We start from the raw sequence: 56,588 nt of genomic DNA on the forward strand, positions 1-56,588 counted from the left end.
GTGCTGACCGCGGGCCGTGACGAGGAGGCCCTGTCCCGGGGCATCTACGACGCGTACCAGAACCTCAACCTGCGCTACTCGCAGATGGCTCCGCTCACCATGTGGGAGGAGAAGAACACCGGTTCCAACCTGCCCGCGCAGATCGAGCTGTACGCGACCGACGGCGGCGCCTACAAGTTCCTGTTCATGGCGAAGGGCGGCGGCTCCGCCAACAAGTCGTTCCTGTACCAGGAGACGAAGGCCGTCCTGAACGAGGCCTCCATGATGAAGTTCCTGGAGGAGAAGATCCGCTCGCTGGGTACGGCGGCCTGCCCGCCCTACCACCTGGCCATCGTCGTCGGCGGTACGAGCGCCGAGTACGCGCTGAAGACCGCGAAGTACGCCTCCGCGCACTACCTGGACGAGATCCCGGCGGAGGGGTCGGCGCTCGGGCACGGCTTCCGGGACGAGGAGCTGGAGCAGAAGGTCTTCGAGCTGACGCAGAAGATCGGGATCGGGGCGCAGTTCGGCGGCAAGTACTTCTGCCACGACGTGCGCGTGGTCCGCCTGCCCCGGCACGGCGCCTCGTGCCCCGTCGCCATCGCCGTGTCCTGCTCCGCGGACCGTCAGGCCGTCGCGAAGATCACGGCCGAGGGCGTCTTCCTGGAGCAGCTGGAGACGGACCCGGCGCGGTTCCTGCCGGAGACCACGGACGAGCACCTGGACGAAGCCGGCGACGTCGTCAAGATCGACCTCAACCAGCCGATGGACACGATCCTGGCCGAGCTGACGAAGTACCCGGTCAAGACCCGCCTCTCCCTCACCGGCCCCCTCGTGGTCGCCCGCGACATCGCGCACGCCAAGATCAAGGAGCGCCTGGACGCGGGCGAGGAGATGCCGCAGTACCTGAAGGACCACCCGGTGTACTACGCGGGTCCGGCCAAGACGCCCGAGGGCTACGCGTCGGGCTCCTTCGGCCCGACCACGGCCGGCCGGATGGACAGCTACGTCGAGCAGTTCCAGGCGGCGGGCGGCTCCAAGGTGATGCTGGCCAAGGGCAACCGCAGCAAGCAGGTCACCGACGCCTGCAACGCCCACGGCGGCTTCTACCTGGGCTCCATCGGCGGCCCGGCGGCCCGGCTCGCCCAGGACTGCATCAAGAAGGTCGAGGTCGTCGAGTACGAGGAACTCGGCATGGAGGCCGTCTGGAAGATCGAGGTCGAGGACTTCCCGGCGTTCATCGTCGTCGACGACAAGGGCAACGACTTCTTCCAGGACCCGGCCCCGGCGCCGACGTTCACGTCCATTCCGGTACGGGGTCCCGGACTCGCCTGAGAACGGCGGTGACGGTTCGCCTCCACGGGGAACAGTGGTCGGGTCGCGGACGCTGTGACACGTGGAGGTGATCGTCGATGACCGACGAGCAGGACAGGACCGAGTACCGCACCGAGCACGACTCGATGGGCGAGGTGCGGGTGCCCGCCCACGCCAAGTGGCGGGCCCAGACCCAGCGGGCGGTGGAGAACTTCCCCGTCTCCGGGCAGCGCATCGAACGCGCGCACATCGAGGCGCTGGCCCGGATCAAGGGGGCGGCGGCCAAGGTCAACGCCGAGCTGGGAGTCCTGGACAAGGACGTCGCCGACGCGATCCAGGAGGCCGCCGGTGAGGTCGCCGAAGGGAAGTGGGACGCGCACTTCCCCGTCGACGTGTTCCAGACCGGGTCCGGGACCTCGTCCAACATGAACACCAACGAGGTCATCGCGACCCTCGCGACCGAGCGGCTCGGCAGGAGCGTTCACCCCAACGACCACGTCAACGCCTCCCAGTCGTCCAACGACGTGTTCCCGTCGTCGATCCACATCGCCGCCACCGCGGCCGTCACCCGTGATCTGATCCCCGCCCTGGACCATCTCGCCGCCTCCCTGGAGCGCAAGGCCGAGGAGTTCTCCGATGTCGTGAAGTCGGGGCGGACCCATCTCATGGACGCCACGCCCGTGACGCTGGGGCAGGAGTTCGGCGGGTACGCCGCCCAGGTGCGGTACGGGATCGAGCGGCTTCAGGCGTCCCTCCCCCGGCTCGCCGAACTGCCCCTCGGCGGTACGGCCGTCGGCACCGGCATCAACACCCCGCCCGGTTTCTCCGCCGCCGTGATCGAGGAGGTCGGCAGGACCACCGGGCTGCCCCTCACCGAGGCCCGGAACCACTTCGAGGCGCAGGGCGCCCGGGACGGCATCGTCGAGACCAGCGGGCAGCTGCGGACCATCGCGGTCGGGCTGACGAAGATCGCCAACGACCTGCGGTGGATGTCCTCGGGGCCGCGCACCGGCCTCGCCGAGATCGCCCTGCCCGACCTCCAGCCCGGATCCTCGATCATGCCGGGCAAGGTGAATCCGGTCATTCCGGAGGCCGTGCTGATGGTCGCCGCACAGGTCGTGGGCAACGACGCCACCGTCGCCACCGCCGGTGCCGCCGGGAACTTCGAGCTCAACGTCATGCTGCCCGTCATCGCGAAGAACGTGCTGGAGTCCGTGCGGCTGCTGGCCAACGCCACGCGGCTGCTCGCCGACCGGACCGTCGACGGCATCACCGCCGACCGCGAGCGGGCGCGGGAGTACGCCGAGTCCTCCCCGTCCGTCGTCACGCCGCTCAACAAGTACATCGGCTACGAGGAGGCCGCGAAGGTCGCCAAGAAGGCGCTGGCCGAGCGGAAGACCATCCGTCAGGTCGTGCTGGACAGCGGGTACGTGGAGCGCGGGGACCTGACCCCGGAGCAGCTCGACGAGGCGCTGGATGTCCTGCGGATGACACACCCGTGACGGTTGGCCGCCCTGGTGCGCCCGGCGCGTGAACCGTGACACGCGCCGCAGCGTCGTATGCCCAGGGCACCTAATATCTGTGCATGGCAGACGGTGGAGCGGTGAGACGCGTGGAAACGGGTGGTGCGGCAGGCTTCTGGGAGCCCGGGAGCGAGATCCTGTGGCGGTACCGGGAGAACGGCGGCGCGCGTTTCCACATCGCGCGTCCGGTCACCGTCGTACGGGACGACGCGGAGCTGCTCGCCGTGTGGCTGGCGCCCGGCACGGAGTGCATCAGGCCCGTGCTCGCCGACGGCACCCCGGTGCACCTGGAGCCGCTGGAGTCCCGCTACACCAAGCCGCGGACCGTGCAGCGCGACCGCTGGTTCGGCACGGGTGTGCTGAAGCTGGCGCGGCCGGCCGAGCCCTGGTCGGTGTGGCTGTTCTGGGAGCCGGGCTGGCGGTTCAAGAACTGGTACGTGAACCTGGAGGAGCCGCTGGCCCGTTGGGAGGGCGGTGTGGACTCCGTCGACCACTTCCTGGACATCTCCGTGCACCCGGACCGCAGTTGGCACTGGCGTGACGAGGACGAGTTCGCCCAGGCTCTGGGGGACGGGCTGATGGACGATCAGCAGGCCGAGAGGGTACGGGAGGCCGGGCGGGCCGCCGTGGAGGTGATCCGCGCCTGGGGACCGCCCTTCTCGGATGGCTGGCAGCACTGGCGCCCGGATCCGTCCTGGACGGTACCGTCACTGCCGGAGGACTGGGACCGTACACCCGCGCATGTGTCCTCATGAGACCCTTGATGCGCCCCCGGGCAAGAAACGTAGGATCGTCCTCCGCAAGGGCGCGCGGCGGCAACTGACGGAGCACGCGCTGGGCTTGACCGATCGTCACCGAGGGGCGGCAGGACGTGAGCGAGGGGTACGAGGGCAACACCGGCAGGGCCTGCGGCCCTCAGGGCCGCAGACGGCCCGCCGGTGGCACAGGAACAACCTCTGACCACGCGGGAATTCCGTTCCTGGGGCACGTATTCCGGGTATCGGAGTTTCGGCGGGACCACCTGCACCTCTGGCGTGCAGCCCCGGACGGATGGATGCGACACGCGTGACGGAGCAGCCGACCTCCTTCGAACGCCCGCAGCCGGGCGCCGACCCCGCGGACCCCCGCGGGGCGTTCGTGCATACCTCGACACCGGTGCGTGGGCCCGGCGCGGGCGCCTTACCGGTACAGGGCCGCTGCGGCGGCGACGTCACCGCTCCGCTCACGACGGCGCACACCACGCCGGGCACGTCGGAGCCGGGCACCTCCACGCCGTTCGGCAAGGGCAAGGACACCGTGAGCGACCCCGCCTCCGAGCACTCCCAGCCGGGTACCGAGCAGACCGCCGAGCGCGACACCCCTCGGCCGCGGCCCGCCCCCGAGGGCATTCCGGTCCAGCCGGCCGACGAACAGGACCGCCCGGCGCCCGGCCCCGACGGACAGGAGCGCCGCAGCGGCCAGAGCCTGCCGCCCGGACGGCCCACGCCGATGCGGCGGGACGGCGACCGGCTGCGCTTCGTGGGCGCCGCCACCCGGCGGATCGCCCGCGGCATCGATCTCGACGAGATCGTGATGGGGCTGTGCCGGGCCACCGTGCCCACCTTCTCCGACGCGATCCTGGTCTATCTGCGCGACCCGCTACCCGTCGGCGACGAGCGGCCCACCGGCCCGCTGGTGCTGCGGCTGCGCCGCACCGACCGGATACCGGCCGAGCGCGACACGGAGAACGGCTTCCTGCCGGCCGCGCAGCCCGAGCCGAACGAACTCGACACGGTCGGCGCCGAGCTGTGCGAGGTACGGCCCGGCAGCGCGCTCGCCGAGGTGCTGCGGGGCGTGCGCCCGGTGTTCACGGACGCTCCCGCGGCGCGCGCGGCGCTGCCCGAACTGCTCGGGGAGGGCGGCGAGTTCGCCGTGCCGGACGGGCAGCGGGCGATCCTCGCGCCGCTGCGCGGCCGGCGCCGGGTCATCGGTGCCGCCCTGTTCCTGCGCCGTCCCGAACGCATCGCCTTCGAGCCGGACGACCTGCTGGTGGCCGCCCAGCTCGCCACGCACAGCGCCCTGGGCATCGACAAGGCCGTCCTGTACGGCCGCGAGGCCTACATCGCGGACGAGCTCCAGCGCACCATGCTGCCCGAGACGCTGCCCCGCCCCACGGGCGTGCGGCTCGCCTCCCGTTACCTGCCGGCCGCGGAGACCGCCCGGGTCGGCGGCGACTGGTACGACGCCATCCCGCTGCCCGGCAGCCGGGTCGCCCTGGTCGTCGGCGACGTCATGGGCCACTCCATGACGTCGGCCGCCATCATGGGCCAGCTGCGCACCACCGCCCAGACCCTCGCCGGCCTCGACCTGCCGCCGCAGGAGGTCCTGCACCACCTCGACGAACAAGCCCAGCGCCTGGGCGTGGACCGCATGGCGACCTGCCTCTACGCGGTCTACGACCCGGTGTCGCACCGCATCACCATCGCCAACGCCGGCCATCCGCCGCCCGTCCTGCTCCACCTGGGCGGCCGTGCCGAGGTGCTGCGCGTCCCGGCCGGTGCCCCCATCGGGGTCGGCGGCGTCGACTTCGAGGCCGTGGAGCTGGACGCGCCCGCCGGCGCGACCCTGCTGCTGTACACCGACGGTCTGGTCGAGTCCCGGCTGCGGGACGTGTGGACCGGCATCGAGCAGCTGCGGGAGAAGCTCGCCGCGACCGCGCAGCTCACCGGGCCGGACCATCCGCCGCCCCTGGAAGCGCTGTGCGACGAGGTGCTCGACATGCTCGGCCCGGGCGACCGGGACGACGACATCGCGCTGCTCGCCGCCCGCTTCGACGGCATCGCCCCCAGCGATGTGGCGTACTGGTTCCTGGAGCCGGAGGACGCCGCCCCCGGCCGGGCCCGCCGCCTGGCCCGGCGCGCGTTGCAGCGCTGGGGCCTGGAGGAGCTCAGCGACTCGGTGGAGCTGCTGGTCAGCGAGGTCGTGACGAACGCCGTGCGGTACGCGTCCCGGCCGGTCACGCTCCGGCTGCTCCGGACGGATGTCCTGCGCTGCGAAGTGGGCGACGACGTCCCTCAGCTGCCGCGCCTGCGGCAGGCGCGCGCCACGGACGAGGGCGGACGCGGGCTGTACCTCGTGAACCGGCTGGCCCGGCGCTGGGGCGCGACCCGGCTCAGCACGGGCAAGGTCGTCTGGTTCGAGCTCAACCGCAACTGAGACGCCGCAGAACGAGCCGAAGGGCGCCCGGTGTCCACCGGGCGCCCTTCGCCGTGTCCCCTGCTAGTCGTCCTGTCCGGTACCCGGCTTGACAGGGTCGAACGGGTCGCCGCCGCCGTCGTTCGGCGGTGTCGTCTCCGGGGCCGTCGGCGGGGTGAACGTGGGTGGTGTCGTCGACGGACTCGGCGGCGGGGAGCTGCTCGGCTCCTCCGTCGTCGGCGGCGGTGACGACGACGACGGCTCCTCGGTCGTCGGCTCCTGCGTGGGCTCCTCGGTCGGCTCCCGCGTGGGCGTCGGCGTCCACGTCGGCTGGACGGCCGCGCCCTGCTGGGTGTCCAGGTCGAACTTGCTGGTGTCGCCCATCACGCCGAAGGTGTACGCCGCCCAGATCTTCGCCGGGAAATCACCACCGTTGATCCGGGGCTCGCCGGCGGCCTTGTACATCGGGACCTGGGCGTGGGTCTTGGCGTCCTCGCCGAACAGGCCGACGGAGGTGACCAGGTTCGGCGTGTAGCCGGTGAACCAGGCCGACTTGTTGTTGTCGGACGTACCCGTCTTGCCCGCGACCTGCTGGCCGTCGCGCTCGGGGTTGTTCCGTACGGATGCCTGCGCCGTACCGTCGTCGACCACGCCGGTCAGCACGGAGGTCACCGAGTCGGCGGCCTCGCGGCTGACGGCCTGGTCGCCGACCGGGTCGGGCATGGTGACCGTCCTGTTCAGGTGCTCCGCCGACTTCACGAGGGCCGGGGTGACCTTCTTGCCGTGGTTGGCGAGGGTGGCGTAGACACCCGCCATCTCCAGGGGGCTCGCGCCCATGCTGCCCAGCGTCTGGGCGGGCACGGCCTGCATGTTCTTGGTGTCCATGCCGAGTTTGCCGGCGACGTCGACCACGTTGGTCATGCCGACGTCGACGCCCATCTGCGCGAAGACGGAGTTGACGGACTTGTTCATCGCGGTCTGGACGGTGATCTTCCCGTAGTTCTCGTCGTCCTCGTTCTCGGGGGCGAAGCCGACCTTGGTGCCGTTGTCCATGACCTGGCGCCTGCTCGTGCCGTCGTAGACCGTGTTCGCGGTGATCGGCTTGCCGTCCTGCGTCTTGGCCTGCTCTTCCAGGGCCGCGGCGAGGATGACCGGCTTGAACGTGGAGGCGGGCTGGTAGTCGGAGCGGGTGGCGTTGTTGGTGTAGTGCTCGAAGTAGTTCACGCCGCCGTACATCGCGACCACGGCGCCCGTCTTCGGGTTCACGGACGCGGCACCGGCCTGGACGTCCCCGTCGACCTTGCGCTTCTCGGGGTCGAGCTTGCTGGTCAACTGCTGCTTGACGGACTTCTCCAGCGCCGCCTGCTTCTTCTTGTCGATGTTGAGCGTGACGGTCCAGCCGCCGGCGCTGACCATCGCCTCGGCTTCCTTGGCGCTGCTCGCGGTGCCCTCGGCGACGAGCTGCTTCTCCAGTGCCGCGTTGGCCGCGTTGACCAGGTAGCCCTTCTGGCCCTCCATGCCGGGAGCGGGCCTGGGCTCCTTCGGCACCGGGAACTTCATGCCGGCCCGCTCGGACTGGCTCAGCCAGCCCTCGTCGACCATGTTGTTCAGGACGTAGTTCCAGCGGGCCTTCACCAACTTCTTACCCCCCGGGGAGGCGACCGCCCAGTCGTACTGGCTCGGGGCCTGGAGCAGCGCGGCGAGGTAGGCGCCCTGCGCGACGGAGAGTTTCTCGGCGTCGGTGCGGTAGTAGGCCTGGGCGGCGGCCTGGATGCCGTAGGCGTTGCGGCCGTAGTAGCTGGTGTTGATGTAGCCGGCGAGGATGTAGTCCTTGGACTTCTCCCGGTCCAGCTTCAGGGAGATGACCAGTTCCTTGAGCTTGCGGGAGACGGTCTGTTCCTGCGTCAGGTAGTAGTTCTTGACGTACTGCTGGGTGATCGTCGAACCGCCCTGCGCGCCCCGGCCCGAGAGCGTGTTGAACAGGCCGCGGGCGGTGCCCTTGAGGTCGACGCCGGCGTCCTTGTAGAAGGTCTTGTTCTCGGCCGCGACGAAGGTGAGCCGCACGCCCTTGGGGACCCTGGACAGATCGACGACCTCGCGGTTGACCTTGCCGTCGCGGGCCATGATCGCGCCGTCGCTGTACTTGTAGATGTTGCTCTGCCGCTTGGCGTCGGCGTTGCCCTCGGGGATGCCGATCATCATGTACAGCACGATGAAGGCGCCCATACCGAGCAGGCACAGGCCGAAGAAGGTGCCGAGGATCTTCTTCCAGGTGAAGAGCCGGCGTATGCCGCCCTTCCCGGCCGCGCCCGACGAACGGCGGCGCTTGGGTGCCGCCCGGCGCCCACCGCGCTGTCTGGCGCGTCTTTCTTCCGCTCGTCCCATGGGTCCGATCCGCTCCGCTTCGTTCATGTGTGCTCACATGTCACACAGGTTCGCCGCTCAGGTCAGCTCAGAAAGCTAACACCGGGAGATAAGAGAGAGGGCTGCCGATCCGGCCCTTTACGGACGTGACAATCAGCACCCACCCCAACGGAACCGACGTTCGAGACACGCGTAGGGTTGCCAGGACGAGAAAAAGTGATATCACTTAGCTAGATGGAAGCTATGCAGGAAAAGCTTCCCGGGAGGAACGGGGGATCATCCATGTCCACACACCAACCGCAGGTCACCGCAGACGTGCCCGAGATGCCGGCGCCCCGTGTGCGGGAGTTCGCCGCGCACAGCATCGGCGGCGGGCTCGCCCTGCTGCTCGGCCTGGTCGGGCTGCTGGCCGGCGCGGGGCTGATCGCGGCCGCCACGGCGGTCGACGGGGGCGGAGCCAAGGCCGCCCTGATCATCGGCGGCATCCTGGTCGGGCTTGCGGCGTTCCTGGCCATGTGCGGGCTGAACATGGTGGCGCCCGGGGAGGCCCGGGTCGTCCAGCTCTTCGGCCGCTACCGCGGGACGATCCGGCAGGACGGGCTGCGCTGGGTGAACCCGCTCACCTCGCGCACCAAGATCTCCACGCGCGTGCGCAACCACGAGACCGCCGTCCTGAAGGTCAACGACGCCTACGGCAACCCGATCGAGCTCGCCGCGGTCGTGGTGTGGCGGGTCGAGGACACCGCCCAGGCCATCTTCGAGGTGGACGACTACGTCGAGTTCGTCTCCACGCAGACCGAGGCGGCCGTGCGGCACATCGCCATCGAGTACCCCTACGACGCCCACGAGGAGGACGGCCTCTCGCTGCGCGGCAACGCCGAGGAGATCACCGAGAAGCTCGCCGTCGAACTGCACGCGCGCGTGGAGGCGGCCGGGGTGCAGATCATCGAGTCGCGCTTCACCCACCTCGCGTACGCCCCCGAGATCGCCTCGGCGATGCTCCAGCGGCAGCAGGCGGGAGCGGTCGTCGCGGCCCGGCGGCAGATCGTCGACGGTGCGGTGGGCATGGTCGAGGCCGCGATCGCCCGGATCACCGAGCGGGACATCGTCGAGCTGGACTCCGAGCGGAAGGCGGCGATGGTCTCCAACCTGATGGTGGTGCTGTGCGGGGACCGCGCCGCGCAGCCGGTCCTCAACACCGGGTCGCTGTACCAGTGACGGAGCCGTCCGAGGGTCCGGGTTCCCGGCGCCGGCCGCCGCAGCAGCGCAAGCAGGTGCTGCTGCGGCTGGACCCTGCGGTGTACGAGGCGCTGGCGCGGTGGGCCGGGGACGAACTGCGGTCGGCCAACGCGCAGATCGAGTTCCTGCTGCGGAAGGCGCTCGCCGAGGCGGGGCGGCTGCCGCGGGAGACCGGGCCGCTGCCCCGGCGGGGACGACCACCCGGCGGCTCTGAGCAATAGCCTGTTGCACAACCGTGACAACAGCCCCCGACCTGCGGAGTCGTACCGCACGCCATGAACTGCACACTCGGCGTATACATGCCGCGTATACACCCCGTGTACAGTCCTGGTCATGTCCATCGGTCACACTCTCCTGGGGCTCCTGGAGTCCGGCCCGCGCCACGGTTACGACCTGAAGCGGGCCTTCGACGAGAAGTTCGGTCACGACCGGCCGCTGCACTACGGCCAGGTCTACTCGACGATGTCCCGGCTGCTGAAGAACGGGCTCGTCGAGGTCGACGGCATCGAGGCCGGCGGCGGACCCGAGCGCAAGCGGTACGCGATCACCGAGGCCGGCATCACCGATGTCGAGCGGTGGCTCGCGACGCCGGAGAAGCCGGAGCCGTACCTCCAGTCGACCCTCTACACCAAGGTCGTCCTCGCGCTGCTCACGCACCGCGACGCCGCCGACATTCTCGACACGCAGCGCTCGGAGCACCTGCGCAGCATGCGGATCCTCACCGACCGCAAGCGCAAGGGCGATCTGGCCGACCAGCTGATCTGCGACCACGCCCTGTTCCACCTGGAGGCGGACCTGCGCTGGCTGGAACTGACCGCGGCGCGTCTGGACAAGCTCCGTGAGGCGGTGACCCGGTGACCATTCCCGCTGGTTCGCTGCTCACCGCCCAGGACCTGCGCAAGGCGTACGGGCCGACCACCGCGCTCGACGGTGCCGAGTTCTCCATCCACCCGGGCGAGGTCGTCGCCGTGATGGGTCCGTCCGGCTCGGGCAAGTCGACGCTGCTGCACTGCCTCGCCGGGATCGTGATGCCCGACTCGGGCTCGATCACGTACAACGGGCGTGAGGTGACGGCGATGAGCGACGCCGAGCGCAGTGCGCTCAGGCGCTCGGAGTTCGGGTTCGTGTTCCAGTTCGGCCAGCTCGTGCCCGAACTCACCTGCGTGGAGAACGTGGCGCTCCCGATGCGCCTGAACGGGTCGTCCCGCAAGGAGGCCGAGCGGACGGCGCTGGCGTGGATGGAGCGGCTGGAGGTCGACGAGCTGCGCAAGAAGCGGCCCGGCGAGGTGTCCGGCGGTCAGGGGCAACGGGTCGCCGTCGCCCGCGCGCTGGTGACGAACCCGCGTGTGGTGTTCGCCGACGAACCGACCGGCGCGCTCGACTCCTTCAACGGCGAGCGCGTGATGGAGCTGCTCACGGACGCCGCCCGGTCCGCCAACGCGGCCGTGGTGCTCGTCACGCACGAGGCCCGGGTGGCCGCGTACTCCGACCGCGAGATCGTCGTACGCGACGGCAAGTCCCGGGACATGGAGCGCGTCGTATGAGCGCCGGTCAGTGGGCGCGGGATCTTTCCATGGGGGTCCGGTTCGCCTTCGCGGGCGGACGCGAGGGGTGGATCCGGGCGCTGCTGACGGCCGTCGGCGTCGGGCTCGGAGTGGCACTGCTGCTGCTCACCACCGCCCTCCCGAACGCGCTGGCGGAACGGGACCGGCGCGAGGCGGCGCGCAGCGACCACACCTTCAGCCAGCAGAAGATACCGAAGGCCGACGACACCCTGATCGTCCTGGACTCGGACACCACGTTCCGGGACCGGGACGTGCGCGGCCGGATGCTGGAGGCGGAGGGCCCGCGGGCGCCGCTGCCCCCGGGGGTCGCGCGGTTCCCGGCCGCGGGCGAGATGGTCGTCTCCCCCGCGCTGAAGGAGCTGCTCGCCTCCGACGACGGCAAGCTGCTGCGGGAGCGGCTGAACTACCGGATCGCGGGCACCATCGGCGAGCAGGGGCTCGTCGGCTCCCAGGAACTCGCCTACTTCGCGGGCGGCACGGGGCTCGAGAAGCTGCTGGACGGCCTCGCCAGTGGGGCCCGGATCGACAGCTTCGGCAGCGACGGCCTGGCGTCGTCCGATCCCTGGGACCCGGTGCTGCTCCTGCTGGTGCTGGTCGTCTTCGTGGTGCTGCTGATGCCGGTCGCCGTGTTCATCGCCGCGGCCGTGCGCTTCGGCGGCGAGCGGCGCGACCGCCGGCTGGCGGCGCTGCGGCTGGTGGGTTCCGACAGCCGGATGACCCGGCGGATCGCCGCCGGCGAGGCGCTCGCCGGATCGGTGCTGGGACTCGTCCTCGGAGCCGGCTTCTTCCTGCTGGGGCGGCAACTGGCGGCTTCCTTCGAGGTGTTCCACGTCAGTGTGTTCCCGAGCTATCTGAACCCCTCGCCCGTGCTGGCCCTTCTGGTCGCGCTGGTGGTGCCGGCGGCCGCGGTCGTGGTGACGATCCTCGCCCTGCGCGGGGTGGTCATCGAGCCGCTCGGCGTGGTCCGCACGGCCAAGCCCGCGCGGCGCCGGCTGTGGTGGCGGCTGCTGCTGCCGCTCGGCGGGCTCGCGCTGCTCTTCCCGATGATCGGGCAGGGCGACGACGGCGGGGAGTTCAATCAGTACCTCGTCGTCGGCGGCGTGATGCTCCTCCTGGTCGGCGTCACGGCCCTGCTGCCCTGGGTGGTGGAGACGGTCGTGGCCCGGCTCGGCTCGGGCGGGGTCGCCTGGCAACTGGCTGTGCGCAGGCTTCAGCTGAGCAGCGGTGCGGCGGCCCGGATGGTCAACGGCATCGCGGTGGCGGTGGCCGGGGCGATCGCGCTGCAGATGCTGTTCGCCGGGGTGGAGGGCAACTACACCAGGGCGTCGCAGTACGACGTCTCCCGGGCCCAGATGCAGGTGAACGTGCCGGACGGAGCCGAACCCGCCTCCATCGCCGAGGAGTTCCGCACCACCGAGGGCGTACGGAGGGTCACCGTACTGTCCGACGGCTACCTCGGCGACCGACGGGGCGAGGGGGACACCTACGTCCGCTTCACCGTCGCCGACTGCGCGTCGCTGCGCGAGGTGGCCACGCTGCCGTCCTGCCGCGACGGTGACGTCTTCGCCGTCCAGGGCGCGGAGGAGGACACCGGAACCGACACGATGGCCAAGCCCGGCACCACCCTCTGGGCCGACCCGGCCGACACCTCCCGCCCCGACGACCGCGGGGTCTCCTGGACCGTGCCGCAGGACATCCGGCAGGCCCAGGCCCGGGAGGATCCCACCGGGTACGAGCGCGGCGGCATCCTGATCACACCCGGCGCGCTGCCCGGGAAGCTCGGTCCGCTCGCCTCCACACAGCTCTACCTGAGCCTCGACCGTTCCGTGCCCGACGCGTACGAGTACGTGCGCAACACGGCCGTGCGGCTCGACCCGACGGCCCAGCCGATGACCTGGAACAGCGTCGAGAGCAACGACCGCTACGCCACCATCCGCACCGGCCTGTCCGTCGGCGCCGCCTGCGTGCTGGCGCTGATCGGCGCGAGCCTGCTGGTCTCGCAGCTGGAGCAGTTGCGCGAACGCCGCAAGCTGCTGTCGTCGCTGGTCGCCTTCGGCACCCGGCGCCGGACCCTCAGCCTGTCGGTGCTGTGGCAGACGGCGATCCCGATCGGACTGGGCCTGCTGCTCGCTGCGACGGTGGGCATGGCCCTGGGCGCGGTCCTGCTGCGGATGACCAACACGTCGGTCCGGGTGGACTGGCCGAGCGTGCTGTCGATGACCGGCATCGGCGCGGGCGTCGTCCTCGTCGTGACGCTGCTGAGCCTGCCGCCGCTGCTGAGGATGATGCGGCCGGACGGGCTGCGCACGGAGTAGCCGCCCCGGGCTCTTTTGCGCCGGCCGTCAGGCGTCCTGGTCGAGGACCCGGACGGGCAGGGGCCGGAGCGCCTCCCGCAGCGCCGCCGCCAGTTCCTCGTACTCCGCGCCGCGCGCGGCCCCTGCCCGCATCGCCAGAGCGACCCTGCGGGTGGGGGCCGGGTCGGTGAAGTAGCCGGTGAGGAGCTGGCTGCTGCGGGAGATCTCGACCTTGAGGGCGGTGCGCGGCAGCAGCGTGAGGCCGAGCCCGCCCGCGACGAGCTGCACCAGGGTGGACAGCCCGGCGGCGGTCGTGGTGACCGGCGCGTCCTCGCGTCCGGCCTCCCGGCAGATGTCGAGGGCCTGGTCGCGCAGGCAGTGCCCCTCGTCCAGCAGCAGCAGGTTCAGCTCGCGCAGCGCCTCGCGCGGGATGCCCTCGCGCCCGCCGAGCGGGTGATCGAGCGGGGTGACGAGCACGAAGTCCTCGTCGAACAGTGGCAGTTCTTCGACGCCCGGCACACCGAGCGGGACGGCGAGCAGCAGCAGGTCGAGCCGTCCGCTGGTGAGGCCGTCGAGCAGGCTTGCGGTCTGCTCCTCGTGCACCTGGAGGTCGAGGTCCGGATACCGTTCGTGCACGAGCCGCAGGACGGTCGGCAGCAGATACGGCGCCACGGTCGGGATGACCCCCAGCCGCAGCACGCCGGTGAACGGCGCCCGGACCGCCTCGGCCTCCTCCATGAGGGCGCCCACCTCCGCCAGTACGGCCTTGGCCCGTACGGCGATCCGCTCGCCCTCGGGTGAGAGCAGCACCTTGCGCGTCGTACGCTCGAGGAGCGTCACTCCGAGTGTCTCCTCCAGCGCCGAGACGGCGCCCGAGAGAGCGGGCTGGCTCATGCCGATGGCCCCTGCGGCGTCCCGGAAGTGCAGGTGCTCGGCGACGGCCGCGAAGGCCCGCAGCTGGGCGAGACTGGGCTGCCTGCGCTTATTACCCACAGTCACTAATAACTACCTCCGATCAACCCGACCGAGTGTAGCTATTTCCGTAATCAATCGACCCTGTGCCAACATCAATAACGTCCAACCCATGGGAAACACCCGCAATCCGGGTGTTTCTTCGCTGCAAGGAGAGCGTGTGCTCACTGTCGGTGACAAGTTCCCCGAGTTCGATCTGACCGCCTGCGTCTCGCTGGAGAAGGGCAAGGAGTTCCAGCAGATCAACCACAAGACCTACGAGGGTCAGTGGAAGGTCATCTTCGCGTGGCCCAAGGACTTCACCTTCGTGTGCCCGACCGAGATCGCCGCCTTCGGCAAGCTGAACGACGAGTTCGCCGACCGCGACGCCCAGGTCCTCGGCTTCTCCGGCGACTCCGAGTTCGTCCACCACGCCTGGCGCAAGGACCACGACGACCTGCGTGACCTGCCGTTCCCGATGATGGCCGACTCCAAGCACGAGCTGATGCGCGACCTCGGCATCGAGGGTGAGGACGGCTTCGCCAAGCGCGCGGTGTTCATCGTGGACCAGAACAACGAGATCCAGTTCTCGATGGTGACCGCGGGATCGGTCGGCCGTAACCCGAAGGAGGTCCTGCGGGTCCTGGACGCCCTCCAGACGGACGAGCTGTGCCCCTGCAACTGGTCGAAGGGCGACGAGACCCTCGACCCGGTCGCGCTGCTCGCCGGAGAGTGATCTGACATGTCCCTCGACGCACTCAAGTCCGCCATACCGGACTACGCCAAGGACCTGAAGCTCAACCTGGGCTCGGTCATCGGCAACTCGGACCTGCCGGCCCAGCAGCTGTGGGGCACGGTGCTGGCGACCGCGATCGCCTCGCGCTCCCCGATCGTGCTGCGCGAGCTGGAGCCGGAGGCGAAGGCCAACCTGTCGCCCGAGGCCTACACGGCGGCGAAGGCCGCCGCCGCGGTGATGGCGATGAACAACGTCTTCTACCGCACGCGGCACCTGCTGTCGGACCACGAGTACGGCAACCTGCGCGCGGGCCTGCGGATGAACGTCATCGGCAACCCGGGCGTCGACAAGGTCGACTTCGAACTGTGGTCCTTCGCGGTCTCCGCCATCAACGGCTGCGGCATGTGCCTGGACTCCCACGAGCAGGTCCTGCGCAAGGCCGGCCTCGACCGCGAGGTCATCCAGGAGGCGTTCAAGATCGCGTCCGTGATCCAGGCGGTCGGCGTGACGCTGGACGCCGAGGCGGCACTGGCCGAGTAACCCCCGGCCGTACGCCCCGCATTGCAGGGCCCCGCCCACCTGACCGGTGGGCGGGGCCCTGTTGCCTTTCACGGCAGGCTGCTCGGGAGGCTCGGACTACTCCGACGGCGCCTGCCGTTCGGGCTCCGCACTCATCGCCGTAGCACCCCGCGGGCGGACCGAATGCCGCATTGCCGACTGCCGCGAGTACGCCCGCAGATACCCCGCGACCGTGTTCGTCACGGCGACCAACGGCACGGCCACCACCGCGCCACCGATCCCGGCGACCATCCCCCCGCACGCCACGGACAGCACCACGGCCAGCGGATGCACCCGCACCGCCCGCCCCAGAATGAACGGCTGCAGGATGTGGCCCTCGATCTGCTGCACCGCCAGCACCACCACCAGCGTCATGACAGCCGTGAACACCCCCTGGGTGACCAGCGCGACCACCACCGCCAGCGCCCCGGACACCACCGCACCCACCAGCGGGATGAACGCGAACAGGAAGATGAACACCGCCAGCGGCACGGCCATCGGCACGTCGAGGAAGTAGATCCCCAGCCCGATGAAGATCGCGTCGATCAGCGCGACGATCACCGTGCCCCGCACATACGCCGTCAGCGTCCGCCACGCCGCCGGCCCGGCCCCGGCCACGCCCGGCCGCGCCGCCGCCGGCACCAGCTTCAGCGTCCACTCCCAGATCCGCTTGCCGTCGTAGAGCAGGAACAGCGTCGAGAAGACCGCCAGCAGAATCCCCGTCAGCGACTCGACGACGACCGTCACGCCCTCCAGCCCCGCCGAGGTGATCTGGTCGGTGTTCGCTCCGACCGCCTCCCGCAGGTTCTTGGCGATCTCGTTGATCTGCTTGTCCGTGACGTGGAAGGGGCTGTTCAGCAGCCAGTTCCGCAGCTCGTCGATGCCGTCCTGGATCTGGCCCGAGAGGTCGTCGATGTTCTCCATGACCTGCCAGGTCACGAACCAGCCGATGAGCCCCATGACGACGAAGCCGAGGATCGCGGTCAGCGCCGTGGCCGGCCCGCGCGGCACTCCGAGCCGCCGCAGCCGCGCCACGGTCGGCTGGAGGATCGCGGTGATGAGCAGCGCGCTCACGAACGCCAGCACCACCAGCTGTACGGCGCTGATGATCCGCGTGAGCACCCACAGCGTGCCCGCGAGGACGAGCAGCCGCCAGCCGGCCTCCGCCGCGACCCGCATCCCCCACGGCACGGCCAGCGCCGGATCGGGCCGGGCGGGCACATCGGGCGCGTAGTCCGGGGGCGGCGGCACGTGTTCGTCGGACGACGTCCGGGACTCGGTCTCGTCCCGCTCCCGTTCGGCCTCGGCGCGGCGTTCGTTCCACCGCTCGCTCATCTCGGTCAGTCCGGCACCGAGCCGGCCGAGCCACCCTGGCACTCGCGACATGATCCGTCCTTTTCCCCCGTCTCTCCGCACCACTCCCCCCTGGAGTCGTCCGTCAAGACCGTACATGGCGCGAGCCCCTCACCGTACGACGGTGAGGGGCTCGCGCTGAGGATCGCTGCGGCTGAAGGGCCGCGGGCTCAGTACCAGTTGTTGGCCTGCCAGAACGACCAGGCGTCACACGGGCTGCCGTAGCGGTCGTTCATGTAGTTCAGGCCCCACTTGATCTGGGTGGCCGGGTTGGTCCGCCAGTCGTCACCGACGGACGACATCTTGGAACCGGGCAGCGCCTGGAACATTCCGTAGGCCCCGGAGGAAGGGTTGACCGCCTTGTAGTTCCAGTCGGACTCGTGGTCCACGATGTTGCTGAAGCACTGGAACTGACCCGCCGGCACCATCTGCCGCGCCATCGCCTGGATCTGGGCGATGGAGTAGGAGGTCGCGACGGGGAAGTCGGAGATGTCCTTGGAGCGGCTGGCGGCCTCCTTGGCCTCCGCGCGCTCCTTGGCGGCCTTCTCGGCCGCGGCGGCCTTCTCGGCGGCTTCCTTCTTCTTGGCGATGGCCGTCTCGGCGGCAGCCTTGCGGGCGGCCTCCTCGGCGTCCTTCTTCGCGCTCACGTCCGCGGCGATGGCCTGTGCGTCGGCCTGCTGCGTCAGCGACGCCGTCTGCACCTGGGCCTGCTGGCCCGCGGGAATGTCTGCGAGCAGCGTGGTGCCGCTGGCCGTCGCTTCGGCGTCGTTGTTCTGTGCGGTGCTGCCCGAGGCAACGCCGACGACGCTTCCGACAGCGGTGACCGCCGTGGCCGAGGCCACTGCGAATCCCCGGACCGAGATCCGGCTCACACGGTTTCCTTCCAGCATCGCCCGCTTCGGTGACCCTCGCGGACGCAATCGTGCCCCTGGCACTGGCCTCCCCAACTGCGGGGTCACGGGAGGCGCGGGCCCGGTGGGCAACTCCCTCACGGGAGCGCCGCGTAGTGCTCGGGCGGCATACGACATCGCTATGAAGTTGAAGCTGTGCTCTTAGTGGTGCCGTACCGCTGGGGGTACAGGTGTGTCGTATGCGGGGCCTGACAGGAGTGAGACTCTGCCGCAACTCGACGGGGCAAGGCAATTCCAAGTTGCGTGTGAAAGCTCACATCCCGTTTGACCCGGGAGATTCACAGAAAGCCCACACGCGAAGGCGCCGCCCGGCTAGGCTCTTCGCCTTTCCGGACGGCGCCAACTACTGCGTAACCGCCTCCGTTTGGGGCAGGACGGTCAGATGTGTCCGTCTTCGAGCATTTCGGTCACAAGAGCAGCGATCTGCGACCTCTCGGACCGGGTCAGGGTCACGTGCGCGAAAAGCGGATGACCCTTCAGTTTCTCGACGACGGCGACGACTCCGTCGTACCGGCCGACCCTCAGGTTGTCCCGCTGGGCCACGTCGTGGGTGAGAACCACCCGTGAATTGGCTCCGATACGGGACAGAACGGTAAGAAGTACGTTCCGTTCCAGCGACTGTGCCTCGTCGACGATCACGAACGCGTCGTGCAGCGAACGGCCGCGGATGTGGGTGAGCGGCAGCACCTCCAGCATCCCGCGGGCGGTGACCTCCTCGATGACCTCCCGGCTGGTGACCGCCGACAGCGTGTCGAACACGGCCTGGGCCCAGGGGCTCATCTTCTCCGCCTCGGAGCCTGGCAGATAGCCGAGCTCCTGCCCGCCCACCGCGTACAGCGGACGGAAGACCATCACCTTCTGGTGCTGACGGCGCTCCAGCACCGCCTCCAGGCCCGCGCACAGCGCCAGCGCCGACTTGCCGGTGCCGGCCCGGCCGCCCATCGAGACGATCCCGACGTCCGGGTCCAGCAGCAGGTCGAGCGCGATCCGCTGCTCGGCGCTGCGGCCCTTGATGCCGAACGCCTCACGATCCCCGCGCACGACACGGATGTCGCCCTCGGCCGTGACCCGCCCGAGCGCCTTGCCGCGCTCCGACTGGATCATCAGGCCCGTGTGCACCGGCAGGCCGGCCGCCTCGGGGACATGGACGTGCCCCTCCTCGAAGAGGACGTCCACCTGCTCGCCGGTCAGGGTCAGTTCGGACATTCCGGTCCAGCCGGAGGAGTCCGTGATGGCGAGTTCCGCGCGGTACTCCTCGGCGAGGAGCCCGACGGAGGACGCCTTGATCCTGAGCGGGAGGTCCTTCGACACGACGGTGACGTCGAACCCCTCCGCCTGGAGGTTGCGGGCGACCGCCAGGATGCGGGAGTCGTTGTCCCCCAGGCGGTAGCCGCTGGGCAGCACGCTGGGGTCCGAGTGATTGAGCTCGACACGGACGGTTCCGCCGAGGTCCCCGGTGGGGATGGGGGCATCGAGGCGGCCGTACCGCACCCGGTAGTCGTCGAGCAGACGCAGGGCCTGCCGTGCGAAGTAGCCGAGTTCGGGATGGTTCCGCTTGGCCTCCAGTTCCGTCACCACGACGATGGGAAGCACGACCTCGTGCTCGTCGAAGCGGCTCAGGGCGTTCGGGTCGGCCAGCAGGACGCTGGTGTCGAGAACATAGGTGCGCCGGTCGGGCTTGTGGCGCTTTGTGCTGGTCACCACGGAAGGACGTACCCCCTCGGATGAGGTCGGGGAGCGACGGAGTGGAGCTGGACCGGTCGTCGGCCGCCCTGCGCGGGCCGAGAACCGGCCCTCCGCCTCTTCGTCCGTGCTGTGACCGCACGATCGGGCTGGTGCAAAGGGCCTCCCGGGCGGACGGCCCCGTGCCGTCCGCTGAGATCCGACACCCGGGGTTCGGGCGTCGACCTGACTGGCTTATGCCCTCGAACGGGCGTCGCCATGCCACGGCATATGACGGCGGGCCGGTTAACTCCGCGTTACGTGCGCCTTCGGAGGGGTACCGGGAAGGTTTGCGACGTGCGGCGACCGCGGTACCGGCGGTCTGCGGGATCCCGCGAAGTCCCATGCCCGGCGGCGTGCGCCGGAGCGCGGTTCAGCCATCGTGGCCGCCGGTCGCGGGCGGCGCAGCGCGGTTCAGCCGCCGTGGCCGCGGTCGCGGGCGGAGCGGCGCTGTTCAGCCGCCGTAGCGCCGGTGGCGGGCGGCGTAGTCACGCATGGCGCGCAGGAAGTCGACCTTGCGGAACGCCGGCCAGAACACGTCGCAGAAGTAGTACTCGGAGTGCGCGGTCTGCCAGAGCATGAATCCGGACAGCCGCTGTTCGCCGCTGGTGCGGATCACCAGGTCGGGGTCGGGCTGGTCGCTCGTGTAGAGGTGACGCCCGATCATGTCGATGTCGACGGCCTCGGCGAGCTCCTCCATCGAGGTGCCCCGGTCCTGGGCGTCGAGCAGCATGGAGCGCACGGCGTCGGCGATCTCCTGGCGGCCGCCGTAGCCGATGGCGACGTTGACCAGTATCCCGTCGACGTGGGCGGTGGTCTCCTCGGCCTCCTTCAGCACCGTCTGCATCCCGGAGGGCAGCAGATCGGGCGTGCCCACGTGGTGCACGCGCCAGCGGCCGTCGGCGGCCAGGGTGCGCACGACGTCCTCGATGATGCCGAGCAGGGGGACGAGCTCCTCCTGCGGCCGGTCGAAGTTGTCCGTGGACAGCAGCCAGAGGGTGACGACCTCGACGTCCGTCTCGGAGCACCAGCCGAGGAACTCCTCGATCTTCTCGGCACCGGCCCGGTGTCCGTGGACGGTGCTGGAACCGGCTGCCTTCGCCCAGCGCCGGTTGCCGTCCATGATGACGCCGATGTGCTTGGGCACCTGAGCGTGGTCCAGGTGGCCTTCCACCCGGCGTGCGTACAGCCTGACCAGCAGGCCACGCAGCTTGTCGCGCAGGTTCACGTGATTGTCAGCCCCTCCGTACGGATCGGACAGGCCGCGGCGTGCGGCCCGGTCGTGGCCGCGGGCGGTCCCTGCCCGTGTGGCAGTCCCCGGAGGCGAAGCCTACCCCTGCTGCCGCCGTGGGCCGCCCACGGGTGCGGAACGCAAGATTCCGGCCGGTGTTCCGGGCCGGTCCCGGCGCACAAAAAAACGGGCCGGTCCGTGGGGGGGATACGGACCGGCCCGAGGGGGTTTCCACCATAACCCTTCGTAAGTGATGCTGCGTGCATCGGCGTGCCACAACTACTCTCCGGAGCCGCCCGGCGACGCGGCGATGCCCCCGGAACCCTTCGCTCCCGGCTTGCCCTTGGCCGAAACGCAGCCCCTGAGCAGCCCCTAAACAGGGGAATCGTGCGCCCTGAGGAGGGATCGGGCGGATTTCCCGCACCTTGGGGCGCGCTCGCCGGCTTGTCTCCCGCATCCCCCCGATGGGCGACGCCGTCCGCGAACGCCCGCTTGACCCCTCGCGACGCCTCTCGACGCCTCTCGACGCCTCTCGACGCCTCGAGACCGAGGCTCTGCCTCGACGAGGAGGCCCTGGCACCGCGCAGCCGTACCCTGCTCACGGGCGATAACGATGTGAGTCCATTTAGGTCAGTACCTGTCCTCCTTCGGGTCTAGCGTCGTGCCATGACGACGATCTCGAAGATCACGTGGGACGCGGCGAGCGCACGGCGGACCCAACGGCAACACCTGGCCGGGCCGGCCGGGGACGGGACGCCGGTCGCCGAGGTGGTCGGGGCGATGATGGGGGCGCACGCGCAGGTGCCGTCCGCGGCCGAGGTGTCGGTGGGGGTGCGGACGTCCGGGCTGACCCGGGCGGACGTACGGACGGCGCTCTGGGACGAACGATCGCTGGTCAAGACGTACGGGCCGCGCGGAACGGTACATCTCCTCCCGACGCGGGAACTTCCCCTCTGGTCGGCCGCGCTGACCGCGGTCCCGACCGGGCCGAGCCCTTTCCCGCCCGACGTCCGGCTCACCGAGGAACAGGCCGCCCAGGTCGTGGCGGCGATCGGGGAAGCGCTCGAAGACACCTGCCTGACGCTCGACGAACTGACCGAAGAGATCGTCGCGCGGACGGGCCCGTGGGCCGGCGACCGCGTGATGCCGGCCTTCCAGGACCTGTGGCCGCGCTGGCGGCAGGTGCTGCACCGGGCGGGCTGGGCGGGCACGCTGTGCTTCGGCCCGAACCGCGGCCGGAAGGCGACGTACACGCGCCCGCCGGTCGCGGGGGCGGCCGGGGGGACAGGCGGGGCGCTGAGGACTGGCGAGGCCTTGGGTCCTGGTGAGGCGTTGGGGGCGTTCGTACGCCGTTATCTGTATGCGTACGGGCCGGCGACCCCGCAGCACTTCGCGAAATGGCTGGCGGCGCCAACCGGCTGGGCCGGAGCCGTGTTCCGGGAGCTGGCCGCGGCGGACGGCATCGAGGAGGTCGACTTCCAGGGCACGCGGGCGTGGGTGGCCGCGGGTGACACCGCGTTCCCGGACGGGCCCGTGCGGGGCGTGCGACTGCTGCCGTACTTCGACGCGTACGTCATCGCCGCGCAGCCCCGCGAACGGCTCTTCCCCGGTGCGGCCTACGAGCGTGCCCTGGCGGGCGGCCAGGCGGGCAACTATCCCGTGCTGCTGGTCGACGGTGTGGTGGCGGGCGTCTGGCACCAGCGGCGCCAGGGCCGTCGTACGACCGTCACCGTCGAGCCACTCGTCCGGCTGACGGCACGGCAGGAACGGGAACTGGGTGAGCGGGTGGAGCGGGTCGGCGAAGTGCTGGAGGCGAAGGCGGAGTTGGTGGTGGGGGAGGTGAGGGTGGGTCCGCATGCGTGAGCAGGCTTGTGGTGCGTGCCTGATCAGAGCCGGTGGTTCTCCGGCTTGCGTGCGTCGAAGAGGTGGCGGGTGCTGTGCGCCACGAAGGGCCCTTCGTCCTGGATCCGCCGATGCAACGCTCGGAGTTGCGGCTCGTACGCCTCGACGGTGAAGCCGGGCACCATCCACACCACCTTCCGCAGGAAGTGCACGACCGCGCCGATGTCGTGGAACTCCATGCGGAGCCGCTCCGCTCGCAGATCGACGACGTCGAGCCCCGCGGCCTCGGCGTCGGCTCGCTCGCGCTCGGGGTGACGACCACCGCGCACCCCGTCCGGCTGGGGTCCGAGGAAGTGCTCGACCAGCTCGAAGACGCTGGCCGGCCCCACGTGCTGGGCGAAGTACGTCCCTGAGGGCTGGAGGACGCGGGCGATCTCGTCCCAGTGCGGACGGACGGGATGCCGGCTCACGACCAGGTCGAAGGCACCGTCGGCGAAGGGCAGCGGGGCGTCCTCGGACACGGCGACGACCGCGACTCCGCGCGGACGGAGCAGGGCGGTCGCCTTGGCGGCGTTCGGCGGCCAGCCCTCGGTGGCGACGGCGAGCAGGGGCCGCTTCGGGGCCTGAGCGAGGGCGAAGTCCAGCACTTCCCCGCCGCCGGTCTGGATGTCGAGCACGGCGCTCGCCCGTCCCAGCCGCGCGGCCATCGACGTCGCGTACCCCCAGGAGGGCCGCGCCTCGGTGGCCCGCCCCTGGAACCAGGAGAAGTCCCAGCCTTCGGTGGGGACGGAGGCGCCTTCGGCCACGAGGTCCTCGAAGGTGCGGTGCATCTGCTACGCCAGAACGAGCAGGACGTGCTCGTTCTCTCCGTACTGGACGGTGCCGGCGGGACGGAAGCCGTGCTTCTCGAGGAGACGTACGGAACCGGTGTTACCGATGAAGGGATCGGCGTGCAGGGGCCGGTTCTTCTCCCGCTCCAGGAAGAGTTCCAGAGCCCGGGTGCCGATGCCGCGTCCCCAGTACGCGCGCCCGAGCCAGTACCCCAGGAAGCGGCGGTCCTCCTCCCACCAGGCGACGAAGCTGCCGGCGACCTCACCGTCCACGGTCACGGTCTGCACGAAGTTGGCGTCGTCGCCGAGGACCCGCTGCTTCCAGTGCGCCATGAAGGCATCCCGCGGCCGGGGCGTGAACCTCGACCGCCGGGCTGCCTCGGGATCCTGCTCGTAGTCGCAGAACGCCTCGAGATCGTCTTCCACGACATCACGCAGCCGCACGTCTTCGGTAGTCATGCCGATGAGTGTGGCACCGGCCACTGACAACGGCACCGGGGAAGCCGTCGCACCCAGGGTGCCCAGGGACCCAGGGCGGCTTACGGAACGAGCGGCCGTACTTCCTCCGCGGCGAACCGCACGAAACCCTCGGGGTCCGGTTCGTCACCGGTGGGCTGGAGGACCACGGTGTCGGCCCCGGCCTCGGCCAGCCGCTCGACGGCCTTGGCCACGGCACCGGCGTCCCCGCCGACACCGAGATCCGAAACGGATTCGAGCCCTTCGTCGTCCAGCTCGGCACGCAGCCGGTCGGCGGCGTCGGCCCCGGTGGCGGTGAGCAGATACACGACGACAGGGTGCGGCCCTGCCCCGCGACCGACCACTTCCCTGCCCTCCTCGATGAGCTGCCGCGCCTTCCGCACGCCCTCCGGATTGGTGGAGGCGGTGAGAATGGTGCCGTCGGCGGCCTCCCCGGTGAGCCGCAGCGAACGCGGCCCGGTGGCCCCGGCCAGCACCCCGCCCCCACCACCCTCCGGCGGCCAGTCGAGGGCGACGTCGTCGAGCCTGACGTACCGCCCGTCGGTGGTCACCCGCTCCCCGCCCAGCAGAGCGCGCAGCGCGACGAGATGCTCCCGCAACAAGGTCACCGGCGACTCGACCTGCGCCCCCACCTGCCCCATCCAGTCCTGCACGCCATGCCCCACACCGACGATTGCCCGCCCCGGGAACATCCGGTGCAGCGAGGCCACCTCCATGGCGGTGATGGCAACGTTCCGCAACGGCACGGGCAACAGCCCGACACCGATCCGCACGCGCTCGGTCCAGGCGAGGGCAGCGGCGGCGGTGGAGATACCCCCCTCTCTGAAACAGTCTTCCCAGAGCCAGAGCTCTTCGAGGCCTGCGGCGTCTGCAACGCGGGCGACGGCTTGCAGTCGTTCGGGGGCGAGTTGGGGGCGAAAGACAGCGCCGAGCCCGGTCATGTTGCTCTTCCTACCCGCGCCAGGAGGAGACGGACAAGGCATTTTGCAGTCTCCTACGCATCGACCAACGGCGACTCGAAACTCGTGAGCTCCGCGATCTGCCGCAGGATCTCGCGGTACTGCGCGCGTCGCCCGACCTCCGGCGTGCTCAGCCAGAGCAGAAGCAACCCGTGCCGGTGGTCCGTATCAAGGCCGGCACTTCTCGCTCCCCCGCTCCGAGATCAGTCGCTCGGTGACCCATACGCCGTTGTCGTTCTTGCGCAGGGTGCCTGCGTAAGCGACGTAACTGTCCTTCGTCACCGGCGTGACGTCGGTCTTACCGGTCTCCAGGAATTTGTTGAACGCCTTGCTCTGGTCCTCGCAGTAAACGAGTGCGGCGGTTCCGTCGCCCTTGAGGTCGACGCGCTCGTTGTAGTACCGGGTCAGGCCGGTCGTGCGCGCCTTGTGGTCCACGAACTCCTGGATGTACTCCTGGCTTCCGGCGGCGGCCGTGCCCTCCGAGTAGAGGCGATAGGCCTTGTCCAGCGGCTCCTGCTTGGCGATCGCCATGTCCACGGCCTTGATGCGCTGCTCGGCATCGTTGAGCACGGCGTCCTTCTGCGGGTCGCCGGTCTTCTGCCACTCGAACTCGTACGTGATGTCCGACGGCAACTCGATCTTCGGTCTGCCTGCGGGGGTTTGGGCCGACGTGCTCGGGGAGGCCAGCTTCTCTGCACCGGTACCGGCTTCCGCGATCTTGTCGTTGTGCTTGCCCTCGGAGCTGTCATCACTCCCGCAGGCCGACAGCGTCAGGGCCGCAGCGGCGGTCAGCGTGGGCACTGCGAGGAGGATGGGGCGGCGGTTCACGGTCGGCTCCCGGTAAGAGGTTCGAGGCTTCGCTTGAGCGAACCAAAGCTATACAGCGGTGTGGAGCCGCATCAGGGTGAAGGTTGTGTGCACTGGGACAGATTCGCCTGGGTCACGGTGGGCCGCAACGCCCGGCAGCCCAGGCCGGCAGGGCGAGCCTTGAGCGTGATGCGCGGGAGCCGCACGGTCATCGGTCGGACACGAGGTGGAGTACGGCCGTTCCGTCCTCCCCGGTCGCCGCCTGGATCACCACCGCGTCCGGCTGGGGACTCGGCCGCCCTGCGGTTCCGACGCCACCGCACGAGTTTCCGCTGCCGTTGCTGCGGAGGACGGTGATGCAGCCCTGCCCCGGGCCGCTCGCGCTGCCCTTGGACTGGCCATTGCCCGACTTCACCGTGTACGCGATGGCGTTCGGGCCGACCTCGGTGACGGACAGGGTGGCCGGGCCACGCGGACCCTTGAAGGGGATCTTCACCGGCTCGGAGACCACGATCTCGCAGTTGCCGTCCGCGCATGCCGTGATGTCCCGGCCGTCCGCGGCGGACACCGAGGGCTTGGGCGTGGGCTCGGGTCGTTTCGGGGGATCGGCCTTTGACGGCCGCTCACCAGGTGGAGACGACGACACCTTCGCGGGCTCGTCCGAGTCGCTTCCGCAGCCGGCCGCCGCCGTCAGGGCGATCAGTGCGGCGAGTACGGCTCCGCTTCTGCGCAGTCCGCGTGGTTTGGTCCCGGCCATGGTGTTCCCCCGTGTGCTGTGCTCCGGCGTGCGTGCCTCGGTTCCGGTGTTCAGGCAGCATTCCCTCGAGTCGCTGTCGTCACGCGCCGACGGCCGCGACCACCTCACCGGCGAGCCGGGCCGAAGGCATTGGGCGGGGCCTGAAAACCGTTAACGGTTGACGGACTGGATCTCCTGGACAACGACATCCTGGTCAGCGCCGAACGTCCCGTCGGGCAGGGGTCGTTGGCCTTGGACACCAGTCCCTGTCCAGTGGATCTTCCAGGTGATAGTTGCCCTGAGTTTGTACGAGCCGTCACCGGACGAACGCGAATATCTCACTCCACACGGTGGATTCTGGTCAGCCTTGCCCTTTGCGTACGGTTCACCGATCGAGCCATCCGCATTGATCCGGCACTCGCCCGAGGCGGGATAGGTGACGGCGTCAGCCGTGCCCGGCTCGATCTTCAGAGAGACCGGTTCGGCGGTGGTCGTCGCCTGGATGTCCAGCAACGGGACGCTGGCCGTCACCGACACCGGCTTGAACTTCGCCGCATCCAGCCACGCCCAGGTCGGCAAGTTCACCTTCGTGGTTTGCTGAGGCGCGAGTTCGACCGTGGTCGAAGGGACCCGGATCTCGGCGTACGCGAGCTGGGCCAGTATCTCGGGCGTGATGGCCTCGGGGACGTCCGCGGGCGGCGGGTCGCCGTTGTCCACCCAGAAAATCGGCTTGGTGCAGTCGAGCGAGCCCGGGGCACCGACCTGGCTCTCGGGGACATAGGCGTCCCACCAGTAACCTTCACCGGACTTGTCCTTGTTGAAGTCCTTGTACGGATGTCCGTTGACGTACCGGTCACGCTGCTGCGCGTCCCACTGGTACCCCGTCGACTCCGACTCCCAGACGGGCTCCATGGTTTTCTGGAGTTGCTCAGGCGTGTACTTCGGAGCGTAGTAACACGGAGGTGGGGTCCATGAACTGGTGGACGTGACACCCCCCGCGGACTCACCCGAGCCGTTCTTCGAACGGTCAAAGACGATCACGCCGCCGGCCGACGACGCGAGCGTGTCACCCTTCACGGATCCCGAGGGCTTCGACGTGCTCGTGTCGCTTTCGGTGGTGCCGTCGGGAGTGACTTTGGCCCAGGCACTCGGTGTGCCCAGAACTACAAGGGCCGCGGCCAGGACGAGGCCGCCGAGCGCTCTCCGTTTCACTTCAGGCATTGCTTCGCTCCTGCGGTCGAAACGATGCGGGCGGTCTGCCAGACCCCGTCGCTGTTCTTCTCCAGCCGCGTGTTGTAAAGGATGAAGTCCTCATCGGAGGGCGTGGTGACCTTGGGCTTGTTCGTCTTGAGGTCCTTGGCGTAGCCCTTGCTCTCGTCGGCGCAGAACACGACAGAGGCCGCCTTGCTGCCATCGAGTGTCACGGTCCGGTCGTAGTACCGGATGGTGCCCGTGATGCCGAGATCGGCCTTCTTGAACTTGTCCACCCAGATCGCGGCCGCCTCCAACGCCCTGCCGGTGTTGTAGAAGTTCAGCGCCTTCGCCTCGGGGTCCGTTCCCGCGATCGCCGCGTTGACCGAGCGCATACGCTCGGCGTTGTCAGCGAGTACGGCGTCCTTGACGGCGTCACCCGTCTTGCCGCCTTCGAAGGTCATGGTCAGGTCGGACGGCAGCTTGATCTCCGGGCGGCCGGCGGCCTGCTGGGCCGATGCGCTGGGCGAGGCGGTACCGGCACCGGTATCGGCTCCCGCGATCTTGTCGTTGTCCTTGCCCTCGGGGCTGTCATCGCTCCCGCACGCGGACAGCGTCAGGGCCGCAGCGGCGGTCAGCGTGAGCGCTGCGAGGAGGGTGGGGCGGCGGTTCACGGTCGGCTCCCGTTAAGAGGCGAGGCTTCTCTTGAGCGAACCAAAGCTATACAGCGGTGTGGAGCCGCACCAGAGTGAAGGTTGTCAACTCACGGGGCTGTATGGGGAGGAATCGGCGTTTCGCCGACCAGTTCAAGCCGTAACGGTTGCATAACGCGCCAATCCGCCCGTCAGGCGTGACGTCATGCCGGGCGTTTCACTCACGAACCAGCAAAGGGCATGGGCCCGTGGACCCATGTGAGGCCTACGCCTCTATGGATACGTTCGGGTTCGTACAGCCGTTGGCAAGTGGCAGGTGACGCGGTCGGAGGGGGGCCCGTATGGGGCGGCGTTGGCGGGACGGGCGCGGGGAGTTGGTCGTACATGGGGGTGGTGAAGGGCCGCCTGTCACTGTTCCTCTGGAGATCGCCACCTCCTATCGAGCCCGGACGAAGGGGCTGTTGGGACGGGATTCCGTCGACGGGGCGATCCTCCTCTCCCCCGCCAACAGCGTGCACACCTTTCGTATGCGCATGCCGATCGATGTCGCCTATCTCGATCGGCACCTTCGCGTCATCGCCGTGCGGACCATGCGGCCGGGGCGGTTGGGGATGCCGCGGCTGCGGGCCCGGCACGTGGTGGAGGCGGAGGCAGGGGTGATGGCGGGGTGGGGGGTACGGAGGGGTGTGTCGGTCGAGGTCATCACGTAGCTCAGGGCCGGCCGATGCGGATCTGAGGCCATGACGAGCCGCGCCGGCGCCACTACCTGTCACCCTCTTTGCGGGCGATCTCCGGCAGGTCACTGACACGGATGTGTGGGAGTTGGGCGACCGCGGACTCAACCGCGTCGATCGTGTACACGGGAGGTTCGTCGTCCGACGCGTACAGCCGGGCGCGGACGGACTCTCCTGACGAGGTCGCCAGCCAGTAAGCCGACGGAAGGTCCTCCTCGGCCGGATACAGAACAAACGACAGGTCGCCGCGCAGCCTGAGGTAGCCGCACAGGACAGGTGCGGTCCAGTCGCGTCGGCTCTGGTCGCCGTCCCGGTCGGCCACGTCGACGTCGGCGCCTTCGGTCCTCACCGCCCCCGCCAGGGCCTCGGCGAGCGACCTGGGCGAAACCGGCGGCCCGACCAAGAGGACGTCATGGATCATCAGGGGTCCCATCCCTCCACCGGTCGAAGAGCGTGCCCTGGGCCGCTTCCGCGTTCTCCCAACTCGCCGGACCGTCCGGCTTCACCGACAGGCGCCGCAGTGCCGCCCTGGCCGCTGGACCGCCCATCGCGCCCAGCAGTTCGATGGCCGAGTCGGCACCGATGCCCTCGGTCACGCAACGCTCGGCCAGGCCCACTGCCCAGTCGGCGAAGCGGCCCGGGTCAGGATCGAGAGTCAGCCAACGGAAGACCGAGTCGGCGATGTCGTTCCGCAGTGACGGGATCATGGCCAGCACCGCCGCTTCGACGTGCCGTACGACGTGCCGTTGCAGCGGACAAGGGTGCGGACGGTCCCGCCACGCGCGGACCAGCTCGTCCACACCGGACCATGTCACGTCGCTCGTGCGGGGCATGCTCTTCCCGACGGCCTGGTGGAACTCCTCCCACACGTGCCACAACAGGCCGGGCGACGGCGGCTGAGGTACATGCCGAGTCAGTTCCGGGTCGTCCAGGAGTACGGTCACCACCCGCCGGGCTTCCGCCAGCCGCTCGTCGGTGCGGGGCAGTTCCGCGATCCGCCTCCAGTCGGCCTCGTCCCAGGGCTGGGGCAGGGACCGCAGCGCGTGGGGCAGGACGTAGTCACCCTCCGGTTCGCGCCACCGTGCCACCTGCGGGTCCCACGTCTCCTCCGCATTCGGCTCCGTATCGGACTCGCTCATCCCTGCCGTCCCGCCATCCCGCCACGTCTGGTCTCCGCCGTCCGGTCAGTCGACGCCCCGGTACGCCTGGTGCTCTCCGGATCCTTACAGTGACCTTGCGGCCGGGGCGCTTGCTCACGCGTCAATGACGACCGCTGATTGCGCCTCCGACGGACGCATCACGGCTGGCACTTGGGACTCCCGCTCTGCGAAACGATCTTCTGGATCACCCAGACACCCTTGTCGTTCTTCTTGAGCGACGTGCGGTAGAGGACGTAGCTCTTGGCAGTGACCTTCGTCTTCTTGACCTTGTCGGTCTTGAGGTACTTCACGTAGGCCTTGCCCTGGTCCTCGCAGTAACTGAGCGACGCCGTTCCGTCCTTGTCGACCGCCACCTCAGGGGCGTAGAAGCGGTAGGCGCCCGTGATGGCGGCCTCGTGATCGACGTAGTTCTGGATGAACTTCTGCGTGGTGGCGGCGGCCTCGCCCTCGTAGTAGTAGAGGTACGGCTTGTCGAGCGCGTCCTGGTTCACGATCGCCAAGTCGACAGCCTCGATGGACTGCTCGCCGTCCGAAAGGACCGCGTCTTTCTCCTTGTCCCCGGTCTCCGGCCAGTCGAAGGTGTAGGGGCGGCGGTTCACGGTCGGCTCCCGGTAAGAGGCGAGGCTTGGCTTCAGCGAGCCAAAGCTATCCGGTGGTGGGAGCAACGCCGCGATGGAAGTGCCCCGTGGGCGTCCTAGTCGGGGAACCCCTCATAGGAACCGGTCACCCCGGCGAACAGCACGACCGGCTCCTCTTTGTCCTCATGGCCGACGCTCGCAGCGACCAGACGGTCGCCGACCCGCCAGTACAGGAGGTCGCCGAAGTATCCGCTCTCGCACAGCTCCCGGAAGAAGGGCGGGAGTTCGTCGTCGTCCGGGTCCAGGAAGGCGTTGGCGTAGTCCTCCATGGACATGGACCCGTGCCGACCCCACCGGGCGTCCAACGCGGCTGCCAGGTCTTTCAGCTCCGCCTCGAACTCCTCGCTGGTCCGCATGAGTTCGTCCCAGTCGTCGTTCGGCGGGGCGAAGTCCCGGCTCTCGTGCAGGGTCACGAGGTGGTAGGCGTCGCCGCCGGTCAGGGGGCGGGCCAGGAGTTCGTCGATGCGGGCGATGTACTGCTGCACGCTCATCGAGGGGCACTCACTGTTTCGTCGTTCACCGAGATCTTGAACCGCTCACCGACCCGCACCGTCACAGCTTCGCCTCCGTGGCCGGAACCGGCAGGGGGTCCAGAGCACCGGTCCCGGCAAGCGTCTTGTGGGCGGCGAGCACCGTCTGGGTGGACGGCGTTCCGCCGGAGCTGTCCGCGATCTCCAGAACAACACCGCCGTGCCTGCCGGGCAGGCGCCGGAGAGCCGAGAAGCCGTCTGGGACGCGCGCGGCGCGGCTCTCCGACAGGTACACCGCCCACCCCGCGCGTGGGTGGGAGGCCCGCAGGCCATAGGCCGACCTGAGCTCGTTGTACAGCGGCCGGTCGTAAGTCAGCCCATGGTCCGCGTCCCACACGTCCGCCAGAAGCGCCAGCACCTCGGTGAACCGGCCCGTGAGCGGTACGGCCGTACAACCGGACGCGGGGAACAGGTGCACCACCGCCGTGAACGGGGAGTATTCGTTCGAGCCTCCCGCGATCACCCTGGCCCGCTGGTATGCGCCGTCCGGCTGAGTGGCCACGACATTGGCTGTGTAGCCGAGGATGTCCCGGTCGTCCTGGGTATTGGCCGCCTCCAGTGCCGCGGCGAAATCCTCGGACTCCACGGGTACGAGCTGCCCCGGGCCGGAATCCTCCTCCCAGCGCCACTCGGCCGGCGCCCCCTCCGACGACTCCGACAGCTCCGACAGCCCGGTCAGGAGCTCCAGCCACCGCTGAGCCAATTGCAGAGGCGTCTCCGGCCTGGGGCCCCAGGAGACCTTCACGACCACTTCGCCCGACATACGTGCTCCTCTTTCCTACTTCTCCGGCGGGATGTGCTTGACCACTACGTCCAGATCGGCGTCGTCGAACGCCTTCTGTGCGGCCTCGGCCACCCGTTTGTTGGAGAAGTTCCATTCGACGGGCTTGCCGTTCGCAGCCCGCAGCTGGCGCTGCGCCTGCTCGATGAACTTGTCCGCCTGCGCCTTATGAAGAGTCCCGTCCTCGCCGACCTTCTTGCCGTATCCGAACTTCGCCTCGATGTAAGTCTGCCGTGACGAGTCCCAGCCATCGAAGTCGACGTCCCTGCCCGTCCTCGGATCCTTGACAGCGTATTCCTTGCCCCGCTTCACATGGGTGACCTGCTCCTGATAACGCATCCAGCGCTCCATGCTCGGCCAGTACGCCACCGCCTTCTTGGCCTTCCACTGGCCGTCACCGCCGTCCTTGGAGCCCTTTCGCGGGTTCTTCAGGTCGTTGTACCAGGACGGCTTCTTCCACTTGGCGACCTTCTTGCGGCTTTCTTCCTTCTTCGCCTCCTTCTCGGCCGCCTCGGCCTCCTCGGCCTGCTTGCGGGCTTCCTCCGCCTGTTCTTTGGCCTCCTCGTCGCAGCCGCCTTCGGCCAGTACGACATAGGGAGCGCGGGACCCGCCGGCGGCGAGGACCGTGGTGCCGCTGCCTGCGGACCCGGTCAGGCCCGGGATGTCGCCGTAGGGGACACGGCGGCCGGGAGCAGAGGCAATGGTGCAGCCGGATTTCCTCGCCCTCTCCTCGGCCTCGTCGGCCGCCTCGTCGGCCTCCTTCGCCGCCTTCGCTGCGGCGTCGGCGTCACCGGCCTTGGCCGCCTTCCTGGCGTCCTCCGCCGCCTTCGCGGCGTTCTCGGTGAGCTTCCCGAGCTTCCCGAGTTTGCCGAGTTTCTGAACGATCTTGGCTTCGCCGTAGCCGGGGATGAAGAGCGAGCCCACGTTCCAGGCGACGGTGGTGACCGCGCGGGTTTTCTCGCCGTCGTTCCACTGGTCGCGGACCTCGTCGCCCACGAACGTGTCGTCCAGGACCTTGACGCCCGTGTTCCACGACGCGCCGCCCCAGTCGGTGAGCGCGTCGAAGTAGTCGCCGTTCTCCCACTTCTCGCCTGCGTCCTTGGCGTCCTCGGACCACTGGTCGCCCAGCGAGCTGCCGTAGTCCTTCAGGCCCTCCCATGCCTCACCCGGGTTGGTGACCGTGTCCCAGATGCCCGTGACGTCACCCCAGATGCCGTCGACGAACAGGCCCTGTCCCACCTGCTTGAACTGGTCCCCCACACAGCCGAAGAAGGCCCCGACGCCGGAGGTGCAGCCTTCGTCGCCCCCGTCGTCGCCGCTGTCCCCGGCGGCCTGCTCGTCCTCCTCCCATCCAGGCTCGCCCTCGGCTGCGTCGTTCTTCTCCTCGTCGGTCTCCTCGGGGTACGAGACGGTGGTGTCCTCGCGGCCCTGCGAGGCGGAGCCGTTGCCGACACCCTCCTCACCGACCTGGCCGCCCGAGCCGGATCCGGGGGTGTCCTGGCCTCCGGAATCGGCTCCGCCGGGCCCGTTTCCGCCGGAGCCGTCGTTCCCGGTATCGCCGTTGCCCGTGTCTCCGTTGCCTGTATCGCCGCTCCCGGTGCCGCCGTCAGCGGATCCGCCGTTCTCGGCGCCTTGGCCGCCCTCGTCCTGGCCGCCCTGGCCCTGACCCTGGCCGACTGTGTCTTCACCGTCGGTCCCGTCCGCGCCGTCGCCGGCCTGGACCTCCTCGCCGCCGTTTCCTGTTTCCGCCGGGCATGCCGTGCCGGTGACCTTGCAGATCGCCGACTGGAGGCCGCCATAGACCTGGGTGCCCAGGCCGCTGACGACGAGGGCGGTGATGATCGCGGCGACTACCGCGATCAGCCCCGCGTACTCCACCGCCGTCTGGCCCTCGTCCCGGCGCCAGCGGATCATCCGGGCCAGGGAGAAGGGGCGGCGTTCGGCTCTGGCCGATTCGGGGAGGCGGTACCAGTCGCGGCTGTCCCCACGGGTGAGGAAGTAGAGGATCAGCGTGGGGAGGAAGAGCTGGGTGTAGCCGCGCGGTGATCCGTCGGTGATGTTGGATATCGAGCCGAGGATCAGCCAGATCTGTACGGCGATCAGCCCGCCCCTGATCCTGGCTCCGCCCTCCCAGGTACGCCGGGCCAACCACCAGCCGACTGCTCCTGGGGCGGCGGCGTAGGCCGTCTGGGCGAGTACGCCGCCGTCCAGGGCGTCGTACGAGGCCGCGGTGAGCAGGAGGCCGAGGCCACCGACGACCGTGACTGCGAAAAGAGTGTGGACGAGGACCAGCGCCGTCGCGAGCGAGCCCGGCATGTCCCTCTGCCGACCAGGCCCCGACGGCCACCCGGCCCCGAACTCCGGCGCTCCCCCGATCGAGGCCATGTCCCCCCACCTTCGCTCTACGACACGGCCCGAGAGTAGGAAGGGGCCGGCGGGACGGGATGGGCCCGTGGCCCCAAAACGGGGCCCAAATGGCGGGGACTATCGCTTGAGTACGCCGCCGCCGCGTACGTACGCCCGGGCGCCGTGGTGCGGAAGCACGGCCCACATGCGCGTACCGCCGCCGGGTTCGCGCGCCTCACCGAAACCCCAGTTGCCGCCGCACGCCCGGACCACACAGGCGAGCACCCGCAGGGCCGCTCGGCGGCGGGTGTCGCAGGCGGCCGCCAGGTGGGGATTCACGTGACGCGGGTGGCCGTCGTAGAGGATCACGCGCAGGGCGGACTCCCGGTAGCGAAGCGACACGTAGACCTCTGCGGAGGGTGTGAACCGGCAGGCGCAGGCCGCGAGTTCGCCGACCGCTTGCACCGCTGCGTCGGTGACGTCCTCCAGGCCGTGGGCTCGCAGGATCGTCCGCGTCGCCGTGCGGGCGATGGCCGGGCTTTGGAGTGCGGCAGGAAGCGTGAGGCTGTAGGCGAGGGTTTCGGGCGTCGAGGGTGTGGGGGCGGTGGCCGGGGACGAGCAGGTGGTCACGGACGCGGGCATGGCAACTCCCTTGGTCGTCGGGGATTCTGCTCCGCCGGGTGGCTCGTCTCCCTGACGCGGGCCCACCCCTCCCAGGGCAGGAGTGTGTGGGTGGGCACGCGTGATGCGCTTCCGTTTTCGGCGGAGAGTTGTGTAGTCGATCTGTCACTGACCGTATAGGGACCAGAGTCACAGTGTCCATCAGATTGGAGATAATTACCCCTATCGCGATGGACCTTGGCGTCGCGCACCGGCAGACTGAGGGGCACCACAGCTGAAGAAGGGGCGGCATGGCCACGAGAAGTACGCCGACGGAGCGACAGAAGCGTCTGGGTGCCGAGTTGCGGAAGATGAGACTCGCGGCGGGGGCGACCACGGAGTACGCCGCCGGATTGCTGGGCATCGACCGAACCCGGCTGTCCAACATGGAGTCGGGGATCCGCCCGTTCTCAGCCGACCGTGTCCGCACGCTCGCCTGCAACTACGCATGTGCGGACGCACGTTACGTCGAGGCGCTGGTCGCCATGGCCGACAGCAAAGAGCGGGGCTGGTGGGAACGCCACCGGGGCACGCTGCCCGCCGGGCTGCTGGACATCGCCGAGTTGGAGTGGCATGCGACGCGCGTACGGACCGCACAGGTCATGCACGTGCCGGGACTCCTCCAGACCGAGGAGTACGCCCGTGCCGTCTTCGCCGCCGTCCTCCCCGCGCTGAGCCGGCTGGAGGTGGAGCTGCGCGTGGCGCACCGCATGGAGCGGCAGCAGGTCTTCGACCGGCCCGAGTCACTGCCGTACGTCGCCTACGTCCACGAAGCCGCGCTCCGTATGCCGTACGGCGGCGTCGAGGTGACCCGGCAGCAACTGGAGCACCTGGCCGAGCGGTCCGAGCACGACACGATCGACGTACGGGTGATCCCGACGAGCGTGGGCGGGTTCCCCGGGGCAGGGCACGCGCTCCTGTACGCCGACGGGGCCGTGCCCCAACTCGACACCGTGCAGCTGGACTCCGCACACGGACCGGAATTCACCGGCGCGGAGGCGCAGCTCACCAAGTACCGTGCTCATCTGGACTGGATGGACGACTCAGCGCTGCCGACGGCGGCCTCGCGTGACCTCATTCGCAGCGTCGTCCGCGAACTCTGACCGTAAGGAAGCCACCGTGACCGGCATCACCTGGGAAGACCCGTACTGCGGCGAGGGCAACAACTGCTTCCGCATAGGCACCGACGCGGACGGAAACGCCTACATCGCCGTCGCCGGGCAGGAGGAGCGCCATCTGACCGACAGCCGTGATGCCCTCCGGGCGCTCATCCGGGAGATCAAGGCAGGTAAGGCCGACCACCTGCTGTAGGACCGGCCCCAGGTATGAACTGTCGATGAGGCCGTATGGGGGCCCAGTTGCTCGGCCCCATTGCCACGGCTTCAGGAGTGGACATCCGCCGCCTCGGAGAGCAGGACTGATGCCTGCTCGACGGCGACACGGCGTTCTGCGTACAGGGTTGCCAGTTCCGTCGACCCAGCGGGGAAGTGCAACGCGAGCCAAGAGAAGATCCACTCCACAATCCAGGCGCCGATGCGGGTAACCCATCGGTCGATGAAGTCCTCGCGCCCGGAGTCCTGCAGGCCAATACCGAGCCGTACGCACTCGTGCCAGCCCTCGGTCATTCGTTCCCTGGTGACCCGCCGTGCGTTCGGCATCAACCCGGGGAGCACGATGCAGACTTCTGCCCACCCTGGCAGCCCCTCTTCCCGCTCCCACCAGCGATCTTCCGGTTCGGGCGGCGGCTCCGGCCACTCCAGCGGGCGGTCGAGCAGCAGCGCTTCGAGAACGGCCCGAGCGTGGGCGATGAGCTCCTCCGTGGCCTCCGGGTCATCGGGTGTGGTGACACCGCCGTGCCTTCCATACGCGAAGTCGCGTACAACCTGGAGAAGCAGAGGTTCCTCGCCCTCGACCGAGCGGGCCGCCATCTCCTCATACACTGGCGCCCGCAGCCGGATGAGATGCGCGCGGGCCCAGCACCGGTCGTACTCGCCCACCGACTCGTCGACCACCACACGAGCCAGCGCCTGCTCGCCGTAGGGCGTGCCGAGTACCTTGAACAGGTCGATCGCCGACAGCGCGGCCAGATCGGCGCGAACGCACGACTCAGTCGCTTCCGCGATCTCGGCGGAAGCCGAGACCTCACCCAGTCGAACGGCCTCCTTCAGCGAGTGCAATAGATCTTCGATCCGGTACACCGCCCGTTGGCGGGCGCGCGCGGCGGCGAAGCGTTGTCGCTGCTCGTCGGTGAGCCGCAGGTCGGGTTCCTTCTCGAACCGGTCGTAGAGCTCGTACTCGTCCTCGGTCCAGCCGTCGGTGGTGGGCGGCGCGGCTGCGATCGCCGCCGAGATGTCGTAGAGGATCGTGGCCGCCCGCTCGGCGTGCGTCATGCGACGCCCGCTAGTCCATCGTGGTCTTCGGCTCCTTCATTTCGCCGGAGCGGTGGCCGCGGGACCGACCGCCGCGATGCCTTCCGTACTCCCATCCGGGAAACATCAAGGCGGGCCAGGCCGACCACCTGCTGTAGGCCCTAACTGCGGGGGGCTGCGGTAGCCGGCCTCCGCCGCCTCGGAGAGCAGGCGGGTCGCTTCGGCCACCGCGACGTTCCGGTCGATGTAGCGCATGGCGAAGTCTTGGGCCCAGGGGGCGAAGCAGTCCTCGCGCCATAGCCATTCGAGCATTCCTCGGGCCAGGTTTCCGGCGATGCGGGCGGCCCACCGCTCGGCGAACGCCTCGGGGTTGGTGTCCTCCAAGTCGATGCCCAGTCGCTCACACTCGTACCAGGCCCAGATCAGACGCTCCCGCGTGACCAACCGTGCGTCGGGCATCAGGGGGATGAGGACCATGTGGACTTCCAGCCACGCCGGCCGGTCCTCCGCATCCTCCAGCCACTCTCCCTCCCATTCGGGAGGTTCCTCCGGCGCAAGCCGTTTGCCTGGCAGCAGCGCTTCGAGAACGGCCCGGGCCTGGGCAAAGCGTTCCGGTGTCGGTTCGTTCTCGATCTCCCAGCCGCCGGACCAGCCGGATGTCAGATCGCGTACCACCTTGGGCAGGAGCAGCTCCTCGCCGTCGGCGGGACGAGCCGCCCGTGCCCTGTACTCCGGTCTCCTCAGCTTCGCGAGCCACTCACGGGCGTCCTGTCGATCGCCTTCGCCCACGGACTCGTCCTTCACCAGGCGCGCCAGCGCCTGCTCGCCGTGCGGGCGGCCGAGGTCGCGGAGCAGGGCGATGTCCTGACGGACACCGAGACCGCGGTGCGCGGATGTTTCGGCCAGCGCAGCAGCTCGTAGGACGTCCAGGACCTCGCCACGTTCCACGGCTTCTTGCAGGGAACGCAGCAGCCGTTGGACCTTGAACGACGCCTCCCAATCTTCCCGACGGGCCGCGAAGTGCTGACGCTGCTCGTCAGTGAGCGGGAGACCGGGCTCCTCGTGGGCCCGATCCCAGAGGTCCTCCAGTTCCTCCGGCCAGCCGCTCGTTCTCGGCGGGGCAGCGGCGATCGCCGCCTCCAACTCTCCTAGGAGCGCAGTTGTGCGGTCCTCGGGAACCTCCGCGTGCGCCTCTTCGTATGCCACGGCTTCAGGAACCGCTCTCCGCCGCCTCGGACAGCAGGCGAGTCGCCTCGGTCACGGCGACATTCCGGTCGATGTAGCGCCTGGCGAGGTCCTGGGCCCATGGGGAGAACTGGTCCTCTCGCCAAAGCCAGGACAGAATGCCTTCCGCGGTCCAGGCACCAATGCGCGTGGCCCATCGGTCACCGAACTCCTCAGCCCCTTCGCCTTGCAAATCCAGCCCCAGCTGCTTGCACTCGTACCAGCCCTCGGTCATGCGCTCTCGGGTAACCAACCCGACATCCGGCATCAGATCTCGCAGCACCATGCGGATCTCCAGCCAATCGGGGCGCTCATCCTCGTCTTCGTCCCAGTCCCCCTCCCCTTCCGGAGTGGGCTCCGGAAACGGCAGCCTCGTGCTGGGCAAAAGCGCTTCAAGAATGGCGCGGGCCTGAGCGAAGCGCGCCTGCGTCGGTTCTTCCTCGATCTCCCAGCCGCCCTGCCAACCGACTGTCAGGTTCCGTACCAGCTCTGGCAGCAATGGCTCCTCACCTTCGACAGGACGGCTCGCCATCCCCCGGTACATCGGCTCCCGCAGGCGCCTCAGCCACCAGCGGCCCCAGCGTCGATCGCTGTCGCCCACATGCCTGTCGGAAACCAGTCGTGCCAGCGCCTGCTCGCCGTACGGCACACCCAGGCGGTAGAGGACGCTGATCGCATCGAACGCCGCGAGTCTGGCGCGCACACACGCCTCAGCAAGAACGGCAGCGTCTGGGACGGCGGTCACCTGGCCGTGCTCCACAGCCTTCTCCAGCGAGCGCAACAGACTATGGACACGTGACGACGCCGCACTGCGGGCTCGTTGGGCCATGAAGAGCCGCCGCTGACCATCGGAAAGCGGCAGGTCAGGCTCCTTCTCAAACCGCTCGTAGAGGTCGTGCAATTCTTCGGAGGTCCAGTAGCCGTCGGTGGTCGGCGGAGCGTCGGCCATCGCTGCCGCCAGTTCCCCGAGGATCTCAGGCACCTGCTGATCACCGGTCATGAGCCCCCCCAGATACTCCATCACGGTTTTCGGGTCCTTACGTGTCAGCACTGGTCACCATGGCCGAAGGCACGGAACGAGGGTGGTGGGAACAGTACCTGGGTGCCCTGCCTGTCGTACTGCTGGACATCGCCTAGTTCGAGTGGCATGCCACGCGCGTGCGGACGGCCCTGGTCATGCACGTACCAGGGCTGCTGCGGACCGAGGAGTACGCCCGCACCGTCTTCGTCGCCGTACTCCCCCGGCTGAGTCACCTCGAAGGCGAGGGACTCCGCGCATGGGCCGGACGCCGGCATCCGCTGAAGAGCGTTATCGGTCCCTCGCCCCGTCGTACACCTTTTGCGGGTCAGCAACGAATGTTGGGGCGTCATGGCGCCCACTCCTGCGCGGCGTTCCTCGTAGTGACCGGCAGGCTCGGGTCGAAGGCCAGTCGCGCCAGGGCTTCCCGGCTGTCCGGCACGTCATCCGTGCGATGGAGGAACCAGATGGCCTCCTCTACCGCGCTGCCGCACCGGACACACCGCTCGGCGAGTTCCGCGGCCCAAAGGGTCGTTGCCGACAGAACAGCCAGTTCCCTGTCGCCTGCCGCTCCTCCGCCTTGCGGGAGGTCAGCGAGCCAGCGGAAGACCGCTGCGGCGACCCGGTCAGCAATCCTCTTGCACCAGACCTTGGCGAAGGACGCGGCGTCCATGCCTTGGAAATCGAATCCCAACGACTGGCACTCGCGCCACGCCTCCTTCATTCGCTCGCGAGTGACCAGTCGTGGGTACGGCATCAGGGCACGCACCACCTCAGCGATGGCACTGCTGTCCGCCGGGGCGTTACTGCACATCTGCGCGTCAGCCGGCACTCGCTCGACAGTCAGACACGCCTCCAGTGCTGAACGCGCCTGGGCGAGGCTGTGTGAATCCGGCGCGGTCGCGCCCCAGTCGAAGTCGTTCTGCCAGGAATGCGGAAGGCCCTGCAGCCCTTCGGGCAGCAGCGGCTCCTCGTCGCGGGTGACTTCCCGGGCTCGATCCTCGTACACCGAACGGCGCAGCCCGAGAAGCCGGGAACGCACATACGGGCGGAAGTCCCGGACCTCGTCGTCGTGTACGAGCTCCATCAGGGCCTGTTCACCGCGCGGACGACCGAGCGAGACAAGCAGGCGCACCGCCGCCTCGACCGCCATGCCGACCCGCACGAACGCCGCTGCGAGCAGCGCGGCGTCTTCAGACTCCCCATCGTTCAGCAATCCCGCGGTAGTTGCGCGCTCTATGAAAGCGAAGGCGTCGTACGCCAGTGCCTGCCGCACCGAGGCGGCCCACTCCGCCGCCACCCTGTCGACCCACTGTTCAGTCGGTGGCTCAGGCACTGTAGGAATCCCCATGTCAGCCCAGGCTCCGACCACCTGTACCACCCGCTCCCGAGTGACCTGGGAAGTGGTCGGCATGATCCGGGTCAACCAGGCGTCTGCCTCGTCCAAGGTGTGGTCATCGCGGTCGTCGTAGAAGTCCCGTAGTTCCTCGTCCCAGTCGTGCACACTCTGCCGCCGGTCGGGCAGGCACGCGCGCAGCACGTGCCGGGCCTGCTCACGTCTCTCCTCCGTGGGGGCAAGTGCCTCCGGGGCCTGAGACCTGCGGTATGTCAGATCGTGCCAAGGCGGTGGCAACTCGCGCATGGCAACGGGCAGCAGGTAGGTGTCCACAAGTCGCCCTCCGTGTCGGTGAAGCGGCCGGGGTCGGGGTCAATAGCCAGCCATTAGAACACTCAGCAGCGGCAGCATTGGATAGAGTCGCTTATATGAGTGCCGACTTGTATGGATGGCTGGAATGCAGACCCCAGCCTGGACGCTATGGCACTGAACACGTGCTGTGGGAGACCTTCTCCGAACTCCGGTACCTTCACTGGGCCCGCGATTACATGTCGTGGTCAGCACTCTTTGACGTCCGGAGTGTGGAGCCTGTCAGAGCTCTCTTCCCTGAGCGCGGAGCCCCTGTAGATATGTCGGACACGGTACGAAGGGATGCGGACGATTTCGCTGGCCACAGCCATTCGTGGTTCTCGTGGCGTGAACTGTCGGCTGTCGACTGGAATGCCCCCTGCACCGACGGCCCGTCTCGGCACTGGGTCCGGCGCTGGTCCCGTACCCAGGACGGATCCTTCGTACCTGACGGATTGGCCGCACTCCCGGATGCGCTGTACGACTCGGCCGCCGCCAAGTTCGGAGAAGGCAACATCGCTCCCTCCCGGTGGCCCGCCGACGGAGAGCTCCTGCTCGGCGACGAGGTGTACCGACCTGTCATCCCTGCTTATCGCGACCTGGTACCGACCGACGGGCCGTGGCAACCTGTGTGGAATGTGATGGGCACGCTGTCCGAACTCCATGGTGAGGACAACGTCCGCCTCGTCGTCTGGTTCGGCGGCTGAACGGAAACCTGGCGGCACCAGTCGTGCGTCACGGGGTGATGGCTATCCATTTATCAGGCTTGTCGCTCTCAACTCGAGCCGTTCTGCTCGGATTCGCCTTCTTCCACTCAGAGAGTGTGTTGATCTCCCCGACGAATTCCGGCTGACACGTCGGGTTCACCGTGTTCTTCACTTCGCCGTGATGCCCCCGGGCGCTCATCCGGGACGTCAAGGCGGGCCAGGCCGACCACCTGCTGTGGGCCCCCACTGCGAGCCGACCTCCGCCGCCTCGGTGAGCAGTCGCGTCGCCTCGGCCACTGCGACGTTCCGGTCGATGTAGCGCATGGCGAGGTCCAGGGCCCAAGGAGCGAAGCAGTCCTCGCGCCACAGCCATTCGAGCATTCCCCGTGCCAGAAATGCGGCGATGCGGGTTGCCCAGCGGTCGGCGAAAGCCTCCGGATCCGTGTCCTCCAGGTCGATGCCGAGCCGCTTGCACTCATGCCAGCCCCAGATCAGGCGCTCCCGTGTGACCGATCGCGCATCCGGGACGAGGGGTTGGAGCACCATCTCGACTTCAAGCCACGCGGGCCGGTCATCCGCATCCTCCAGCCAATCCCCACCCCACTCGGGAGGTTCCTCCGACGCCAACCGCTTGTCAGGCAACAGCGCTTCGAGAACCGCCCGGGCCTGGGCGAAGCGTTCCGGAGCCGGCTCGTTCTCGATCTCCCAGCCGCCGGCCCGGCCGGTCGTCAGATCGCGTACCACTTGCGGCAGGAGCAGTTCCTCGCCGTTGACAGGATGAGCCGCCCGCATCTTGTACTCCGATTCACGCAGCTTCGCGAGCCACTCGCGGGCCTCCCGACGGTCGCCTTCGTCCACCGACTCGTCCTGTACGAGGCGCGCCAGTGCCTGCTCACCGTGCGGGCGGCCGAGATCGCGGAGCAGCCAGATGTCGTTATAGACACCCAGACGGGCGTGTACGCACGCCTCGGCAAGCGCAGCGGCCCGGGAGGCGTCAAGGAGCCCACCTCGCTGCACGGCTTCCCGCAGGGACTGCAGCAACCGCTGCACCTTAAACGAAGCCTCCCAGCGTTCCCGTCGGGCCGCGAAGTGCTGACGCTGCTCGTCGGTGAGCGGGAGACCGGGCTCATCCTGGGTCCGATCCCAGAGGTCCTCCAGCTCGTCCGGCCAGCCGCTCGTTCTCGGCGGCGCAGCGGCCATCGCCGCCTCCAGCTCTCCGAGGAGCGCAGCTGTACGGTCCTCGGGAACCTGCGCATGGTCCTCGTCGTACGTCATGACACCCCCAGGTGCTCCATCGCGGTCCTCGGATCCTTCATCTTGCCGGAGCGTAGAGCGTCGTACTTCTCAGCCTCGCTCTTGGCATTCCAGGCATCGTTCATCGCCCTGAGCTGTGCGGGGGTCACGTCCTGGCCGGCGATGCGGGCGCCGACCCCGTTGTCCGCCATGCTGGAGGCTGGCGTTCCTTCGGGAGGGACCTCGCCCCGTTTCTTGGGCTTGAACCCGTCGAAGATCTTCTGCCACCCCTTGGTGGAGGCGATCTCATAGCGGGCGACGCGGCCAGGCTCCGCCTTCTGCCACTCGCCCAACCTCGTCACTTGGGTGGCGATGGAGCTCTTGGTCGTCGCGTTCCCCGTGTTCTTGACCTCCACGACGTGCACCTTGCCGTCCTTGCCACGGTAGGCCACATCGGCGTCCGGTATGCCCGTGACGTCGATCTCGCCACCCCGGCCGTCCGGACGTACCGGCGACTCGCCCTTGTCCCGCCGCTCCTTGGTGTCACCGATGTCCGAGTACACCGTGCTGCCATCCGCCGCCTCGTCCTGCGCCACACGCTTCGTAGCGTTCACCTCGGCGAGGTTCTCGGCGAGCTGGTCCTTGGTCTTGGAGTTCAGCACCTTGGCGGCGAGCTTCTCCCTGCTGATGTTGTGGATGTTCTTCTGGTTCACCAGCTCCGAGACGTCGGCGATGGCGTCGGCCGCCTCCTTCTTGCTGATGTCCTTGGAGTTCGGGTCGACGTCGTCCTTGGCCCGCCTGAGCAGGTTCTCGAGCTGGGCCTCCTGCAGGTTGACCTTCTCGTCCCCCGGGAGCCGCTTGGACGCCTTGATCTGCTCCCGCAGCAGATCGGCCCGCGCGTCCAGCGCCTCCTGCTGGGCCTGGCGGGCGTCGTCGGCGTCGTCGCCCGTGCATTCCTTGCCGCCTCCTGCGGCGACGACGATCCGGCCGGCCTGCGGGGCTGCCAGGACGCCTGTGCCGGTGCCCGGGACTCCGCGCAGGCTGCCGCCACCGCCGTACGGGACGCGCCCGATCGCGATCGTGCAGCTGCCGTTCTCCTCGGCCTTCTTCTTCGTCTCGTCGGCGTGCTTCTGCGCCTCGTCCGCGGCCTTCTTCGCGCCGTCGAAGTCGCCCGCCTTCGCCGCCTTGCGGGCCTTCTCCGCGGCGTCCGCCGCCTTGTCGAGGGATTCACCGACCTCGGCCAGCTTCTTGAACTTGGTGAACTTCGTGATGGTCTTCGGGCTGAAGATGCCGACGACGCCGACGACGGTGTTGCCGATGGAGGCGCCGTAGTTGCCCTTCTCCCAGTTCTCCTTGTCGATGAGCGTGTCGGTCGCAAGGTCGGACACGAAGTCCTCGGGCGAGTTGACCCAGCCCCATACGGAGGAGACGTAGTTCCCCTTGTCCCACTCCTTGCCCAGCTCGTCGGCCTTGTCGCCCCACCAGTTCGTGGTGTAGCCCTTCAGGCCGTTCCAGCTGTCCTTGATCGAGCCGACCGGGTCGCTGACGACGTCCATGGTGCTGGCCAGGAAGCTCTTGGTCGGGGCCACGAAGAAGCCACGGACGTGGTCCATGAACGTCCTGTCGTGGCGTTCCTGGTCGTGTACGTCGTCCCAGAGCGACCTCTCGTCGAACGGCCCCGGAGCGAGGGGGACTGTGTCGTTCGTCCCCGCGCCGTCATAGGTGATGATCCGGGTCTCCCATGCCGGACCACCTTCGCTGTTGTTGCCGCCGCCCGTAGCACCGTCGGCGGTCGTGCCTTCCTGGCCACCGGGACCGGCCTGGGTGCCCGAGTCGCCTTCTGTGCCTGTCTCGCCGTTCGCGCCCCCAGCGCCATTTGTCCCCGTGCCACCGTCCGCGTTCTGGCCGCCGTCCGGGTCCGCGCCGTTGCCGCCGTCGGCGCCGGCGCTGGTGTCCGAACCGTCTCGCTGCGCACCGTCGTTGTCCCCGGCCGCACCCGCCTCCGTACCATCGCCCTGCGGAGCGGGGCAGTCCGTGCCCGTCACCGAGCAGACCGCCGACTGGATGCCGTCGGCGATACGCCCGCCGAGGCCGCCCACCGACAGCGCGACGATGATCGCCGCGACCACCGCGATGAGCCCCGCGTACTCCACCGCGGTCTGGCCCTCGTCCCGCCGCCAGCGGATCATCCTGGCCAGGTTGAACGCCCGGCGCTCCTCCCTGTCCTGGGGAAGGATCTCGAACCACTCTCGCGACCGGGCCCGGCGCAACAGCACGATGACCGCAACCGGCATCGCCGCCTGCGTGAAGCCCCGCAGATCACCGTGTAACAGCGTCCCGAGCGACAGCCACACGATCCACGCCTGTACGGCGATCAGTGCGCGGCTCGTCCACACCCCGCCCCGCCACAGGCGCCGGGCCAGGTAGATCCCCGCCACGCTGGGCAGCGAGTCGTACACCAGGATCCCGAAGATCTCCCCGGAGTAGTACGACACCACCGACAGCACGGTGACCACGTACATCGCCGTCAGCGCGAACTGCACCCACAGGAATACCTGCGCCCAGCCCAGCTCCCGTGGCAACGGCGAACGCCGGTCCCAGGAAGGGGTGTTCTGCGCACCCCAAATCCCGCTCGGGGGTATCGGGTTACCGGCACCGGACATGTGTGACCTCAGTTCAGCGGGCGGGCATTCAAGGCGGGCACCCGGCTGAGGCTATGGAGAATCGAACACTGACACATGGGCCCCCGGACCCACCCTTGGCCCAACTTGAACCGCAGGGCCCGGGCCCGTCCCTGCCTGCGGTGGCGCGAGACGGGCCCCGGGTGAGGGGCGCTGGTGACTCAGCTCTCCGTGCGCGGGAAGGAGACCTCGACGCGCCGGTTCTTCTTACGGCCGGCCTCCGTGGAGTTGTCCGCGATCGGGTACTGCTCGCCGTAGCCGCGTACCTCGTAGGTGACGTTGGAGTCGTTCAGCTCCTGGTCCAGGACCTCCTGTACGGCGTTTGCGCGCTGCTTGGACAGGACGTCGCCGTGGGCGGAGGAGCCGAGGTTGTCGGTGAAGCCGAAGACGCGGATCTTCGTCGCGTTCTGAGTCTTGATCTCCTCGGCGATCGCGGAGATACGGGCCTTCGCCTGGGCGCCGAGCTTCGCGCTGTCCTTGCCGAAGAGGACCTCGGCCTGGAGGGCGAACTTGACGTCGGCGTTGGTGTCTTCCCGGCGTTCGTCGCCGCTTTGGTCTTCTACGACCTGTTTGATGTCGAGGACCTTGGCGGCGGCCAGGGTGGCGCCCTCAGGGAGTTTGAGGTCGGGGTCGTTCGGGTCGACCTTGACGGGGGCGGAGGCCGAGGCCTCGGTGCCGGGGGGCACGCTGGGGCTTTCGTCGGCATGGGCCGATACGGCGCCGTAGAGGTTCGTGGCGACCATGACCGAAGCGGCCGTGAGGACCAGGGCGAGGCGTGGTGTCGCCTTCCGGGTGTGTGTACGGGTCATGACCGGCCTCACCCGGAGATCTTGATCGTGCCGCTGGAGAACGTCGGTACCTGCAAACTGACCTCGGTGGTGCTCGTCGGCGGTGCGGGGAACTGCATGAAGACCGGGAGGGTCTGGCCCGCTTCGAGGTTTCCGAGCCCGGTCGTCGTCAGCGGGCGTCCTTCGGTGTCACGCAGCGTGTAATAGCGCTTTTTACCCTTGGAATCCACGATGGTGGCGCCGCCCAGTGAGGGACCGTGCGCGATGACCTCAGTCTCGTCACCGCTTGTCTGCGGAGGAATCACGGCGGACTTGGCTCCGTCGTTCTTCACGGTTCCGTTCACGGTGAGGAAGCCGCCCGAGTCCCTCTGGGCAGAGGTGATCTGGAGGAGCAGACCGTCCGTGCCCTTGAGTTCGGCCAGGGGCGTCTCCGACTGCCCCTTCTGAGCACTCGGCTTGGAGCCACTGTTCTTCGACGTGGACGCCGACGGGCTCGACTTGTTGTCGTCCTCTCCGCCGCCGCCGCAGCCGGCCACGCCAAGAGCCAGTCCGGCCGCAACGGTCAACGCGACCATCCCCCTGCGGGCCTTCGCAGTGAACCGAATGCTCATCTGTCTGCTTCCTTCATCACTCGTCGTTCGCTTGTCAGTCGGCCAGATGGACGTCGAAGAGGTCCTCGGGTTTCGGCAGAACATCGAGATCGAGATCGTCCGGATCCAGGTCCCAGTTCCGGCCGTCCTTGCACAGAAGCCGCGGGAGTATGTCGGGCTTGGCGTCCGCAGCTGGGGGGTCGAAGTCGCAGCGGGGCTCGATCACGGCCGTGGCGGACGCGTTCGATTTCCGGTTCGCCTCGCCGGGGACAACGGAGTCCCCCATGGGCTTGTTGGTCTCGACCTCGACCGTGAAGCGCAGCGGACCTTCCTGATCGGAGCAGCTGATCACTCGGGCATCGTTCCGTTCGGCGAGCTGATGTGCCCGCCAGCACGACGGACCGAGCCCTTCGGCGATCCCGTTGAAGATGCCCTGCCACTTACTCGGGTCGAGTACGTCTTTCACCCATGCGCCCGCGAGCTGGTCCCGCCTGTCCTGGGCAGCCGCGAGTGCCGCCGCGTCGGCTGCGGTCTGGGCGCCGTTCCGATTCGCCGCGGCCTGGCCGACCGCAAAGTAGGCAAACGCGAGGAAGAGCAGGCCCCCCACCACCGTGATGTAGATGGGGAAGGCCTGCCCTGCGTCGCCGCACCGGCGAAGTCGCATCAAGGAGCGACCTTGGCGATCTGCGCCTGAATCTTTCCGAGGATCGTCTGACCGAGGTTGGTACCCGTGATCGCCAGCACGATCGCCACAACCACCGCGATGATGCCCAGGTACTCGACCGCGGTCTGGCCCTTGTCGCCGGACCGGCGCTGCATGGCCTCGACGGTGGTGTTCTTCCAGCCGTTCACGCGGACCTTGGTCGCAACAGCCGTCTTCAGCATCAGGTCGCTCATGGTGTACCCCTCCGGTTTCGGCGGTGCCGCTTTCGACACCAGAAACGTACGGCGGAACGCCCGGTCCGCCAGAGGGTCCCAGGGCCCAATCCAGGGCCCAATCGCACGGGCCCAACGAACTCTTCCCCCATACCGTCACCGATGGTCACCCCAGTCCTCGGTGTGAGCCCGGTGCCGTGCCGAGCCACTTCGCCGCGGCCTCGGAGCGGCTGGTGCTGTGGAGCTTGGCGAAGATGCGGTTGATGTGGTTCTTGACCGTCTTCTCGCTGATGAAGCAGGTGGCGGCGATCTGCTGGTTGTTCATGCCGGACGCGATGAGGTCCATGATCTCCGCCTCCCTCGTACTCAGTTGGAACCGCGACCTGTCGGGAGCGGCCGGACGGCCACTCGTCCACCCAGACGAAGACTGTCCCACATCCGGTTGCACTTGCGAAAGGTTTTCTGGGGAAGTGGGTGGGGGCGGGACGTGCGGGAGACTCATATCGGCTGGTTGAGTGGGTAGTTGGGTTTGATTATGCGGCCATGCGGAAGCGGAATTTCCGTATGCATTCGCATTCGCCTGGCCCAGTCCATCCGGTAGCGGCGAGTCCCCCGGAGCCTGGCCGTGGCCCTGCCCCTGGCCCTGCCGGAGCTGGGCCAGCAGCGCTCCCGCTGCCGTGGGCGTGAAGTGGGCCCTGCCCTGCTTGATGTCCCTGACCGCGTCGACCAGCTGACCGGCCGTGAACTCGCCGTGGACCAGGTAGCCGCCCGCTCCCCGGCGGAGGGCCTCCTGGACGATCTCCGACTCCCTGCTGTAGGTCAGCATGACGACCGGGGCGATCCGCACCAGGTACGGGAGCGCCGAGATGCCGTCCACGCCGGGCATGCGGACGTCGAGGAGGACGACGTCGGGCCGGTGCTGTTGGGCGGCCTCGTAGGCCTCGCGGCCGTCGGCCGCCTCCGCCACCACCGTGATGTCCTCACGGCCGGAGAGCAGGGCGGTGAGGCCGGCGCGGACCACCGGGTTGTCATCGGCCACGACGACCCTGAGTCGGCTCGGCTCTGCGGGCTGCGGGAAGTCGAACGGGTTCTGTTGCGGTGGCGGCTGTGAGGCGCCGGGGTGTGGGGTCGTCTGGTCCGGCATCGGCTGCCTCCTCTCGTGTCGTGGGGGGCGTATGCGGCGTGGTCATGGAGGGTCATGGATGGTCTGGGTGGTCAGCCGTGGGGTGCGGTCAGGGCCGCCAGCGGTAGCTCCAGGCGGACTTCCGTTCCCTTGGGGTGGCCGCCCCGGCCGATGCGGATGCGGGCGCCCACCGAGGCGGCCCGCTCGACCATGCCGACCAGGCCGAAGTGACCCGCTCGGCGTAGTTGTTCGAGGGTGGTTCCGGGCGGAAGGCCGCGGCCGTCGTCGTAGACGCTGATGCGGAGCAGGTCGCCGTGGACGCCCGCGCGGACGTCGACCCGGGTCGGGCCCGCGTGGCGGTGGGCGTTCTCCATGGCCTCCGAGGCGATGGTGAGGAGCTGGCGGGCCACGGCGGGCGGCACGGGGGGTACGGAGTGGTCACCGGTGGGGCGGTAGACCGCCGAGAGGCCCGTGCGGGCGCTGAAGTCGCGGGTGCGCGCCGCCAGTTCGACCAGTACGTCCGTGCCCTGGCCGGGGTCCGATTCGCGGCGCAGGTCCGCCAGGAGTTCGCGGGATTCGGCGGCGGCTCGGCGGGCTGACCGGGCGACCAGGTCGGCCTGCTGCTTCACCAGGGCCACGTCCATGTGGGCGGCGCCCGCCGAGCCCGCCAGACCGTCCGCGGCCAGGGCGACGCCGTGCAGGGTCTTGGCGACCGAGTCGTGCATCTCGCGGGCCAGTCGGGCCCGTTCCGCGCCGACCGCCTCCGTGACGGCCAGGCGGGCCTGGACCGTCGTCAGGGCCTGGGTGGCCGCGCCGAAGCGGAGCATGAGGTTGCGGAGGCTGGAGCCGACGGCACCGGCGATGACGCAGAGGCCGGGCAGGAGGGACGACTCGGCGATGCCGGGCTGGGGGTCCTCCATCGCCGCCTGGATCAGGAGGAGCAGCAGGGCCTGCAGGGAGGCGAACACGGCCGCTCCGCGCCAGCCGTAGACCAGGCCGGCGAGGAGAGGGGTGCAGACACTGACGTAGGCGAGGGTGCTGCCCGGGCCCGCCGAGATGAGCAGGAGGGCCCCGAAGAGGGTGTCCGCGGCCAGGAGAGTGGGGTGGCGCAGGAGAAGGGGGCCGAAGCGTTCCCAGTCCCTGAACAGGACGTAGGAGGTCATGAAGGTGATGACCACGGCCGCGCCCACCAGGCGGGTGGGGAGGCCCTCGTTGGCGTTGATGAGGGCGGTGGGGGTGGCCAGGGCGATCATGGCCAGCCGGAAGCCGAAGACCTGCCGGCACATGGCCTGCAGGGCATTGATCTGGATGGGTATCGCCGGGTGTTCGGGGGCGGGTTTCGCCCGGCCTTCGGCCGGGACCGGCCTATTAGTCGCACCACCGGTACCGCCGCCGCGGCTTTCGTCCGCGGGTGCGGGTGACCCGTGTGGCGGCTGAGCACCGTCGGCGGCCGGACCTCCGTTCGCGGGGACCGGCACGGCCGTGTGCGCCCCGCCCATCGCCCGGCCCACCGCCCCGCCCACCGACGCGTCCGCCCGCTCCCACCCCGGCGGCAGCGCCGGTGTCGCCGACGTCACCGGGATGTCGGGGGCGCCTGTGCGGACGTGTGCCGGCAGGACGGTGCCTGCCGGTGGGGTGGTGATCTCCGGTGTTCTCGGGCGGCGGCGCAGCCGCCCGGTGCGTTCTCCTGTCATCGACATGGTCTCGCCCCCTACTCGCCCGTGACAACGCCGAAGTCGGTGCCCGAGCCGAGGATCAGTCCGGCGCCGAGGAGGAGCATCGTGGCCGGGACCATGAAGGTCGTGATCATCATCGTGGCCTTGGGAACGGCACGCGCGGCCTTGCGGCGGGCGTTCTGCGCATCCGTACGCCGCATGTCCTTGGCGAGGGCGACCAGCGTGTCGACGATCGGGGCGCCCAGTTCCTCGCCCTGCTGCAACGCCGTGACGAACATGGCGACCTGCTCGGAGTCGTTGCGGCGGCGCAGTTCCGCGAAGGCCTGGCGGCGGCTCATGCCCAGGTCCATCTGGCGAAGCGTGATGCGCAGTTCGTCGGCCCAGGGGCCCTCGTACTTCGAGGCGACGCGGTCCAGGGCCTGGCGGAATCCCAGGCCCGCGCTCACCACGACCGCCAGCACGTCCAGGAAGTCCGGCAGGGTCCGCTCGATCACGTCCTTGCGGATGCGGATCGCCGCCCAGATGCCGACCTCCGTCCAGAACGCCCCGAAGGCGAGCAGGAGCAGCGCCACGACGAGCTGGCCGCGCATCAGGAAGACCAGGCAGCCGACCCCGCCGAGAGCCCCGTACACCGCCCGCCGGGCCGCGTAGCGGTCGATCGTCAGGCCGCCGGGGTTGCCCGCGAGGTCGATCTTGCGTCGGTACTTGGCGACCTGCTTGGGGCCCATCAGGCGCAGGACCGCGGGGGCATAGCGCATGCCGAGGCGGTCGATGAGCGAGTCCACGGCGCCCGTACGGGTGGAGCCGACCTCCAGGGCGAGCGCGAGGTCGCCGGGGAGTTTGGCCTCGGCGCGGTACATGCGGATGCCGGCGAAGACGCCCCAGACGCTGAGGCCCATGACCAGTGCGAGAAGAAGTCCCATGATTCTGCTCCGGCCTTCTCAGACGTCGATGCGGGACAGGCGGCGGATGAGGATGAAGCCGACGGCGTAGAGGGAGAAGGCGATGATGACCGCCCCCTGGCCGAGCGGTGAGCCCGTCATGCGCTCCAGTGCCCCGTCCTTCACGCCGTTCATCAGGAACAGGGAGCCCACGCCCAGCACCGGCACCGCGTACGAGGTCATGTTCACCTGCGACAGCTGGGTGCGGACCTCCCGTCGCGTCTCCTTGCGTTCCTCCAGCGTCTCCGTCAGGTTCCGCAGCGCGCTGACCACCTGGCCGCCCGCGCGGTTGGACAGGACGAGTGTGGTGACCAGGACGACCAGTTCACGGGAGGGGAGTCGGTCCGCCAGTTCGCCCAGGGCGTCGTCCATCGACGCGCCGATCGCCAGTTGGTCGGCCACCTTGCCGAGTTCCTCGCCCGCCGGGGCCTCCAGTTCCTCCGCGGCCATGCCGATCGCCGTGCGCAGCGCGAGTCCGGCCTGGGTCGCGTTGGCGAGGATGCGGGCCAGTTCCGGGAGCTGGTTGATGAACTTCTCGATGCGTTTCTGCCGCTGCCAGTTGAGGAACTGCAGGGCCACCCAGATGCCCAGCAGACCGGCCAGCGGGCCGAAGAACGGGGCCAGGGCCGCCTGGCCGATCAGCCACAGGCCCGCCACCGTGGCGAGCATGTAGACGAAGAACTCGCCCGGGGTGATGTCCAGGCCGGTGGCCGCCAGGCGGAGTTCCAGTTTCTTGCCGAGCTTGGTGCGCCGCAGGCGGCGGTCGATCCCGCGGAAGTTCCGGCGGCGGCCGCCGACCTGGATCTGGCCGGTGGCCGACAGGCGGTCGACGAGCGCCTGCCGCTGCGCCTTGCCCATGGCGTAGGAGTGCAGGCCCATGACCGTCAGGACGCAGGTCAGCAAGGTGATGCCGGTCGTGAGCGTGATGAGCGTGTGCAGTTCCATGGGGACGGTTCCTACCTGGCTTCTCGGGTGGCTAGCTGGTCCGCGGACTGGGCGATGCCGAAGGCCTGGGGAATGGGCTGGCTCGCCATGTAGAGGCGGTCGGCGGTGCGGCGCGGGAGGGGGTGGTACTCGAAGGCGCCGTGGATACGGCCGTCCGCCGCCATGGGTTGGGCGTTGAAGCGGGCGACCGTGACCAGTCGGTACGGCTCGCTGCCGTGGCTCTCCAGCAGCGCGATCTCGGTGATACGGCGGGCACCGTCCGCGAAGCGGGTGAGCTGGACGATGACGTCGACCGCGCTGTTGATCTGGTCGTGCAGCGCCACGAACGGGATCTCCACCTCCGACATGGAGGCCAGGGTCTGCAGGCGCATCAGCGCGTCCTCCGCGCTGTTGGCGTGGACGGTGGCCAGCGAGCCGTCGTGGCCCGTCGACATCGCCTGGAGCATGTCCAGCGACTCGCCGCCGCGGACCTCACCGACGACGATGCGGTCGGGGCGCATACGGAGGGAGTTGCGGACCAGGTCGCGGATCGTGATCTGGCCCTTGCCCTCCACGTTCGCCGGGCGGGATTCCAGGCGGATCACGTGCGCCTGCTGGAGCTGGAGTTCGGCCGAGTCCTCGATGGTGATGATGCGCTCGCCCTCCGGGATCAGGCCCGACAGAGCGTTGAGCAGGGTCGTCTTTCCGGTGCCCGTCGCGCCCGAGACGATGACGTTGAACTTCGCCTGCACCAGGCCCGCCAGCAGGTACAGCATGTGCTCGTCCAGCGAGCCCAGGCCGATCAGCTCCTGGAGTGTGAAGGAGCGCGGGAAGCGGCGGATCGTGAGGGTGGCGCCGGTCAGGGACAGGGGCGGGATGATGACGTTGACGCGTTCGCCGGAGGGGAGGCGGGCGTCGACCATCGGGTTCGACTCGTCCACGCGGCGGTTGACGGTCGAGACGATCCGCTCGATCGTCTGCATCAGCTGGTCGTTCGAGGCGAAGCGCATCGGCAGCTGCTCCACGCGGCCGCCGCGCTCCACGAAGATCGCGTCCGGGCCGTTGACCATGATCTCCGTGATGGACGCGTCCTCCAGCAGCGGCTCCAGGATGCCGAGGCCCAGCGCCTCGTCCACCACCCTGCGGATCAGCTGCGAGCGTTCCACCGTCGACAGCACCGGGCCCTCACGGCTGATGATGTGCCCGAGCACCCGCTCCAGCCGCGCCCTGCGCTCGGCGGCGGCCAGCGAACTCATCTCCGCGAGGTCGATCTCCTCCAGGAGCTTGGCCCGGTAGGAGGCGACCATGTGGCCGTCCTCGCCCCGGTTGCCGTTGTCCTCCGGGGAGTTGATGCGTGCTCGCAGGCTCATGGTCTCCCGTGCTCCTCGTTCGTTGCCGACAGCCTCAGTGGTCGTTGCCGACGGCCTCAGTGGTCGAGCGGCATGGTGGCGGTCTTCCGTGCCGGGTCGAATTCCCAGCCGGGGACGATGGACGGGATCTCGACGGTGGCGGTGACCGTGACCTCGTCACCTCCCGGCGCCTCGGAACAGTCGGTCTCGTCGGCCAGCCAGCCGCTGACCGCGATCGTGCAGGCCTGCTGGGCGCTGCCCTGCTGGAGAGACGCACTGCGCGCCCCCGCCCGTGCCGCCGTCCCCGCCTGCTGCGCCGTGTAGGCGATCAGGCCGAGCTGTACGGCCGCCATGGCGACGAGCAGCAGGATCGGGAGGAACCCGAGGTACTCGATGGCGACCTGGCCGCGATCGCGCTCTCTACGGACGTACGCCATCTCACTTCGCCTCCTCGACCGCACCCGCGTGGCCTTTGACCGTGAACGGGAAGGCGATCGTGCCCGGGAAGAGGACGGGGACCTGGAGCTCGACGTCGGAGATGATGTAGCCGGAGCCGGTACCTCCGCAGCTCACCTCGGCGCCGGACCGCCACGCGTCCGACAGCTTGTCCAGTCCCGCCTGCTCGCACTTGCCCGGACGGTCGTACTCCGCCGCCGTCCCCGCCCGCACCGCCTCGTCCGCGGCATTCCCCGCGAGCGTGTAGGTGTAGCCCACCAGCACGAGCTGCCACAGCACCACCAGCGTCACGATGATCGTCGGCATCATGCCGAGGAACTCGATGGTGACCTGGCCGTCGTCCCGCCGTCTCGCGGGCCTGGGCATTCTCATCCCCCTCCTTCCTTCCGCCGCCGGAAGTTCACCGACCCCCGGTCCCCCCGCAACCGGCCCGCCTTCTGGGCGCCCTCGGGGACCTTGACCAGCCCCAGTTCGCCGGCCAGGCCCCACAGGGCCTGCTTCACCGAGCTCTTGCTCTCCAGTTCGTGGATGCGGCCCGCGTCCACGACGCTCTGCAGTTCCTTGAAGTTGGCGGGGACCGCGGTGGCCGCGACGGCCGTGCCGGTGATCTTCTGGATCAGCGGCGGCTGGATCTCCGTACCGCGCGAGTACCGGTTGACGACGATGGTCGTCTCCTCCGCCTTGCGGATCTGGAGCCGGTCCCACATCCGCACCGCCCGCTTGGCGCCCCGTACCGCGACCACGTCCGGCGTCGTGACCAGCAGGGCCCTGTCGGCCATCTCCACGGCGGCCGCCCCCGCGCCGTTCAGCTGGGCGCCGCAGTCGATGACGACGACCTCGTAGCGGGAGCGCAGGGCGCTGACGATCTGGCGGGCGGCGCGGTCGGTGACGTCCTCGCCGCGTTCCCCTTCGGCCGGGGCGAGCAGCAGGACGAGTCCGGTGTCGTGGCGGAAGACCGCGTCGGCCAGGACACGCGGGGAGATGTCCGTGATGGCGGCCAGGTCGACCACGGACCGGCGGAACTGGACGTCCAGGTACGAGGCCACATCACCGGTCTGCAGGTCCATGTCGACCAGCGCCGTGCTGCGGCCGGAGGCCTGGGCGGCGAGGGCCAGTTGGATCGCCGTCAGGGTCGTGCCCACGCCGCCCTTGGCTCCGCTCACCGTGACCACCGTGCCTCCGACACCGGTGAACACGTCGGCGCCGGCGCCCAGGTGCCGGCGTACGCCGACGGACCACTGGGCGACCGCCTGGACGCGGCTGGCGAGTTCCTCGTAGCTCAGGGGCAGGGCGACCATGCCGCGGGCGCCGTAGTCCATGGCGGCCTGCATGAGGCCGGGGCTCGCGTCCGAGGTGACGAGGATGACGCCGACGGCCGGGAAGCGCAGGGCGACTTCGCGGATCAGTTCCAGCGCGGGGACCGGGCCGATGCGCTCGTGCACGACCACGACCTCGGGCAGTTCGTCGACGGACTCGGCGGCCAGTCGCGCGAGGGTGTCGATGAGCTGGGTGGAGTCGACCACCGGTGCCACCGGCTCGGCGTCCGGGAGCTGGCTGAGCAGCGTCGTGATCGACCGGACCGCGTCCGCGTCACCGACTGCCGGGAGGATCCTCGTGGGCATGCGGGCCTCTCACTTGTCCTTCGCGAGTTCGTACGTCCGGTCCTGCTCGGGGACGGTGGTGTCGCTGCC

At 69.2% G+C, this 56,588-nt stretch carries 55 protein-coding genes and 1 pseudogene (2 of these 56 only partly in view); 17 read left to right on the top strand and 39 right to left on the bottom strand.

Annotation, left to right across the window (positions count from 1 at the left end):
• The 4 genes from MQE23_RS16135 to MQE23_RS16150 form a co-directional block, all read left to right on the top strand.
• On the top strand, positions 1-1,314 hold the 3' portion of the coding sequence (locus MQE23_RS16135) for a fumarate hydratase (RefSeq protein ID WP_020275870.1). Its footprint begins 357 nt before the window's first position; the window shows 1,314 of its 1,671 coding nt (coding positions 358-1,671); its start codon lies beyond the left edge, outside the window; the stop codon is at positions 1,312-1,314.
• Positions 1,315-1,391: 77 nt separating this feature from the next.
• The gene (locus MQE23_RS16140; RefSeq protein ID WP_020275869.1) at positions 1,392-2,795 is read left to right on the top strand and encodes a class II fumarate hydratase; all 1,404 of its coding nucleotides are present in this window, start codon (positions 1,392-1,394) and stop codon (positions 2,793-2,795) included.
• 83 nt (positions 2,796-2,878) lie between these two features.
• The gene (locus MQE23_RS16145) at positions 2,879-3,571 is read left to right on the top strand and encodes a DUF402 domain-containing protein (protein WP_037672265.1); all 693 of its coding nucleotides are present in this window, start codon (positions 2,879-2,881) and stop codon (positions 3,569-3,571) included.
• A gap of 295 nt (positions 3,572-3,866) precedes the next feature.
• Positions 3,867-6,011 (top strand): SpoIIE family protein phosphatase, encoded by a 2,145-nt coding sequence (locus tag MQE23_RS16150; protein ID WP_037673045.1) that lies wholly within the window; start codon positions 3,867-3,869, stop codon positions 6,009-6,011.
• Positions 6,012-6,074: 63 nt separating this feature from the next.
• Here the strand turns inward: MQE23_RS16150 and MQE23_RS16155 are convergent, their stop codons facing one another.
• Positions 6,075-8,375: a transglycosylase domain-containing protein gene (locus MQE23_RS16155; RefSeq protein WP_243379458.1), complete on the bottom strand. Its 2,301-nt coding sequence runs from the start codon at positions 8,373-8,375 to the stop codon at positions 6,075-6,077.
• A gap of 261 nt (positions 8,376-8,636) precedes the next feature.
• On the opposite strand from MQE23_RS16155, the gene MQE23_RS16160 reads away from it, so the two are divergent.
• The 5 genes from MQE23_RS16160 (at position 8,637) to MQE23_RS16180 (ending at position 13,473) form a co-directional block, all read left to right on the top strand.
• Positions 8,637-9,572, top strand: coding sequence for an SPFH domain-containing protein (locus MQE23_RS16160; RefSeq protein ID WP_037673047.1), 936 nt, complete (start codon positions 8,637-8,639; stop codon positions 9,570-9,572).
• Positions 9,569-9,814, top strand: coding sequence for a hypothetical protein (locus tag MQE23_RS16165; RefSeq protein WP_020276559.1), 246 nt, complete (start codon positions 9,569-9,571; stop codon positions 9,812-9,814). Before MQE23_RS16160 ends, MQE23_RS16165 begins: the two co-directional genes overlap by 4 nt.
• Before the next feature lie 112 nt (positions 9,815-9,926).
• Positions 9,927-10,451, top strand: a complete 525-nt coding sequence (locus MQE23_RS16170) for a PadR family transcriptional regulator (protein ID WP_010045868.1) — start codon at positions 9,927-9,929, stop codon at positions 10,449-10,451.
• Positions 10,448-11,137: an ABC transporter ATP-binding protein gene (locus MQE23_RS16175; RefSeq protein WP_020276560.1), complete on the top strand. Its 690-nt coding sequence runs from the start codon at positions 10,448-10,450 to the stop codon at positions 11,135-11,137. The genes MQE23_RS16170 and MQE23_RS16175 overlap by 4 nt, the downstream gene beginning before the upstream one ends.
• Positions 11,134-13,473: an FtsX-like permease family protein gene (locus MQE23_RS16180; RefSeq protein WP_037673050.1), complete on the top strand. Its 2,340-nt coding sequence runs from the start codon at positions 11,134-11,136 to the stop codon at positions 13,471-13,473. The genes MQE23_RS16175 and MQE23_RS16180 overlap by 4 nt, the downstream gene beginning before the upstream one ends.
• A gap of 27 nt (positions 13,474-13,500) precedes the next feature.
• On the opposite strand, the gene MQE23_RS16185 is transcribed toward MQE23_RS16180, so the two are convergent.
• Positions 13,501-14,451, bottom strand: coding sequence for a LysR substrate-binding domain-containing protein (locus MQE23_RS16185; protein WP_243379459.1), 951 nt, complete (start codon positions 14,449-14,451; stop codon positions 13,501-13,503).
• A gap of 133 nt (positions 14,452-14,584) precedes the next feature.
• Here MQE23_RS16185 and MQE23_RS16190 point away from each other — a divergent pair, with 133 nt between their 5' ends.
• On the top strand, positions 14,585-15,139 hold the full coding sequence (locus tag MQE23_RS16190; RefSeq protein WP_020276563.1) for a peroxiredoxin: 555 nt from the start codon (positions 14,585-14,587) through the stop codon (positions 15,137-15,139).
• A 6-nt stretch (positions 15,140-15,145) separates the two neighbouring features.
• On the top strand, positions 15,146-15,679 hold the full coding sequence (locus tag MQE23_RS16195) for an alkyl hydroperoxide reductase (RefSeq protein WP_020276564.1): 534 nt from the start codon (positions 15,146-15,148) through the stop codon (positions 15,677-15,679).
• A 96-nt stretch (positions 15,680-15,775) separates the two neighbouring features.
• Here MQE23_RS16195 and MQE23_RS16200 read toward each other — a convergent pair whose 3' ends face one another.
• The 4 genes from MQE23_RS16200 to MQE23_RS16215 all read right to left on the bottom strand — a co-directional run bounded on the left by MQE23_RS16200 (position 15,776) and on the right by MQE23_RS16215 (position 20,911).
• Positions 15,776-17,083: an AI-2E family transporter gene (locus tag MQE23_RS16200; RefSeq protein WP_037673052.1), complete on the bottom strand. Its 1,308-nt coding sequence runs from the start codon at positions 17,081-17,083 to the stop codon at positions 15,776-15,778.
• Between the two features lie 137 nt (positions 17,084-17,220).
• Positions 17,221-17,922 carry a transglycosylase SLT domain-containing protein gene (locus MQE23_RS16205; RefSeq protein ID WP_243379460.1) on the bottom strand — a complete coding sequence of 234 codons (702 nt, stop codon included), beginning with the start codon at positions 17,920-17,922 and terminating at the stop codon, positions 17,221-17,223.
• Positions 17,923-18,339: 417 nt separating this feature from the next.
• Positions 18,340-19,665, bottom strand: coding sequence for a PhoH family protein (locus MQE23_RS16210; protein WP_020276567.1), 1,326 nt, complete (start codon positions 19,663-19,665; stop codon positions 18,340-18,342).
• Positions 19,666-20,137: 472 nt separating this feature from the next.
• Entirely contained in the window at positions 20,138-20,911 is a 774-nt protein-coding gene (locus tag MQE23_RS16215) for an isoprenyl transferase (protein ID WP_020276568.1), read from the bottom strand.
• Positions 20,912-21,580: 669 nt separating this feature from the next.
• Here MQE23_RS16215 and MQE23_RS16220 point away from each other — a divergent pair.
• Positions 21,581-22,777, top strand: coding sequence for a winged helix DNA-binding domain-containing protein (locus tag MQE23_RS16220; RefSeq protein ID WP_020276569.1), 1,197 nt, complete (start codon positions 21,581-21,583; stop codon positions 22,775-22,777).
• 23 nt (positions 22,778-22,800) lie between these two features.
• Here the strand turns inward: MQE23_RS16220 and MQE23_RS16225 are convergent, their stop codons facing one another.
• From MQE23_RS16225 to MQE23_RS16255, 7 genes are all read right to left on the bottom strand, one after another.
• Positions 22,801-23,586, bottom strand: a complete 786-nt coding sequence (locus tag MQE23_RS16225; protein ID WP_020276570.1) for a methyltransferase domain-containing protein — start codon at positions 23,584-23,586, stop codon at positions 22,801-22,803.
• 3 nt (positions 23,587-23,589) lie between these two features.
• Positions 23,590-24,045 carry a GNAT family N-acetyltransferase gene (locus MQE23_RS16230; protein WP_243379461.1) on the bottom strand — a complete coding sequence of 152 codons (456 nt, stop codon included), beginning with the start codon at positions 24,043-24,045 and terminating at the stop codon, positions 23,590-23,592.
• Between the two features lie 80 nt (positions 24,046-24,125).
• A complete protein-coding gene (locus tag MQE23_RS16235) occupies positions 24,126-25,004 on the bottom strand; it encodes an LLM class flavin-dependent oxidoreductase (protein WP_243379462.1) in 879 nt (292 codons plus the stop codon).
• Between the two features lie 186 nt (positions 25,005-25,190).
• Entirely contained in the window at positions 25,191-25,850 is a 660-nt protein-coding gene (locus MQE23_RS16240; RefSeq protein WP_243379463.1) for a hypothetical protein, read from the bottom strand.
• A 187-nt stretch (positions 25,851-26,037) separates the two neighbouring features.
• Positions 26,038-26,586 (bottom strand): hypothetical protein, encoded by a 549-nt coding sequence (locus tag MQE23_RS16245; protein WP_020276576.1) that lies wholly within the window; start codon positions 26,584-26,586, stop codon positions 26,038-26,040.
• A gap of 150 nt (positions 26,587-26,736) precedes the next feature.
• Positions 26,737-27,786, bottom strand: coding sequence for a hypothetical protein (locus MQE23_RS16250; RefSeq protein ID WP_243379464.1), 1,050 nt, complete (start codon positions 27,784-27,786; stop codon positions 26,737-26,739).
• Complete coding sequence (locus tag MQE23_RS16255; RefSeq protein WP_020276578.1) at positions 27,774-28,430, bottom strand: hypothetical protein; 657 nt, start codon at positions 28,428-28,430, stop codon at positions 27,774-27,776. The genes MQE23_RS16250 and MQE23_RS16255 overlap by 13 nt, the downstream gene beginning before the upstream one ends.
• Positions 28,431-28,750: 320 nt before the next feature.
• Here MQE23_RS16255 and MQE23_RS16260 point away from each other — a divergent pair, with 320 nt between their 5' ends.
• Entirely contained in the window at positions 28,751-29,119 is a 369-nt protein-coding gene (locus tag MQE23_RS16260) for a DUF192 domain-containing protein (RefSeq protein ID WP_243379465.1), read from the top strand.
• A gap of 52 nt (positions 29,120-29,171) precedes the next feature.
• Here MQE23_RS16260 and MQE23_RS16265 read toward each other — a convergent pair whose 3' ends face one another.
• The 7 genes from MQE23_RS16265 to MQE23_RS16295 all read right to left on the bottom strand — a co-directional run bounded on the left by MQE23_RS16265 (position 29,172) and on the right by MQE23_RS16295 (position 35,240).
• Entirely contained in the window at positions 29,172-29,564 is a 393-nt protein-coding gene (locus tag MQE23_RS16265) for a hypothetical protein (protein ID WP_243379466.1), read from the bottom strand.
• On the bottom strand, positions 29,554-30,282 hold the full coding sequence (locus tag MQE23_RS16270; RefSeq protein ID WP_243379467.1) for a hypothetical protein: 729 nt from the start codon (positions 30,280-30,282) through the stop codon (positions 29,554-29,556). The genes MQE23_RS16265 and MQE23_RS16270 overlap by 11 nt, the downstream gene beginning before the upstream one ends.
• A gap of 158 nt (positions 30,283-30,440) precedes the next feature.
• Complete coding sequence (locus MQE23_RS16275) at positions 30,441-30,902, bottom strand: hypothetical protein (RefSeq protein ID WP_020276582.1); 462 nt, start codon at positions 30,900-30,902, stop codon at positions 30,441-30,443.
• 95 nt (positions 30,903-30,997) lie between these two features.
• Entirely contained in the window at positions 30,998-31,432 is a 435-nt protein-coding gene (locus MQE23_RS16280) for a hypothetical protein (RefSeq protein WP_243379468.1), read from the bottom strand.
• Positions 31,433-31,493: 61 nt separating this feature from the next.
• On the bottom strand, positions 31,494-32,234 hold the full coding sequence (locus MQE23_RS16285; RefSeq protein ID WP_243379469.1) for a hypothetical protein: 741 nt from the start codon (positions 32,232-32,234) through the stop codon (positions 31,494-31,496).
• Positions 32,235-32,249: 15 nt separating this feature from the next.
• The gene (locus tag MQE23_RS16290; RefSeq protein ID WP_243379470.1) at positions 32,250-34,637 is read right to left on the bottom strand and encodes a Tox-REase-5 domain-containing protein; all 2,388 of its coding nucleotides are present in this window, start codon (positions 34,635-34,637) and stop codon (positions 32,250-32,252) included.
• A gap of 99 nt (positions 34,638-34,736) precedes the next feature.
• Entirely contained in the window at positions 34,737-35,240 is a 504-nt protein-coding gene (locus MQE23_RS16295; protein WP_243379471.1) for an ATP-binding protein, read from the bottom strand.
• Positions 35,241-35,509: 269 nt separating this feature from the next.
• Here MQE23_RS16295 and MQE23_RS16300 point away from each other — a divergent pair, with 269 nt between their 5' ends.
• The gene (locus tag MQE23_RS16300; protein ID WP_020276587.1) at positions 35,510-36,361 is read left to right on the top strand and encodes a helix-turn-helix transcriptional regulator; all 852 of its coding nucleotides are present in this window, start codon (positions 35,510-35,512) and stop codon (positions 36,359-36,361) included.
• Positions 36,362-36,377: 16 nt separating this feature from the next.
• A complete protein-coding gene (locus tag MQE23_RS16305; RefSeq protein WP_020276588.1) occupies positions 36,378-36,569 on the top strand; it encodes a hypothetical protein in 192 nt (63 codons plus the stop codon).
• 71 nt (positions 36,570-36,640) lie between these two features.
• Here the strand turns inward: MQE23_RS16305 and MQE23_RS16310 are convergent, their stop codons facing one another.
• The 3 genes from MQE23_RS16310 to MQE23_RS16320 form a co-directional block, all read right to left on the bottom strand.
• A complete protein-coding gene (locus MQE23_RS16310; RefSeq protein ID WP_020276589.1) occupies positions 36,641-37,648 on the bottom strand; it encodes a hypothetical protein in 1,008 nt (335 codons plus the stop codon).
• Positions 37,649-37,753: 105 nt separating this feature from the next.
• A complete protein-coding gene (locus tag MQE23_RS16315; protein ID WP_020276590.1) occupies positions 37,754-38,770 on the bottom strand; it encodes a hypothetical protein in 1,017 nt (338 codons plus the stop codon).
• A 67-nt stretch (positions 38,771-38,837) separates the two neighbouring features.
• Positions 38,838-39,875, bottom strand: a complete 1,038-nt coding sequence (locus MQE23_RS16320) for a hypothetical protein (RefSeq protein WP_243379472.1) — start codon at positions 39,873-39,875, stop codon at positions 38,838-38,840.
• A gap of 128 nt (positions 39,876-40,003) precedes the next feature.
• On the opposite strand from MQE23_RS16320, the pseudogene MQE23_RS43665 reads away from it, so the two are divergent.
• A pseudogene (locus MQE23_RS43665) lies at positions 40,004-40,108 on the top strand (Scr1 family TA system antitoxin-like transcriptional regulator); the annotation flags it as partial.
• Between the two features lie 110 nt (positions 40,109-40,218).
• On the opposite strand, the gene MQE23_RS16325 reads toward MQE23_RS43665, so the two are convergent.
• On the bottom strand, positions 40,219-41,538 hold the full coding sequence (locus tag MQE23_RS16325) for a hypothetical protein (RefSeq protein WP_243379473.1): 1,320 nt from the start codon (positions 41,536-41,538) through the stop codon (positions 40,219-40,221).
• A gap of 296 nt (positions 41,539-41,834) precedes the next feature.
• On the opposite strand from MQE23_RS16325, the gene MQE23_RS16330 reads away from it, so the two are divergent.
• Entirely contained in the window at positions 41,835-42,260 is a 426-nt protein-coding gene (locus tag MQE23_RS16330) for a hypothetical protein (protein ID WP_128092689.1), read from the top strand.
• A gap of 207 nt (positions 42,261-42,467) precedes the next feature.
• Here the strand turns inward: MQE23_RS16330 and MQE23_RS16335 are convergent, their stop codons facing one another.
• From MQE23_RS16335 to cpaB, 15 genes are all read right to left on the bottom strand, one after another.
• A complete protein-coding gene (locus MQE23_RS16335; RefSeq protein WP_020276596.1) occupies positions 42,468-43,535 on the bottom strand; it encodes a hypothetical protein in 1,068 nt (355 codons plus the stop codon).
• Entirely contained in the window at positions 43,532-46,036 is a 2,505-nt protein-coding gene (locus MQE23_RS16340; protein WP_243379474.1) for a hypothetical protein, read from the bottom strand. Before MQE23_RS16340 ends, MQE23_RS16335 begins: the two co-directional genes overlap by 4 nt.
• Before the next feature lie 299 nt (positions 46,037-46,335).
• Entirely contained in the window at positions 46,336-46,983 is a 648-nt protein-coding gene (locus tag MQE23_RS16345; protein ID WP_243379475.1) for an OmpA family protein, read from the bottom strand.
• 8 nt (positions 46,984-46,991) lie between these two features.
• On the bottom strand, positions 46,992-47,573 hold the full coding sequence (locus tag MQE23_RS16350) for a hypothetical protein (protein ID WP_037673073.1): 582 nt from the start codon (positions 47,571-47,573) through the stop codon (positions 46,992-46,994).
• 34 nt (positions 47,574-47,607) lie between these two features.
• A complete protein-coding gene (locus MQE23_RS16355) occupies positions 47,608-48,216 on the bottom strand; it encodes a pilus assembly protein TadG-related protein (protein WP_243379476.1) in 609 nt (202 codons plus the stop codon).
• Positions 48,216-48,449: a hypothetical protein gene (locus MQE23_RS16360; RefSeq protein ID WP_037673078.1), complete on the bottom strand. Its 234-nt coding sequence runs from the start codon at positions 48,447-48,449 to the stop codon at positions 48,216-48,218. Before MQE23_RS16360 ends, MQE23_RS16355 begins: the two co-directional genes overlap by 1 nt.
• 145 nt (positions 48,450-48,594) lie before the next feature.
• Positions 48,595-49,572 carry a response regulator transcription factor gene (locus MQE23_RS16365; protein WP_020276602.1) on the bottom strand — a complete coding sequence of 326 codons (978 nt, stop codon included), beginning with the start codon at positions 49,570-49,572 and terminating at the stop codon, positions 48,595-48,597.
• A gap of 71 nt (positions 49,573-49,643) precedes the next feature.
• Complete coding sequence (locus MQE23_RS16370; RefSeq protein ID WP_020276603.1) at positions 49,644-51,251, bottom strand: ATP-binding protein; 1,608 nt, start codon at positions 51,249-51,251, stop codon at positions 49,644-49,646.
• Between the two features lie 11 nt (positions 51,252-51,262).
• On the bottom strand, positions 51,263-52,150 hold the full coding sequence (locus tag MQE23_RS16375) for a DUF5936 domain-containing protein (protein ID WP_020276604.1): 888 nt from the start codon (positions 52,148-52,150) through the stop codon (positions 51,263-51,265).
• Positions 52,151-52,168: 18 nt separating this feature from the next.
• The gene (locus MQE23_RS16380) at positions 52,169-53,113 is read right to left on the bottom strand and encodes a type II secretion system F family protein (protein WP_020276605.1); all 945 of its coding nucleotides are present in this window, start codon (positions 53,111-53,113) and stop codon (positions 52,169-52,171) included.
• Between the two features lie 11 nt (positions 53,114-53,124).
• Positions 53,125-54,462 carry a CpaF family protein gene (locus tag MQE23_RS16385; protein WP_243379477.1) on the bottom strand — a complete coding sequence of 446 codons (1,338 nt, stop codon included), beginning with the start codon at positions 54,460-54,462 and terminating at the stop codon, positions 53,125-53,127.
• Between the two features lie 56 nt (positions 54,463-54,518).
• The gene (locus tag MQE23_RS16390; RefSeq protein ID WP_243379478.1) at positions 54,519-54,878 is read right to left on the bottom strand and encodes a TadE/TadG family type IV pilus assembly protein; all 360 of its coding nucleotides are present in this window, start codon (positions 54,876-54,878) and stop codon (positions 54,519-54,521) included.
• A 1-nt stretch (position 54,879) separates the two neighbouring features.
• Positions 54,880-55,263 (bottom strand): TadE/TadG family type IV pilus assembly protein, encoded by a 384-nt coding sequence (locus MQE23_RS16395; RefSeq protein WP_243379479.1) that lies wholly within the window; start codon positions 55,261-55,263, stop codon positions 54,880-54,882.
• A 2-nt stretch (positions 55,264-55,265) separates the two neighbouring features.
• Positions 55,266-56,519, bottom strand: a complete 1,254-nt coding sequence (locus tag MQE23_RS16400; RefSeq protein WP_020276609.1) for an AAA family ATPase — start codon at positions 56,517-56,519, stop codon at positions 55,266-55,268.
• Between the two features lie 9 nt (positions 56,520-56,528).
• On the bottom strand, positions 56,529-56,588 hold the 3' end of the coding sequence (gene cpaB / locus MQE23_RS16405) for a Flp pilus assembly protein CpaB (protein ID WP_037673082.1). It continues 648 nt past the right edge of the window; the window shows 60 of its 708 coding nt (coding positions 649-708); its start codon lies off the right edge, out of view; its stop codon occupies positions 56,529-56,531.

It is taken from the genome of Streptomyces sp. HP-A2021, assembly GCF_022807935.1.
GTDB lineage: Bacteria > Actinomycetota > Actinomycetes > Streptomycetales > Streptomycetaceae > Streptomyces > Streptomyces afghaniensis.

Coding starts and splice junctions, on each gene's coding strand:
- MQE23_RS16140 (WP_020275869.1), top strand. CDS start 1,392: ATGACCGACGAGCAGGACAGGACCGAGTACCGCACCGAGCACGACTCG.
- MQE23_RS16145 (WP_037672265.1), top strand. CDS start 2,879: ATGGCAGACGGTGGAGCGGTGAGACGCGTGGAAACGGGTGGTGCGGCA.
- MQE23_RS16150 (WP_037673045.1), top strand. CDS start 3,867: ATGGATGCGACACGCGTGACGGAGCAGCCGACCTCCTTCGAACGCCCG.
- MQE23_RS16155 (WP_243379458.1), bottom strand. CDS start 8,375: ATGGGACGAGCGGAAGAAAGACGCGCCAGACAGCGCGGTGGGCGCCGG.
- MQE23_RS16160 (WP_037673047.1), top strand. CDS start 8,637: ATGTCCACACACCAACCGCAGGTCACCGCAGACGTGCCCGAGATGCCG.
- MQE23_RS16170 (WP_010045868.1), top strand. CDS start 9,927: ATGTCCATCGGTCACACTCTCCTGGGGCTCCTGGAGTCCGGCCCGCGC.
- MQE23_RS16180 (WP_037673050.1), top strand. CDS start 11,134: ATGAGCGCCGGTCAGTGGGCGCGGGATCTTTCCATGGGGGTCCGGTTC.
- MQE23_RS16195 (WP_020276564.1), top strand. CDS start 15,146: ATGTCCCTCGACGCACTCAAGTCCGCCATACCGGACTACGCCAAGGAC.
- MQE23_RS16200 (WP_037673052.1), bottom strand. CDS start 17,083: ATGTCGCGAGTGCCAGGGTGGCTCGGCCGGCTCGGTGCCGGACTGACC.
- MQE23_RS16220 (WP_020276569.1), top strand. CDS start 21,581: ATGACGACGATCTCGAAGATCACGTGGGACGCGGCGAGCGCACGGCGG.
- MQE23_RS16225 (WP_020276570.1), bottom strand. CDS start 23,586: ATGCACCGCACCTTCGAGGACCTCGTGGCCGAAGGCGCCTCCGTCCCC.
- MQE23_RS16230 (WP_243379461.1), bottom strand. CDS start 24,045: ATGACTACCGAAGACGTGCGGCTGCGTGATGTCGTGGAAGACGATCTC.
- MQE23_RS16235 (WP_243379462.1), bottom strand. CDS start 25,004: ATGACCGGGCTCGGCGCTGTCTTTCGCCCCCAACTCGCCCCCGAACGA.
- MQE23_RS16245 (WP_020276576.1), bottom strand. CDS start 26,586: ATGGCCGGGACCAAACCACGCGGACTGCGCAGAAGCGGAGCCGTACTC.
- MQE23_RS16250 (WP_243379464.1), bottom strand. CDS start 27,786: ATGCCTGAAGTGAAACGGAGAGCGCTCGGCGGCCTCGTCCTGGCCGCG.
- MQE23_RS16260 (WP_243379465.1), top strand. CDS start 28,751: ATGGGGCGGCGTTGGCGGGACGGGCGCGGGGAGTTGGTCGTACATGGG.
- MQE23_RS16265 (WP_243379466.1), bottom strand. CDS start 29,564: ATGATCCATGACGTCCTCTTGGTCGGGCCGCCGGTTTCGCCCAGGTCG.
- MQE23_RS16270 (WP_243379467.1), bottom strand. CDS start 30,282: ATGAGCGAGTCCGATACGGAGCCGAATGCGGAGGAGACGTGGGACCCG.
- MQE23_RS16280 (WP_243379468.1), bottom strand. CDS start 31,432: ATGAGCGTGCAGCAGTACATCGCCCGCATCGACGAACTCCTGGCCCGC.
- MQE23_RS16285 (WP_243379469.1), bottom strand. CDS start 32,234: ATGTCGGGCGAAGTGGTCGTGAAGGTCTCCTGGGGCCCCAGGCCGGAG.
- MQE23_RS16290 (WP_243379470.1), bottom strand. CDS start 34,637: ATGGCCTCGATCGGGGGAGCGCCGGAGTTCGGGGCCGGGTGGCCGTCG.
- MQE23_RS16295 (WP_243379471.1), bottom strand. CDS start 35,240: ATGCCCGCGTCCGTGACCACCTGCTCGTCCCCGGCCACCGCCCCCACA.
- MQE23_RS16300 (WP_020276587.1), top strand. CDS start 35,510: ATGGCCACGAGAAGTACGCCGACGGAGCGACAGAAGCGTCTGGGTGCC.
- MQE23_RS16310 (WP_020276589.1), bottom strand. CDS start 37,648: ATGACGCACGCCGAGCGGGCGGCCACGATCCTCTACGACATCTCGGCG.
- MQE23_RS16330 (WP_128092689.1), top strand. CDS start 41,835: ATGTCGGACACGGTACGAAGGGATGCGGACGATTTCGCTGGCCACAGC.
- MQE23_RS16335 (WP_020276596.1), bottom strand. CDS start 43,535: ATGACGTACGACGAGGACCATGCGCAGGTTCCCGAGGACCGTACAGCT.
- MQE23_RS16345 (WP_243379475.1), bottom strand. CDS start 46,983: ATGACCCGTACACACACCCGGAAGGCGACACCACGCCTCGCCCTGGTC.
- MQE23_RS16350 (WP_037673073.1), bottom strand. CDS start 47,573: ATGAGCATTCGGTTCACTGCGAAGGCCCGCAGGGGGATGGTCGCGTTG.
- MQE23_RS16355 (WP_243379476.1), bottom strand. CDS start 48,216: ATGCGACTTCGCCGGTGCGGCGACGCAGGGCAGGCCTTCCCCATCTAC.
- MQE23_RS16360 (WP_037673078.1), bottom strand. CDS start 48,449: ATGAGCGACCTGATGCTGAAGACGGCTGTTGCGACCAAGGTCCGCGTG.
- MQE23_RS16365 (WP_020276602.1), bottom strand. CDS start 49,572: ATGCCGGACCAGACGACCCCACACCCCGGCGCCTCACAGCCGCCACCG.
- MQE23_RS16370 (WP_020276603.1), bottom strand. CDS start 51,251: ATGTCGATGACAGGAGAACGCACCGGGCGGCTGCGCCGCCGCCCGAGA.
- MQE23_RS16375 (WP_020276604.1), bottom strand. CDS start 52,150: ATGGGACTTCTTCTCGCACTGGTCATGGGCCTCAGCGTCTGGGGCGTC.
- MQE23_RS16380 (WP_020276605.1), bottom strand. CDS start 53,113: ATGGAACTGCACACGCTCATCACGCTCACGACCGGCATCACCTTGCTG.
- MQE23_RS16385 (WP_243379477.1), bottom strand. CDS start 54,462: ATGAGCCTGCGAGCACGCATCAACTCCCCGGAGGACAACGGCAACCGG.
- MQE23_RS16390 (WP_243379478.1), bottom strand. CDS start 54,878: ATGGCGTACGTCCGTAGAGAGCGCGATCGCGGCCAGGTCGCCATCGAG.
- MQE23_RS16395 (WP_243379479.1), bottom strand. CDS start 55,263: ATGCCCAGGCCCGCGAGACGGCGGGACGACGGCCAGGTCACCATCGAG.
- MQE23_RS16400 (WP_020276609.1), bottom strand. CDS start 56,519: ATGCCCACGAGGATCCTCCCGGCAGTCGGTGACGCGGACGCGGTCCGG.